Raw genomic sequence first — 57,029 nt, forward strand, 5'->3', positions numbered from 1 at the left:
GGCTTTCGTCGCCGGGTGCGTATGTTCTCTGTGGACTCCAGCACCCATCAGGCGCGTGAGATCCACTTCCGTCCGGAATTGTTTAAGTACAATGATGCGGGCGTCGATACCAAACAACTGGAAGGGCAAACCGATCTCGGCTTTGCCGGCTTTCGCGTTTTCAAAGCGCCCGAACTGGCGCGTCGTGACGTCGTCTCCTTCCTCGGCGCGAGCTATTTCCGCGCGGTGGATGATACTTACCAGTACGGGCTCTCCGCGCGCGGTCTGGCGATTGACACCTACACCGACACCAAAGAAGAGTTCCCGGATTTCACCGCCTTCTGGTTCGATACGGTAAAACCCGGCGCCACCACGTTTACCGTGTACGCGCTGCTGGACAGTCCAAGTATCACCGGTGCCTATAAGTTCGTGATTCACTGCGAGAAGAGCCAGGTGATCATGGATGTCGAAAACCGTCTCTATGCCCGTAAAGACATCAAACAGTTGGGCATCGCGCCGATGACCAGTATGTTCAGCTGCGGGAATAATGAACGCCGCATGTGCGATACCATTCACCCGCAAATCCACGACTCCGATCGGCTGGCGATGTGGCGCGGTAACGGTGAGTGGATTTGCCGTCCGTTGAACAACCCGCAGAAGCTGCAATTCAACGCCTATACCGATAACAACCCGAAAGGGTTCGGCCTGCTGCAACTGGATCGCGATTTCACCCACTATCAGGACATCATGGGCTGGTATAACAAGCGTCCAGGCCTGTGGGTTGAACCGCGTAACCAATGGGGTAAGGGCACCATCGGCCTGATGGAGATCCCGACGACCGGCGAAACGTTGGATAACATCGTCTGCTTCTGGCAACCTGAAAAAGCCATCGAAGCAGGGGATGAGCTGGAATACAAATACCGTCTGTACTGGAGCGCGCAGCCGCCGGTTCGTTCGCCGCTGGCGCGCGTGATGGCAACCCGGACCGGCATGGGCGGGTTCCCGGAAGGCTGGGCACCCGGTGAGCACTATCCGGAGAAATGGGCGCGACGTTTTGCTGTTGATTTCGTGGGCGGCGATCTGAAAGCGGCTGCGCCGAAAGGCATTGAGCCGGTGATTACGTTGTCCAGCGGTGAAGCGAAACAGATTGAGATCCTCTACGTTGAGCCGTTTGACGGCTATCGCATTCAGTTCGACTGGTATCCCACGTCCGACTCGACCGACCCGGTGGATATGCGCATGTTCCTGCGCTGCCAGGGAGAGGCGATCAGTGAAACCTGGCTATATCAGTACTTCCCGCCCGCACCGGATAAACGCCGCTATGTCGACGATCGCGTGATGCGCTAATCGGCAGCAACGCCCTTCGTCATGCGAAGGGCGTCAACAGAGTTGTGCGTGAAATATCTGTACAGGAATTAAACACGATCTCGTTCGCATTTTTCCCTAAGTCAAATAGGTAAGCTGAGGATGTGTATTTCTTATACACATGGTTTATCACTAACAGGGAGAGCGTATGTTTCCAGAATACAGAGATCTGATTTCCCGACTGAAATCCGAGAATCCTCGCTTTTTGTCTCTTTTCGAAAAGCACAACAACCTTGATCATGAAATTGCCAGGCTGGAAGGTTCCGATGGTCGGGGATACAATCTCGAAGTCGTTCGTCTGAAAAAACAGAAACTTCAGCTGAAGGACGATATGCTCAAAATACTCCAGAAAGAAAGTGTTGATGCGGGATAATCCGCGTTTATGAGCCGCCAGACCTGGCGGCTTTTTTTGTGCCTGCGATTCAGTGATTCAGCGATGTGGCAAAACCAAATGGCATCCCGCGTGGGTGTAACGCTGCACAATGTCATCCGCGAGCGCACTGTCGCTGATAATTGTTTTAATACAAGAGAGCGTTGCAACCGCGTGAGGTTCGACGGCATCAAACTTTGAATGATCGGCCATCAGTACCACGTCGCGGGCGCGTTGAATAATTCGTGTTTTAACGCCGACTTCGAACATTGTGGCGTTGGTGATCCCTGTTGCCAGCGACAGCGCATCACAGGAGATGAAGGCCCGTTCCACCGAAAACGCATTGATCATCTCCAGCGCCAGGCTTTCCCCCACCGAAAAGTAACCCGGACGAATGAGCCCTCCGATGATGTAGCTCTCGACGTGCGGAAAACAGCCCAGCTCGTTAGCGATTTTAATGTCGTTGCAGATAACTTTCACCCGTGCGTTGGCCAGACATTTCGCCAGTTCCAGACAGGTGGAGCCAGAATCAAGAAAGAAACAGTCACCGTCTTTGATCATCGTGCGGGCAAGGGCGGCTATCTCTTTTTTTGCCTCCGCTTGCAGTGTCCGCTTGACGTCGAAGACATACTCTTTGTCATCCATGCTGTCGTCAAAATCCAGGCTGCCGTGGCCGCGAATCATGCCGGGATACTGGCTGGCGATATACTGAAAATCACGACGAACGGTGGCCTCCGCATAGCCAAACAGTTCCATGGCCTGCTGGGTCGAGAGATGGCGATGTTGCCACAGATAGTGCAGCATCTGTTTGATACGGTCAGGGCGCTGTTGGCTCATCGAAGCAATCTCCTCTTACAGTCCGGCAAACCGGGATAACGTGGCGTGATAATTCTCTGATGAGAACAAGGCGCGTCCCACGACAAGATGCTGCGCGCCCGCTGTCGCCAGATGTTGTGCGGCGCAAAGCGTTATGCCGCCATCGGCCCAGCACGCCGCTTCAGGAAAACACTCGCGCACGCGACGAACCTTCTCACACAGGGTGGGAATGAACTGCTGGCCGACTCCGTCGGGTTCGCTGGTCATCACCATCACCGCATCCAGGTGCGGGGCCAGATAGCAATACGCGTCAATGGCAGTAGCCGGATTAAACGCCAGCCCGGCTTTCGCGCCGATAAGCCTTATTTCTGCCAGCGTTTCAGACGGGTAGGCCAGCGCTTCAGCATGAACAAAAATCCACGCCGGTTTGAACTCCGCCAGAGCAGAAAACCAGTCCTGTGGACGGGAAATCATAAAATGAAATGAGAGGGGATGCGTGGTCTGCCGGGCGACGGCCTGCACGGTTTTAAGGCCAAAGGTAATGTTGTTAATAAAGCTGCTGTCTTCGATATCCAGATGCAGCGAGCCAATATCGGCATCGGCCAGTGCGGTCAGCGCCGTCCCGTAGTGCAGCGGATCTGCCGATGCAAGAGAAGGGTGGAGAATCATCATCGCCTCCGTTATCCGCATACCTGCGCGAACAGCGCGGCGTCGGTTTGCGCTTGTCGCACCGCCGCGAGTCGTTCGGCTGAATCAATAAACTGACTGATACGCTGAATAGTGAGGATATGCGCGTTAGCATCCGTCGCGCTGACGCACAGCAGCAGCCAGACCGGGTCGCACTCCTCATGACCAAACGCGACGGGCGTTTTGAGCGTCGTGATGCTGACCTGATTATGGTTAGCGCCTTGCTCGGGGCGCGCATGGGGCAAGGCGATGCCAGGGGCAATTAAATAATACGGCCCCCAGTTCAGCGTGTTGTCGATGATGCCAGCCACGTAGCCCGGTTGCGCAGCGCCAAAAGTAATCAGCGGGCGCGCGGCGATTTCGACGGCCTGACGCCAGTCTTTGGCCTCACGCTGCGCCTGTACCCACTTAACATCGTTTATCATCAGTCGTTGACTCCTTGCCGGTTAAGGTTACTCTGATAGCGATCCCCGTCGTGACTTTTGACGAAGGCGGCAGGGATCGCTGTTCTACCGGGGGTAAGCGCTCTGCTTATCCCCTTTTTTATTGCCGCAGGTGATGCACTTTTTCCATAAACCGACTGACCCGCGCCTGATCGACAAAGTTGGCAAACACGCCGTCCTTTTTAAAGGTGGTGGCCGTTACGCAACCGTCGGCAATGCTCAACTGTTCCTCCACGTTCTCCAGACACACGCCGGTATTTGCCAGCACCACGGTATCAGGCACGGTTTCTTTGACCCGCTTCAGCAGGGCGCTGTCGGTGCGCGCACCCGCCGTCAGGCCAGAGACGCAGAGGGCATCCGGATGGTTGTTAAAGACGGTGGATTTGGCAATGGAACAAATATCGCGATTGCCCAGATACACCGCCGCTTCAGGCACAATATTAAACAGGGTTTTGACCTCACCCGCGCCGATACGGTGCTGATGGCGAATGGTCTCGCCGACGTTGGTATCCCAGACGCCGAAGTCGCTGGCATAGGCACCGGTAAAAATCTCGCGAATGAATTTTGCGCCCGTTGCCATGGCCAGATCGAACGACGCGACGGGATCCCACAGCACATTGACGCCAAACGGGATGCGGATTTCGCTCATCAACTGCCCAATAACCCGCGCCATTGCCGCGGTCGTTTCCGGGCGAACCTTCGTGAGATAGGGAAGACTAAACTCGTTGGAAAACATCACGGCATCCACGCCGCCATTTTGTAGCGCCAGCAGATCGTCCCGGGCGCGATCGATCACCCAGTTCATTCCTTTCTGCGCATCAAAGCTCGGGTCGCCGGGCAATGCGCGCAAATGGCACATGGCAATGACGGCTTTTTCCGTACCAATAACCTCTTTCAGCCAACTCATTGAAGGTACTCCTTATTCCGATAGTTCACGTTTACGTAAGAACAGCACGACGCTGGCGACGATACCCACCGCCACGACGACGCCAATAATGCCAAGCGACATCAGCTCCGAGATTGACCAGCCAAACATGTTGCCCACGGACAGCGCCGAGATTTGCGCGTTTTCACCGGCAAAACTGAAGCCGCCCTTAAGCGCCATTTCGGTGAAGTACGGGGCAAACTGCGTGGCAATCAACAGGACGGTTACCATAACAATCACGCCGCTGATTAAGGTGCGAATCAGGTCGCCGCGATGGATTACCGTTGCCATGCAGATAAAGAACGGTGCGACGGGCAGATCGGCAAGCGGCAGCACTTTATTGCCGGGTAAGATGCTGGCCAGAATCAACATGATGGGGATCAGCAGCAGACCCACGGCAATGGTGGTGGGATGACCCAGCGTGACGGCCGTATCCAGACCGATGTACACCTCGCGCCCCTTGAAATGCTTCTGGAAAAATTTTCGTGCGCCGTCGGAGATGGGGAGTAACCCCTCAACAATCAGACGGATCATGCGCGGGAACAGCACCATAATTGCCGCAACGGTGATCATCAGGCTGGCGCAGCCTTTAAAGCCTTCACCCGCTGCGAGACCAAAGATCAGACCGAGCACCACGCCGATAATGACCGGGTCGCCGACCATGCCGTAGCGTTTCTGGATCTCCTGGGCATCAATGTTGCGTCCCTTCATAAACGGAATTTTTTCATAGATGGCATCGAGCAGAACGAACAGCGGTACTGAACTGGAACCATAACCCTGCGGAATGGAGATCCCCTCCAGACCGACGATGCTCTGCACGCGTTTAGCCGTCCAGTCAGCCATTTTCAACGACAAGGCCGCGTGGCAGATGGCACCCAGCACGCCATAAATCAGACTGCCGGTCATTAACTGGACCACCGTGCCGGTAATGGCATAGTGCCAGTAGTTATAGATATCGACGTTCATGGTTTTGGTCAGACGGGTGACCAGCATTGCGACGTTGAGCAGAAAAATGATCGGGATAATCATTGCGCCAATGGCGGTGGCGTACCCGACGCCAGAGGCCGGCCCTGCGCCGACGTCAAACACATGCAGGGTCAGGCCAAAGCGTTCAATCATCACTTTGATAGGTGGGCTGAGGCTGTCAATCGCCATGACGATCACCAGTCCCATCCCGACAAAGCCAATCCCTACCGTCACCCCGGCCTTGATCGCCTGCAGCCAGGGAATACGGAAGATCAACCCAATCACAATCATGATAATGGGTACAAAGACGGTACCACCGAGAGACAGGATGTAGTCAAACATAGTGCCTCCTTGTTATTGCGTTAACAGTGCCTTGATTTCTTGCTTCAGGGCGTCGTCGTTAATTCCCGTTAGCAGGGCTGCGCCGTTTAACGTGGGAATACCGTAATCGCTGTTGGTGCGCATGGAGGTCACAATCAGGTCCATGCCGTTACAATTCAGCGGGATCTCATTGAGACAACACTGGGCGGTGCTTGCCGCAATGCCTTGTTCGGCAAGGAACTCCTGCAACTTGTGCGCAATCATGGTTGACGTCGACATGCCGGTACCGCATGCCACAAGGATCTTTTTCATAATGGGTGTGCCTCTTGTGTAGTGCCTGAATCAGGCTCAACGGGAAAGTGCTCTGCTGGCATGCCAGCGAGGGCGGTCAATAAGCGAATGCAGTCAGTCAAATCGCGCAGACTGGCGACCTCCGCCGGAGAATGGGTATAGCGACAAGGGATAGAGAGGCTGGCGCAGGGAATACCATCCTGCTCAACCTGGATATAACCCGTTTCGGTGATAACGCCAGGCGCGACCTCACGCTGCACGGGAATGTGGTGCGCAAGGGCCGTCTGCTCGAGCATCTGGATCAGGCGCGGTGGCGTGATTAATCCAGCCAGCGTGCCACGGCCGTGATAGTTCAGACAGGTGATGCCGACGCCCTGATTAACCCGGACGTCGGAGTAGTCCTGCAGATCCGGCGTATCGCATGACGGTGTGATATCAATGCCGATGGCGAGATCCGGCTTAACGCGGCGTAAAACCGGGACAATGCCACGGATGTTGAATTCTTCCTGCACGGACGCGACCAGATAAACGGCGATATCCAGCGACGCCGCGCCGATGGCATCCGCCACGCCCAGTAGCGCGGTGCATCCCAGACGGTCGTCCAGCGCTTTACTGCACACGAGATCGTTCGCCAGCAGTTGCGGTGGGTTGTACAGCGTAACCGGTGTGCCGACCTGGATGCCCATCCGCAGGGCGTCGGCTTTATCTTTCGCACCGATATCAATCCACAGCTTATCGACGCAAGGCGATTGCGTGCGCTCATCCCCCTTTGCAAAGTGGTACGCTTTAATACCAATGCATCCCATCACCGGGCCGTTATCCCCGGCGAGCGTGACGACCGAACCGGACATGGTGACCTGTGCCGGGCCGCCCACCCGTTCGAAGCGCAAAAAACCCGATGGCTCAATTTTGCGTACCATAAAGCCGACTTCATCCATGTGAGCAAACATCATCAGCCGCAAAGCATTCGGGTTATCGCTGCCATAGCGGGCGACGACATTTCCCAACCGATCGCGCCAGACCTCTTTTGCCTGACGTTTAAATTCGCGTAGCATGACCTCAGCGACGCTGTTTTCATGTCCTGAAATGGCATTGAGATGCAAAAGCGAGAACAGCGTTTCCTGCACAGAAAATGACATAACGATCTCCGTAGAAGATAAAACAATCACTCGTTGAGCGTTTTATAGGCGCTGGCTGGGCGAATAATTGTGAGCAGCTTCACGTGGAAATAGCGAAAGCAGAGAAAATAAAAAATAATGTGAGGTAAGTGGAATAAAAACGCTCAATGCGGATGAATGTCTGAACACGGGAGGAAAAATACGGGTGAGTGAAATTATTGAGATCAATGACACGCTGCAATTACGGGCGGTAGAGGAATGTCACGTTGCCGGGCTGCATCAACTGGTACGTAAAAACAGCGCCTGGCTACAGCAGTTTCTGGACTGGCCGCAATACGTCAACACGCAAGAGGACACGTACAAAACGGTGCAGGGCAATATGATGCTGCATCAGCGGGGCTACGCCAAAATGTTCCTCATTTTTGACGGCGAGGAGATGCTGGGCGTGCTGTCGTTTAATCAGATCGAGCCGTTGAACAAAGCGGCGTATATCGGTTACTGGATCGACGAAACGCAGCAGGGGAAAGGGATCCTGTCGCGCGCGTTGCAGGCGTTTATTCACCACTATGCCGGGCGCGGTGAAATCCGCCGCTTTGTGATCAAATGTCGGGTAAAAAATCAGGCAAGCAATCAGGTTGCGCAGCGCAATGGCTTTACGCTGGAAGGCTGCCTGAAGCAGGCGGAGTTCCTGAACGGTCACTATGACGATGTTAACCTGTACGCCCGGATCGTCGATTCGTCGCTACAGTGAACCAATCAGCGGGGTGCGGGTGATGTGCTGCTCGCCGTTAAACACTTTTGGGCCGCGCAGGTGAATGGCATCGTCTGTGGCCGCCTCAACGGTGGTGTGCCCACGGATATCGATGTGATTTTCAATCAACACCTCACCGAGAATGCGCGCATCACCTTCAATCAGAATGTGATCGTCGAGTAAAATGGGACCGCCGCGCAGTACGGCGTTTCCCCCCACCAGTACGTGATGTTTAAGCACACAGTTGCCTTCCACTCGCGCCTGCTCTGCTACCTGTGAACTGTAGCGCAGGGTGGGGATCGCATCGTCCCCCGTGCCGGCAATCACCTGAGCACGACCGTAGACTTTCGCACAATCGCAAATCCAGACGTTGTTTTCGTCATTACCTTCAATCAGCGCGTCATCGAAAACTTCCGCACGATGCTCAATAAAGGCGTAACTGATGATGGCGTCGCCATAGATTTGCGCCTGGTGGACAATGCGTGAGTGACTAATTGTAGCGCGGTCATACACTTGCAGGATCCGATCGCGCTCAACGGTGAGTCCGCGTGCTGCGACGATTTCTGATTGTTGCAGGATCCGTGCGTCGCCAAAGAGGTGACAGTCGCCCCGGACCGTGGATGACTGAATTGTGACGTTGTCACTGATTCTGGCGCCGTGGCTGAGCTCTGCGCGGTCAATCCAGACGTTATCGCCAAGGCTGACGTTGTCGCGTAGAAGACAGGGCTGCGTGATGCGCGCATTGCCCGAAATCGTACAGCCGGAAAAGACCAGCGTGTTTTCGTCGTAAATCCAACAATTCCCGGTGTGGGCCAGCACGCTTTCGTCATCTATCCAGCCGCCAGCGTCACCGGCTTTCACATCACTGAAGTCAACGAGTGCGATAATCTGGCGTAGTAATACGCTCTTTTTATTGCCATTATCCAGATAACTGAACGCGCGCGGTTCGTCGCTGAGTCGGTATTTACGCATGAAAGCATTCCGTTTAGTCGCTTACTATAACCGTAGCAAATTCTGCGGCGCTGGCTAACACGGATAAAATTCCATAAAATGCATTTAAAATATACTTTATAAAATAAACAAAATGAGTAACAGCAAGAGTAACGATCGCGTCCTGAATCTTCCCGCCGGTTACTTTGGCATGGTTCTTGGGACGATTGGAATGGGGTTTGCCTGGCGCTATGCCAGCCAAATCTGGCCCGTCAGCCACTGGTTCGGCGACGGTCTGGTGATTCTGGCGATGATAATCTGGGGGCTGCTGACGCTGGCGTTTATCACGCGCCTGATCCGCTTTCCGCACAGCGTGATCGCTGAGATTCGCCATCCGGTGATGAGCAGTTTTGTCAGCCTGTTTCCCGCCACCACGATGCTGGTGGCGATTGGCTTTGTACCGTGGTGTCGTCCGCTGGCGATTGGCCTGTTTGGCATCGGGGTGGTCATTCAACTGGTTTATGCCGCGTGGCAGACCGCCGGACTGTGGCGCGGTTCGCATCCACAGGAGGCGACAACACCCGGACTCTACTTACCAACGGTCGCTAACAACTTCATCAGCGCGATGGCCTGCGGCGCATTAGGCTATACCGATGCCGGACTGGTCTTTTTAGGGGCTGGCGTTTTTTCCTGGCTGAGCCTGGAGCCGGTGATTTTGCAGCGTTTGCGCAGTGCCGGTGAATTACCTGCTGCTTTGCGGACTTCGCTTGGGATCCAACTGGCTCCCGCACTGGTGGCCTGTAGCGCCTGGTTGAGCGTCAACGGGGGCGTGGGCGACACGCTGGCGAAAATGTTATTTGGTTACGGCCTGCTGCAACTTCTGTTTATGCTCCGCCTGATGCCCTGGTATCTGTCGCAACCGTTTAACGCCTCGTTCTGGAGTTTCTCGTTCGGCGTGTCGGCGCTGGCGACCACGGGGTTGCATCTCGGCCACGCCAGCACCGCTGGCTTTTTTCACACGCTGGCGGTGCCGCTGTTCATCTTTACCAATGTTATCATCGCATTATTGCTGGTACGTACGTTCGCACTGCTGATGCAGGGAAAACTGCTCATTCGCACAGCGCGCACGGCATTACTGAAATCTGAGGATAAGAAATGACCCTTCGTGACGAAAATTACTTCACTGAAAAATACGACTTAACCCGCACGCATTCTGAAGTTCTGGAGGCGGTGAGGGTCGTCAAACCGGGAAAAACGCTGGATCTGGGCTGTGGCAATGGCCGCAACAGTCTGTATCTGGCGGCGAAGGGTTATGACGTGACCGCGTGGGATAAAAACCCGATGAGCATTGCCAACGTCGAGCGGATCAAAGCGGCTGAAGGGCTGGGCAATCTCCAGGCGAAAGTCGTGGATCTCAACGCCCTGACGTTTGAGGGTGAATATGATTTTATTCTCTCCACCGTGGTACTGATGTTCCTGGAAGCCAAAACAATTCCGGGTTTAATTGACAATATGCAGCGTTGCACAAAGCCCGGTGGTTATAACCTGATCGTTGCCGCCATGGATACCGCGGATTTTCCATGCACCGTGGGTTTCCCGTTTGCTTTTAAAGAAGGGGAACTTCGTCGTTATTACGAAGGCTGGGAATTACTGAAATATAATGAAGATGTCGGTGAGCTGCATCGTACTGATGCTAATGGCAATCGAATCAGGCTACGTTTTGCCACGCTGCTGGCACGTAAAACAGCCTAAGTAGATAGTCCGCTAACCCCCTCAGCGCCCGGCCTTTTTCGCAAAATGGGCGCTCTGAAAAAAAGTGGATGGCATCCCATTTTTTATCCAACGCAGATGATTTCCCTTTGCTACTATTTCAATTGCATAATTGCATATTCTAAGGGATCGTTTCATGCGTACTCATACTTTATTTAAAGTTGCAGTGCTTACGGGTTTACTGGCCTTATCCGGCTGTGCATCAAAAGTCACACAGCCAGATAAATATTCTGGTTTTTTAAAAGACTACTCAGGTCTTAAGGAAACAAAATCCGCTACCGGGCATCCGGTATTACGTTGGGTCGATCCCAGCTACAGCGAAACCAAATATGACAACATTGTCTGGAATCCCATAACCTATTATCCGACACCGAAACCGACCACTCAGGTCGGTCAGAAAGTGCTCGATCAACTGCTGAATTATACCAATACAAAACTGAAAACTGCCGTCGGTCAACGTAAGCCGCTGGTGACCACGCCAGGGCCGCGTAGCCTGATTTTCCGCGGGGCGATCACCGGGGTGGATACCAGTAAAGAAGGGCTGCAATTCTATGAAGTGGTGCCTGTGGCGCTGGTGGTTGCTGGTACGCAAATGGCAACCGGTCACCGTACTATGGACACCCATCTCTACTTTGAAGGCGAGCTAATCGATGCGGCGACCAATAAGCCGGTGATTAAAGTCGTTCGTCAGGGCGAAGGTAAAGACCTGAACAACCAGAGCACGCCGATGGCGTTTGAGAACCTGAAACAGGTTGTGGATGACATGGCGACGGATGCCACCATGTTTGACATAAACCGGAAATGATTTTGATGCGCCATCGTTCTGATGGCGCGTTTTTCTATGCCATCCGGCGGCGTAAAAGCGCCGGTGGGCGGGCAAACATCACCAGATTTCCTACCAGAATCAGAACCAGCCCAGCCACCGCATTCATCTGCCAGCTATAGCCTTCGTAAACCGTAGAAAATGACAGCGCCACCAGCGGAAATAGCAGCGTACTGTACGCGGCATTGCTCGGGCCAATTCTCCCCACCAGCGTAAAGTAAGCGCCGAAGGCGACAACCGATCCGAAAACGGCCAGATACAGCAGGGCGCCGAGATAGCTGAAAGTCCACTGCGGGGTGAAATCATCCCCACGCACAAGTGCAATTGTCGCAATCAACAGTGTGCCATACAGCATGGCCCAACTGTTGGTGGTCATCACTTCCAGACCTTTCTTCTGATGGCGGAGGCTGATCATATTTCCCAGTGAAAAACCAAACGTTCCCAGCGCGCTCAGACCAATCCCCAGCAGCAACGATCCGCTAAAGCCGCTGCTCATCAGATCGTGCCAGAAGAGGGTGACAATACCGGTAAGCCCCAGCGCGGCGGCGCAATAAAAGCGCAGGGGGGGTTTTTGCCCAAAGAAGAAGAAACTGTTCACCGCGTTGAACAGAACCGCCATGGAGAAAATCACCGACTCCAGTCCCGTATTGATCCAGGCCGCCGCAGTGTAAAAACACCAGAAGTTGAAACAGAAGACGCAACTCCCTTGCAGCAGGCAGAACAGATGGTCGCGTAACGATAGCGAACGCAACTTACCGCGCGCCAGCATAATGACCATCATCAATGCCGTCGCCACCGCAAAGCGCCAGAAAATCGAGACCGGCGCGGCAACGGGGCCCTGCTGCAAATAAATGGCGATCCATGTGGTACCCCAGATCACCACGACCAGACAATACAATAGTGCGTTCATCATTGTTCTCTCTTCTTTCCCGATAATTGACTGTCGCCGATCTCAGGGGCGGAGCGCTTTCATCGATTTGCGGGATACTTGCAAAATCTTGCGCTTTTTTCTGTCGGGCGGGTGGTAACTGCAGTGACCTGCGATAGACTGAACGCCTGAATAACAGCGTTTATGTGGTGGTATGACCCGGTCTTACGATGCCTTTGAAAAATTAAGTCAGCACAATGCCGTGTTACAGGAGTCGGTTGAGTTGCGCTCGGGCGTCCAGCTGGCGGCATGGTCGAATAAACGCGATACCATCACGCAGTATTGCGATCATCACACGCTCAGTCTGTATGTGGCGGACGGCTACGAAAGTTATCAGAAAACAGCCACTGGCTGGAAAAATGGCGGCGGACCGGACCGGTTTTGCCTGTTGCCAAAAGAGAGTGAATCTACCTGGGATATCCGTGACGACCTCTCGTTTGTGCATCTCTACTGTACCGACGCACATCTGCGTGAAGTGGGGGAAAAGGTCTGGGATAAAAGCCCTTACCGCTTCACGCTGGATGAACGGACGTTTGGTAACGATCCGGGTATTACGGCGGTCTACCGCCAGTTTTTGTTGGGCAACGACTGGCATCAACCCGCGAATCACCTGACGCTCAGCGCCGCGTCGTCACTCCTGATGACCCATATTATTCAGCACTACAGCAATGTGCAGTGGCGATTGCCGACGGTAACGGGCGGACTTGCGCCGGTGACGCTGCGCAATGTGCTGGCCTATATTGACGCCCACCTCGCGGAACCGTTGACGCTAGCCGATCTGGCGCATGAAGCCGCCCTGAGTGAATTTCATTTCGCCAGAATGTTCCGCCAGTCAATGAAAATGGCACCGCATCAGTATGTGATGCAGCGCCGGATGGCGGTGGCAAAGCAACTGGTCTGTCATTCACAGCGCCCGTTGACGGAGATTGCGTTGGCCTGCGGATTCAGCTCGCCGAGCCACTTCAGCAATCGCTTTAAGCAGGTGACAGGTAAGACACCGACGCAGTTACGCACCTCGGGTTAATCTTAAGACGGTGTAGCAGATCCCGCCTGCGATCAGCCCCCAGAAGGCCGAACCCACTCCCCACAGCGTCAGTCCGCTGGCGGTGACCAGAAACGTCACCACGGCGGCATCACGCTCGTTCTCATGATTCAGCGCCTGATATAAACTGCCCGAAATCGTACTCAGCAGCGCCAGTCCCGCCAGCATCTGAATACCGCTCGTCGGCAGGGCCGCCATCATACCGGTGATCGAACTGCCGAAAACGCCGGCTAACAGATAGAATATCCCGGCGGCAGCGGCGGCTAGCCAGCGTTTAGCGGCATCCGGATGGGCATCCGGACTCTGACAAATCGCCGCCGTGATCGCGGCAATACAGATGGAATAGACGCCGAAAGGGGAAAACAGCAGCGCCAGTAATCCAGTGACCACGATCAATGGCGAAACGGGGACATCGTATCCTGCGGCCTTCATGGTCGCCACACCGGGTGCATTCTGCGACGCCATCGTCACCAGAAAAAGCGGCACGGCAATGCCCAGACTGTGGGCCAGCGAAAACTGAGGGGCAATAAAGGTGGGTAACACCGGGGCCATTGCTAGCGAAGAGGTGACAATGTCACCTTCGAGTAGCGCAATGATTGCGCCGACGATCAGGGCCGCAATCACCGCGTAGCGCGGCGCAGTCCTTTTCAGAATCAACCACGCCAGCAGCATGCCGCCACAAAGCAGAAAGTGGTCACCGAGACGGGCAAATGCCTCCAGGCCAAAACGGAGCAAAATCCCGGCCAGCATGGCCGCCGCCAGCGAGTGGGGGATCACCTGCATCAGGCGGGCGAATAATCCCGTGACACCACACAATACGATTAACGCGTTAGCGATGATAAACACGCCAATCGCTTCTGGCAGCGTCAGTCCCTGGAGTCCGGTTACCAGCAGCGCCGCGCCGGGCGTTGACCACGCCGTCAGTACGGGGGCGCGATACCAGAGCGTTAAGAGCAGCGTACTGACACCCATCGCGATGCCCAGGGCGGTCATCCAGCCGGCAATTTGCGTCGTGCTGGCGCCCGCCGCCACCGCGGCCTGCCAGATGATGGCCGCAGAACTGGCATAGCCTACCAGTACGGCGACAAATCCAGAAAGCAGTGTGGGTAATGGTATGGAGAATGAACGCATACGCGCCTCTCGTGCGTTATAACGGTCGTTTAATCTAACATCTGGGCGTTATAACGTACAAGTGGTAAGCTGGCATTTTGGGAGGATATTCATGGACAACCTGACGCACTATCTGGCGAGCACCTTAAAAACATTACGCAGACAGCGTGAGTGGAGTTTATCGCGGCTGGCTGAAGCGACCGGTGTTTCAAAAGCGATGCTCGGACAAATTGAGCGCAACGAATCCAGTCCCACGGTGGCGACGTTATGGAAGATTGCCACCGGGCTGAACGTCCCGTTCTCCACCTTTATTTCACCACCGGAATCTGAGCCGCTGCCGACGTTTGATCCGCAAGAGCAGGCGATGGTCGTGACGCCGTTGTTCCCGTGGGATCCGGTGCTGTGCTTCGACCACTTTTCGATTCTGCTGGCACCCGGTGCGCTCAGTGAATCCACACCGCATGAAGCTGGCGTGATCGAACATGTGGTCGTGATTGCAGGCGAGCTGGAGATGTGTATTGACCAGCAATGGCGCGTCATCAGGGCCGGAGAAGGGATTCGTTTTGCCGGTGACAACGCCCATGCCTATCGCAACAGCAGCGAACAGACCGTGCACTTTCATTCGCTTATCCATTACCCACGCAGTTAAGCGGGAAAACTATTTCGCAACGCGGCGCTTCTGACTACAATAGCCGCCATTTTGCTGCTACTGGATAAAACAACGCCATGCGCCAGTCCCCACATCGCCTTGAATTGTTAAGCCCGGCACGTGATACCGCCATCGCCCGCGAAGCCATTTTACATGGTGCAGACGCCGTCTATATCGGCGGTCCAGGCTTTGGGGCGCGTCATAACGCCAGCAATAGCCTGAGAGATATCGCCGAACTGGTGCCGTTCGCCCATCGTTATGGCGCGAAAATCTTTGTCACGCTGAATACGATTCTTCACGACGATGAACTGGAGCCTGCGCAGCGGCTCATTACCGATCTCTACCAGACCGGCGTTGACGCGCTGATTGTGCAGGATATGGGCATTCTGGAACTCGACATTCCGCCCATCGAATTGCATGCCAGCACCCAGTGCGATATTCGCAGCGTGGAGAAGGCCAAATTCCTCTCTGACGTGGGGTTCTCGCAGATCGTGCTGGCGCGCGAACTGAGTCTTGAACAGATTCAGGCCATCCATCAGGCGACCGATGCCACCATCGAATTTTTCGTCCACGGGGCGCTGTGTGTGGCGTATTCGGGACAGTGCTATATCTCGCATGCGCAAACGGGGCGCAGCGCCAACCGTGGCGACTGCTCGCAGGCGTGTCGTTTGCCGTACACGCTGAAAGACGATCGAGGGCGGGTGGTGTCGTATGAAAAACACCTGCTGTCGATGAAAGATAACGATCAAACCGCCAACCTGGGCGCGCTGATCGACGCTGGCGTGCGCTCCTTCAAGATTGAAGGGCGTTATAAAGACATGGGCTACGTGAAGAACATCACCGCGCACTATCGCCAGATGCTGGATGCCATTATTGAGGCGCGGGGCGATCTGGCGCGCGCTTCCGCCGGGCGCACGGAACATTTCTTCACGCCGTCAACGGATAAAACATTCCATCGCGGTAGCACTGACTATTTTGTGAATGCGCGTAAAGGGGATATTGGCGCCTTTGATTCACCGAAGTTTATCGGCCTGCCGGTCGGTGACGTGCTGAAAGTGGCGAAAGATCATCTCGATGTGGAAGTCAGCGAACCGCTGGCAAACGGTGATGGTCTTAACGTCCTGATCAAACGTGATGTTGTCGGTTTCCGCGCCAATACCGTCGAAAAAACCGGAGATCATCGCTACCGCGTCTGGCCGAATGAGATGCCTGCCGAGCTGCATAAACTGCGTCCGCCTCATCCACTCAATCGCAATCTTGATCATAACTGGCAGCAGGCGTTAACCAAAACCTCAAGCGAGCGTCGGGTGGCAGTGGATATTGAACTGGGCGGCTGGCAGGAACAGCTGATCCTGACGCTGACCAGCGAAGAGGGCGTCAGTATCACCCATACGCTGGACGGACAGTTTGATGAGGCCAACAACGCTGAAAAAGCGCTGAGTGGTCTGAAGGACGGACTGGCGAAACTGGGACAGACGCTCTATTACGCCCGCGATATCGCGGTGCGCCTGCCGGGGGCGCTGTTTGTTCCGAACAGTCTGCTTAATGCATTTCGCCGGGAAGCGGTGGAGATGCTGGATGCCGCGCGCCTGGCGAGCTATCAACGCGGCGTTCGCAAACCCGTGTCTGAACCTGCGCCGGTTTACCCGCAAACGCATCTGAGTTTTCTGGCCAATGTCTACAACCATAAGGCGCGGAAATTTTACCATCGCTATGGCGTGCAGTTGATTGATGCGGCGTATGAAGCACATGAAGAAAAGGGCGAAGTGCCGGTCATGATCACTAAGCACTGCCTGCGCTTTGCTTTTAATCTGTGTCCAAAGCAGGCGAAAGGCAATATCAAAAGCTGGAAGGCGACGCCGATGCAACTGGTGAATGGCGATGAGGTGTTAACGCTGAAATTTGACTGTCGCCCGTGCGAAATGCATGTGATCGGTAAAATCAAAAATCACATTCTGAAGATGCCGCTACCCGGCAGCGTAGTGGCTTCCGTCAGCCCGGAAGAACTGATGAAAACGCTGCCGAAGCGCAAAGGTTAACGGTGGTGCCGGATAAACGCAGCGTCATCCGGCCCCCCGCTTAATGCGATTTAAAGCCCGCCGCCGTCATGATCAGGCGAAAGAACATTCCCACGGCAGCCAGTGCCAGCACGCTGCCGCCCCACAAAATCACCAGCCACATCAGGCGTTTCCAGACAGATTGTTGCATCAGTGATACCCCTCGCCATGTTGAACTTTTCCGCGGAACACGTAGTAACTCCAGAAGGTGTAAACCAGGATAATGGGGATGATCAGTAACGCGCCGACCAGCATGAATCCCTGACTCTGGGCGGGCGCAGCAGCCTGCCAGATCGTAATGGAAGGCGGAATGATATGCGGCCAGATACTGATCCCCAACCCGCTGAAACCGAGGAAAATCAGCCCGAGCGTCAATACGAAAGGCAGCGTATGGCTGTTTTGCTGGCCAAGCGCTCGCCATAGCCAGAAGCCAATCATCGCAACCAGCAGCGGAACCGGCAACAGGAACCACAGATTCGGCAGCGTAAACCAACGTTCAGCTATCGCCGGGTGTGCCAGCGGCGTCCACAGGCTGATGAGCGCGATCACCACCAGCATCGCCAGCAATAGCTTTTTCGCTACGGTACGCATCTTATCCTGCAACGGATCCTCACTTTTCATCACCAGCCAGGTCGCCCCCAGCAGCGCATAAGCGACCACCAGCCCAACGCCGCAGAAAAGGGTGAAAGGGGTGAACCAGTCAAACGGGCCGCCGCTAAAACGCCGACCGGTGACGGTAAAACCGTTAATCACCGCACCCACCACCACGCCCTGGGTGAATGTCGCCAGAATCGAACCGCAGAGAAAGGCTTTATCCCAGAACGGCCGATGGGCGGGCGTAGCTTTGAAGCGAAATTCAAAGGCGACGCCGCGAAAAATCAGTCCAATGAGCATCAGCGTCAGTGGGATCGTGAGCGCGTCAATGATCACCGCATAGGCCAGCGGAAACGCGCCAAACAGCCCGGCACCGCCGAGAACCAGCCAGGTTTCATTGCCGTCCCAGATCGGAGCGACGCTGTTAACCATCACGTCACGATCGTCAGCATCGCGGATGGCGGGAAACAAAATGCCAATACCCAAATCGAACCCATCCATCACGATGTACATCAGCGTGGCGAAGACGATGATGACGAACCAGATTACCGATAAATCAATACCCATTAGCGGTGTGCCTCACGTTGAGAGTCGAGGACGGCAGCAGACAGCGGCCGGGCTGGTGTGCCGGTGGGCGGCGTCGGAGCAATCGTCTCCTGCGGCCCTTTGCGGATGAGACGGATCATGTAGCTGTAACCCACGCCAAAGACTGAGCTGTAGACGATAAAAAACGCCAGTAGAGAAAGGCTCATGTGCAGGTCGCCATGTGCGGAGACCGCATCCGCCGTGCGTTGTAGTCCGTAAACCACCCACGGCTGGCGACCGACTTCCGTAGTGACCCAACCCGCCAGAATGGCGATCAACCCCGAGGGGCCCATCCATAAGGCAAAACGCAGGAACGGGCGCGAAGTATAGAGACGCTGTCGATAGCGTAGCCACAGGGCGCAAACGCCGAGCAGGATCATCAACATCCCCAGCCCCGCCATGATGCGAAACGACCAGAAGACCATCGTGGCGTTGGGGCGATCTTCCTTCGCAAACTCTTTTAACGCCGGGACCTGTTTATCCAGGCTGTGCGTCAGGATCAGGCTACCCAGCGCCGGGATCGCCAGCCCATAGCGGGTGCGCTCCTGTTCCATGTCCGGCCAGCCGAACAGCAACAGCGGAGTCGGTTCTCCCGGCGGATTTTCCCAATGGCCTTCAATGGCGGCGATTTTCGCGGGCTGATGCTTGAGGGTATTCAGACCGTGCATGTCACCAATCAACGCCTGCAGCGGCGCGACAATCAGCGTCATCCACAGTGCCATCGAAAACATTGCGCGAATGGCGGGTGAATGGTTACCGCGCAGCAAATGCCAGGCCGCTGAAGCCCCGACGAATAATGCGCTGCTGAGAAACGCCGCCACCGACATGTGCAGCAAGCGATAGGGAAATGACGGGTTGAAAATAACGGCAAACCAGTCTACCGGCACGACCTGACCGTTGACGATCTCATAGCCCTGCGGCGTTTGCATCCAACTGTTGGAGGCCAGGATCCAGAAGGTGGAAATAATCGTGCCCAGCGCCACCATGCAGGTGGAGAAAAAGTGTAATCCCGGGCCAACCTTGTTCCAGCCAAACAGCATCACGCCGAGGAATCCGGCCTCAAGGAAGAACGCCGTGAGCACCTCATAGGTCAGCAATGGCCCGGTGATACTGCCTGCGAACTCGGAAAAACCGCTCCAGTTGGTGCCAAACTGGTAGGCCATCACCAGACCGGACACCACACCCATACCAAAGTTAACGGCGAAAATTTTCGACCAGAACTGGTAGAGCGATCGCCAGACAGGATTTTTGCTTTTCAGCCAAAGCCCTTCCAGCACCGCAAGGTAGCTGGCAAGGCCAATAGTGATCGCCGGAAAAATTATATGGAAGGAAACCGTGAAGGCGAACTGGATCCTTGCCAGATGAAATGCATCAAGACCGAACATGCAGAGCTCCGCACTAAAAATTGATTCAGCGCAATTTTAAGTCTTTGATGATTTCAGTATCAGAAACAGTAAGGGCTTTTAAAACCATAACAGTTGCGTGAATGTTACAAATTGCGTCTGTTGATATAAATTCTGGAAGCCGCCTTCCTGAATTGCTACGAGCAACTCTACACGACGAGCATTTTTCTGTATTTTTCTTATGTCAGGCGAGAAAAGTAAGCATAAATGTTTACTTTGTGTATAGAATAGGGAACAGGGAGGCGCAGTGAAGCAGAGCGAATTCAGACGCTGGCTGGAATCTCAGGGTGTCGGGGTAACGAATGGATCGCACCATTTGAAGCTCAGATATCGCGGAAAACGCAGCGTCATGCCCAGACATCCAGGTGATGAGATCAAAGAGGCCTTGCGTAAAGCGATTTTAAAGCAATTGGGTCTGTCTCCATCATCACTGATATGAGGTTGTTCAGATGAGAGAGTTTGAAATTATGCGCTATCCCGTTCATCTCGTTCCTGCGCCAGAAGGTGGCTATGTGGTTTCGTTTCCGGATATTCCGGAAGCGCTCACCCAGGGGGAGACCCGCCAGCAAGCCATTGATACCGCACTGGAAGCGTTGATCACCGCCTTTGAATTCTATTTCGAAGATAACCAGTCCGTCCCGTTACCTACGCCGGTGAAGGAGGGCGATGATTTTGTTGAGATCCCGCTCAGCGTTGCGTCAAAAGTTCTTTTACTCAACGCATTCCTGGCATCAAAAATCAGCCAGCAGGAGTTAGCGAAACGCATAGGCAGACCGAAACAGGAAATTACCCGTCTGTTCGACTTGCGGCATGCGACAAAAATTGATGCTGTGCAGACGGCGGCGCGCGCGCTCGGCAAAGAACTGTCGCTTACGTTGTCGTAAACCATAACAGTTCTTAGGATGTTGAGTATTTTATTCGCTGATATACACTGCGTGGGTCATCTGCCACTGACCCACGAGATAATCACGATGAAAAAATACCAGCGTCTGGCTGAACAACTCTGCGAGCAGATCGCCTCTGGCGTCTGGCAACCGGGAGACCGCCTGCCGTCCCTGCGTGAACAGGTGGTCAGCAGCGGGATGAGTTTTATGACCGTTGGCCATGCCTATCAGCTGCTGGAAAGTCAGGGGCGAATTATTGCGCGCCCCCAGTCGGGTTACTATGTCGCGCCACGCCCGGTGAGCCAACCCGCAGTGCAGCCGGTTCAGGTGATGTGCGACGAAGCGGTGGATATTAACACCTATATATTTGAGATGTTACAGGCCAGTCGGGATGTGTCGGTGATGCCGTTTGCCTCTGCATTTCCCGATCCGCGTTTATTCCCTCTACAGCAACTGAACCGCTCTCTGGCGCAGGTGAGCAGAACCGCCACGGCGATGAGTGTGATTGAAAACCTGCCGCCGGGCAACGCGGAGCTGCGCCACGCCATCGCCCGTCGTTACGCCCTACAGGGTATGACGATTTCGCCCGATGAGATAGTCATAACCGCCGGTGCGCTGGAGGCGCTCAATCTTAGCCTGCAGGCGGTGACTGAACCGGGCGACTGGGTGATTGTTGAAAATCCCTGTTTCTATGGCGCGTTACAGGCGCTGGAGCGGCTGCGGCTGAAAGCGCTGTCGGTTGCCACTGACGTGAAGGAGGGGATCGACCTCGCGGCGCTTGAGCAGGCGTTGCAGGAGTATCCGGTCAAAGCCTGCTGGCTCATGACCAACAGTCAGAACCCGCTTGGTGTTACCCTCAGCCCGGAGAAAAAGGCGCGGCTGGTTGAGATACTCGATCGCCATAATGTGATGTTGATTGAAGATGACGTCTACAGCGAACTCTACTTTGGTCGGGAGAAACCGCTGCCAGCCAAAGCGTGGGATCGGGGCGACAAGGTGCTGCACTGCTCGTCATTCTCAAAATGTCTGGTGCCGGGTTTTCGCATCGGTTGGGTAGCCGCAGGCACTCATGCCCGGCAGATCCAGCGATTACAACTGATGAGCACGCTCTCCACCAGTTCGCCGATGCAACTGGCACTGGTCGATTATCTCTCTACGCGCCGGTATGACGCCCATCTGCGCCGCCTGCGCCGCCAACTGGCGGAACGCAAACAGCAGGCCTGGCAAACGCTGCTGCGACATCTCCCGGCCGAAGTGAAAATACATCATAACAACAGCGGCTATTTTCTCTGGCTTGAACTACCGGAATCACTGGACGCGGGTGAGCTGACCACACAGGCGCTGGCCCACCACATTAGCATCGCGCCGGGGAAAATGTTCTCGACCTCGGATACCTGGAAACGCTTTTTCCGCTTCAATACCGCATGGAATTGGGGAGAGCGTGAAGAAGCGGCGGTAAAACAACTGGGACAACTTATTCGCGCTCAAATGAAATAGAACAAACGCGCCATTCAATATAAAAGAATGGCGCGTTCTTATTTATAAAATATCATCAGAACCGGTACGACTTTATTTTTCGCAGAGCATCATAGGAAATATCAATAGCTTTTGTTTTTTCTCCTCGTCAGCTAACCCCTTGTCTATACTCCAGAAGATAGCCGCGTAATGGTGAAAACCAGGGCGTAATGCGCGTCATGTCACAACCTGATTAAATTTCCTCGTGCCGGGAGGTGCGCTGACGGCGCGCCGACTATTTTTAGGAAAGGACATATATTTACGGCAAGGCTGCCGCTCAATATTTTGCGACAGGAGTAAGATCTTATGAGCAAGACATTTGCCCGCAGCAGCCTGTGCGCGCTCAGTATGACGCTGATGACCGCGCACGCCGCCGAACCACCCACCTCTTTAGGCCAGGCCGAAGGCCGCCTGGATATTATTGCCTGGCCGGGTTATATCGAACGCGGTCAGACCGATAAACAATACGACTGGGTGACGCAATTCGAAAAAGAGACCGGCTGTACCGTTAACGTTAAAACCGCGGCGACATCAGATGAGATGGTCAGCCTGATGGCGAAAGGGGGCTACGATCTGGTGACGGCCTCTGGCGATGCCTCTCTGCGCCTGATCATGGGTAAACGTGTGCAGCCAATCAACACGGCGCTTATTCCTAACTGGAAAACCGTCGATCCCCGGGTGGTGAAAGGCGACTGGTTCAACGTAGCGGGCAACGTCTATGGCACCCCGTATCAGTGGGGACCGAACCTGCTGATGTACAACACCCAAACTTTCCCGACGCCGCCGGATAGCTGGAATGTGGTGTTCGTCGAACAAAACCTTCCGGACGGAAAAAGTAACAAAGGCCGCGTTCAGGCCTATGACGGACCGATTTACATCGCCGATGCGGCGCTGTTCGTGAAAGCCACCCAACCGCAACTGGGGATCTCGGATCCGTATCAACTTACCGAAGCGCAGTATCAGGCGGTGCTGAAAGTGCTGCGTGCGCAGCAGCCGTTGATCCACCGTTACTGGCACGACACTACCGTACAAATGAGCGATTTCAAAAATGAGGGCGTCGTGGCGTCCAGCGCCTGGCCGTATCAGGCGAACGCGCTGAAAGCTGAAGGGCAGCACATTGGTACGGTGTTCCCGAAAGAGGGCGTCACCGGCTGGGCGGATACCACCATGCTGCACAGCGAAGCGAAACATCCGGTTTGCGCCTACAAGTGGATGAACTGGTCGCTGACGCCCAAAGTACAGGGTGATGTGGCGGCCTGGTTTGGATCGCTGCCGGTCGTCACCGAAGGCTGTAAGGTCAGTACGCTGCTGGGCGACAAAGGCTGTGAAACCAACGGCTACAGCTATTTTGACAAAATCGCCTTCTGGAAAACGCCTGTCGCTGAAGGCGGTAAATTCGTGCCGTACAGTCGCTGGACGCAGGATTACATCGCCATCATGGGCGGTCGGTAACGTCACTGGGGTGATTTATGACGTACGCAGTGGAGTTTGACAACGTCTCGCGCCTGTACGGTGACGTGCGGGCGGTCGATGGCGTCAGTATTGCGATTAAAGACGGTGAGTTTTTCTCCATGCTGGGGCCCTCCGGCTCCGGCAAAACCACCTGCCTGCGCCTGATTGCCGGATTTGAACAGCTTTCCGGCGGGTCGATTGCCATCTTTGGCAAGCCAGCCAGCGATTTGCCGCCCTGGGAGCGGGACGTGAATACCGTGTTCCAGGACTACGCGCTGTTTCCGCACATGTCGATTCTCGATAATGTCGCCTATGGCCTGATGGTCAAAGGCGTCGATAAGAAACAACGTCAGGCCCAGGCCCGCGAGGCGCTGGAAAAGGTGGCGCTGGGGTTTACCTTCGAACGCAAACCATCACAGCTTTCCGGCGGTCAGCGCCAGCGAGTGGCCATTGCCCGGGCGTTGGTCAACGAACCGCGCGTGCTGTTGCTGGATGAACCACTCGGCGCGCTGGATCTGAAACTTCGCGAGCAGATGCAACTGGAGCTGAAAAAGCTCCAGCAGTCGCTGGGGATCACGTTTATCTTTGTGACGCACGATCAGGGCGAAGCGCTGTCGATGTCCGATCGTGTGGCGGTGTTTAACAACGGTCGCATTGAGCAGGTTGACTCGCCACGCGAGCTTTACATGCGTCCACGCACGCCGTTTGTTGCGGGCTTTGTCGGAACATCAAACGTCTTTGACCCCACGATGGCCTCAAACGTCTGCGGGATGACGGGCAGCTTCTCACTGCGCCCGGAGCATATCCGACTCAATGTACCCGGCGAAATCCAGGTGCCTGGAGTGATTCAGGCCGTGCAGTATCAGGGCGCAGCCACCCGCTTCGAGCTCAGGCTTGCTGGCGGCGAAAAGCTGCTGGTCAGTCAGGCCAATCAGACGGGAGAACCGTTTGTGACCACGCTCGCACCCGGTCAGCAGGTAATGGCGTCATGGCCGCGCGAGGTCATGGTACCGCTGGTCGAGGAGAGGTGAATGGCAATGAACGTGCTCTCTACGCCTTCACGCCCCGGCGGTCTGAGTAGACTCACCGGCTTTTTCTGGCGTCATCCCGGGCTGGGGCTGTTTTTGCTGCTGCTTGGTCCGCTGATGTGGTTTGGCATTGTCTACTTCGGCTCGCTGTTGACGCTGCTGTGGCAGGGGTTTTACACCTTCGACGACTTCACCATGTCGGTGACGCCGGATCTCACGCTTGCCAATCTTCGCGCGCTGTTTAACCCCGCCAATTACGACATCATCTTACGCACGCTGACGATGGCAATTGCGGTGACGATTGCCAGTGCGATTCTGGCGTTTCCGATGGCGTGGTACATGGCGCGCTATACCTCCGGCAAGATGAAAGCGTTTTTCTATATTGCGGTCATGCTGCCGATGTGGGCGAGTTATATCGTCAAAGCCTATGCCTGGACGTTGCTGTTGGCGAAAGATGGTGTAGCGCAGTGGTTCCTTGTCCATCTCGGCTTAGAACCGCTGTTGACAAGCCTGCTGACGTTACCGGCGATAGGGGGGAACACGCTCTCAACGTCGGGATTGGGGCGCTTTATGGTGTTTGTCTATATCTGGCTGCCGTTTATGATCCTGCCGGTGCAGGCCGCGCTGGAGCGGTTGCCGCCCTCGCTGTTACAGGCGTCCGCTGACCTGGGCGCTCGACCGCGCCAGACCTTCCGCTATGTGGTTCTGCCGCTGGCGATCCCCGCCATCGCCGCCGGTTCGATCTTCACCTTCTCACTGACGCTGGGGGATTTTATCGTGCCTCAGCTTGTGGGGCCGCCGGGCTATTTCATCGGCAACATGGTCTATTCCCAACAAGGCGCAATAGGCAACATGCCGATGGCGGCGGCGTTTACGCTGGTGCCGATTATGTTGATAGCCCTTTATCTGGCGTTTGTGAAACGCCTGGGAGCGTTCGATGCACTCTGAGCGCGCACCGTTTCTCCTCAAACTGGCGGCCTGGGGCGGGGTGGTTTTCCTGCACTTTCCGATTCTGATCATCGCAGCCTATGCGTTTAATACCGAAGACGCGGCCTTTAGCTTTCCCCCGCAGGGACTGACACTACGCTGGTTCAGCGTTGCGGCGCAGCGTAGTGATATCCTGGACGCCGTGACGTTGTCACTAAAAATCGCGGCGTTATCGACGGCGATTGCGTTGGTGCTTGGCACGCTGGCTGCGGCGGCGCTCTGGCGGCGTGATTTTTTCGGCAAAAACGCCATCTCGCTGTTGCTGCTGTTACCGATCGCCCTGCCGGGGATCGTCACCGGTCTGGCGCTACTGACCGCGTTTAAGACGGTCAATCTCGAACCGGGGTTTTTCACCATTGTCATTGGGCACGCGACGTTCTGTGTGGTGGTGGTCTTCAACAACGTGATAGCCCGTTTTCGTCGTACGTCATGGAGCCTGGTGGAGGCCTCTATGGATCTCGGGGCCAACGGCTGGCAGACCTTCCGCTATGTCGTGCTGCCGAATCTGGGCTCAGCGCTGCTGGCCGGGGGGATGCTGGCGTTTGCGCTGTCGTTCGATGAAATCATCGTCACGACGTTTACTGCTGGTCACGAACGGACGCTGCCGCTGTGGTTGCTCAATCAGTTAGGGCGACCGCGCGACGTGCCGGTGACGAACGTTGTGGCCTTGCTGGTCATGCTGGTTACAACCATTCCGATTCTGGGGGCCTGGTGGCTCACGCGTGAAGGCGACAGCGTCGCCGGAAACGGTAAATAAACAACGATATGGGAAAATGCTATGCAACATCAATTACTGATTAACGGCGAGCTGGTCAATGGTGAAGGTGAAAAGCAGCCCGTCTATAACCCCGCCACCGGCGAGGTGCTGCTGGAAATTGCAGAAGCGTCTCCCGCTCAGGTGGATGCGGCCGTTCTCGCCGCCGATCGTGCGTTTAGCGAATGGGGACAGACGACCCCGAAAGCGCGCAGTGAACTGCTGCTGAAGCTGGCAGACGTCATTGAGCAGAATGCGCAGGTTTTTGCCGAACTGGAATCGCGAAACTGCGGCAAACCGCTGCACTGCGCCCTCAATGATGAGATCCCGGCGATTGTGGATGTGTTTCGCTTTTTTGCCGGTGCCGCGCGTTGCCTGAACGGTCTGGCGGCAGGTGAATATCTGGAAGGTCATACCTCGATGATTCGTCGCGATCCGGTCGGCGTTGTCGCGTCCATCGCACCGTGGAACTATCCTCTGATGATGGCGGCGTGGAAACTGGCCCCCGCGCTGGCGGCCGGTAACTGTGTGGTGCTCAAACCGTCGGAAATCACGCCGCTTACCGCGCTGAAACTGGCGGAATATGCGAAAGATATCTTCCCGCCAGGTGTGCTCAACGTGCTGTTTGGCAGGGGCAAAACGGTCGGGGATCCGCTGACCGGGCACAAAAAAGTGCGTATGGTCTCCTTGACCGGTTCGATTGCCACCGGGGAGCACATCATCAGCCACACTGCGCCGTCGATTAAACGCACGCACATGGAGCTGGGGGGGAAAGCGCCGGTGATTGTGTTTGACGATGCTGATGTGGATGCGGTGGTGGAAGGCGTGCGTACCTTCGGTTTCTACAATGCCGGTCAGGACTGTACCGCCGCCTGTCGCATTTACGCGCAGAAGGGCGTTTACGACACGCTGGTTGAGAAGCTGGGGGCCGCAGTGGCCAGCCTGAAGACTGGCGCGCCGGAAGAGGAATCGACCGAACTGGGTCCATTGAGCTCACTGGCGCATCTGGATCGCGTCACCAAAGCTGTTGAAGATGCCAAAGCGCTGGGACATATCAACGTGGTCACCGGTGGAAACAAAGTAGAAGGACCGGGTTATTATTTTGCCCCGACGCTGCTGGCAGGCGCTAAGCAGGAGGATGCGATCGTCCAGCGAGAAGTCTTCGGCCCGGTGGTCAGCGTGACGGTCTTCGAGGATGAAGAGCAGGTGCTGGAATGGGCCAATGATTCGCAATATGGTCTCGCATCGTCGGTCTGGACGCGTGATGTCGGGCGCGCACACCGGGTCAGCGCACGTCTACAATACGGCTGTACCTGGGTTAACACCCATTTCATGCTGGTGAGTGAAATGCCGCACGGCGGGCAGAAACTGTCCGGCTATGGTAAAGACATGTCGCTGTATGGACTGGAGGATTACACCGTGATCCGTCACGTCATGGTGAAACACTGACTGGTCATATCCGGTGACAACCGCTGAGCCCCGCCACTGTGCGGGGCTTTTTCGTTCTCAATGTCCAGGGAGAAAAGATATGTTATGGTGAATGGTCATTCATAAAAAATGCATTTAAATGGAGTAACTATGATTGTCAGAACCTGGCATGGCTGTGTGCCCGTGCAGCATGGCGATGGATTTGCAGCACATCTGGAATTGACCGGCGTTAAGCATTCCCAAAGCATTCAGGGGAATGCGGGGGCATTTGTTCGCCGGGAACGGCAGGGGGAATGGGAGCACTTCTTCCTCGCCACCTACTGGCACTCTCTGGCGGCGATTAAAGCCTTTGCTGGCGAAGATTATCACGTTGCGGTGACCTATCCCGATGACGAACAGTTTGCGTTGCTTTCCGATCCGTATGTGTTTCAGTTTGAGGTCAACGAGAAGGTGCCGCTCTGAGGTCATCCTGAATGAGTAAACATTAAGGATCATTTACGCTATCGCGGGGAAGTGAGAGGATCGTCGGCTGAAGGCAGAGAGAACTTTCCTCTCTGCCTGTCTGCGCCGCAAGCACTCAAAATTTAGATAAACCAGCCAAATCTCAATGAGATAAGAGCAAAAAGACCAACAGCAGCAAAGAGATTTATCAACACCACGGTTCTACTGGAAACATTCATTTTTGCCACCCTGTGTTAGTGCCCCTTTGTGTATAGTTCGTCATCTCGCGATCCGCAATAGTACAAAATGTGGACTTAACGTAAGCGGTCATAAAAAGCGGTAAGATGTTCGACCAAAAATGATAAAACTTGATGTGTGTCAAAAAATGGAGCATATTGCGCGCGTTTTATTCTTCTGGCCGGATGCACTTAAATGTCGTTGTACCAAAAAATGTTGATGTTCTATGCGGTGATGGCCGCGATAGCCTTTTTGATCACCTGGTTTCTCTCGCATGATAAAAAACGCATCCGCTTTCTGAGTGCCTTTCTGGTCGGGGCCACCTGGCCAATGAGCTTTCCGGTCGCATTGCTGTTTTCGCTGTTTTGAGCCCACTCAGCCGGTCTCCTTCCCGGCTGGCTCCTCAGGCTGTTGTCAGTAGCGCGCTCAGCGCCTTTCGATCTGCTTGCGTCACATCCTGCGGATGCTGATATTCCTTGTTTTCCGTTGCCCGCGTGTACAGCGCAACCAGCCAGTCATAGACATAGCGACTGGCGGCATGCACCGGTTGCGCTTCCAGTTGCGTTAGTCGGGTCATTGGCTGACGCTTGACCGCGCTGAAAATTGCCGTTCCTTTAACGATCCGACTGGCGGGGCGATCTGCTTCAGCCACGTCGGCATAGCCCAACCAGGCTATAAAATTGGCGATACAGGCGTGCAACTGGGCGCCGCAGACCTCTTCACGCTGCAGTATCTGTTGCAGCTGCTGCGGTAGTTGCAGGCGGTAGCTGGCGATGACCAGAATATCAACGACCTGACGCAGCGCGGCGGGCGTCAACCCTAAACGTTGCGCCTGACTGTCATCGCGACTCCACTGGCGAATATGGTTGAGCCACATACGGTGCGCCTGGTAGCCGGTCTCTTTGTTCTCAGCCTGTTGCGGCGCGTCACGGACATCCGCGAAAAGGTCGATTGTGTCATTGAACAAACCGCTGACCTGCTCTTCGCGCGGTTGTTGGACGCGAAGCAGGGTTTCAAACTGTTGTACCGCCGGTAACAGACCATCGAGCAGGTCGCCGTGATGCGCCGCCTGCTGCTGTAACTGGCGAACCACCGCTTCCGCACTGAGCGCTTCGGCAGGTTGCGCCAGCATCAGTTCTCGAACACGCTGCTGATGCTGCTCGCTTAGCGCCTGCAGTCGCGCCTGACGCTGCGGTGCTGAAGTGGCTTGCGACAGCCATTCAATCAACCGCAGCAGACTGTGTTTGTCCAGCGCCTGTAGGGTGCCCCAGTGCTGGCCCGGTTTTCCCATCAGATGCTGGACCGCTTCGTCCAGATTCTGCTGCGTGATAAAACGCGCATCCTGGGGCGTTATGGCCCACACCACGCCAGGCATTGCGGTTTCGCGCGTCGGCTGCGTGTCGTGAACCCAGTTGAGCAACGTTCTGGCAGTTGATGGTGTTTGCGTGCGAGTGGCGGTGGCGTTGCAGACAACCAGCACATCGGGCTGAAGCTGCTGCCGGTAATGCTCCAGCAACCAGCCCAGTTTTGCCTGCCAGAGTGGCTGCGGGTGGCTGAGCGGCGCGAGCGGAATATCCAGCAGATCGACGTTATCCAGGACGGCATCTTCCACACTCAGCACCAGTTCGCGTGTCAACAGCGCCAGCGACGCCTGGGCCAGGCTGACAGCATTAAGCAATTTCTCATCCACGACGGGATGGACGACCACATCGCTTTGCGCCTCCTGCGAGGTCAGAAACTCCTGGGTGATAAAGCTTTCGGAGGGTAGGCCAAACTGATCGACCAGCAGACTCAGCGGCGCGGCGATTTCGCTGGCGTGACCGGTCTGCTGCAGGACCTGTGCCAGTTTCAGCCACTGCTGCGTAAGCTCCGGCTGTTCGCCCCACAGCAGCGACCAGGCGCTGGCGCGGGTTGAGAGATCGACCGTCGGCAGCAACTGGGCAAACTGGTGCCACAATGCGTCATCAATCTGCTGCTGTGATGCGGGAATAGAACACTGCCAGAAGCGGGCAATAGTCGCCACTTCCTGCGCCGTTACGCCCTGAACGGGATGCAACTGACGCAACGATTGCCACTTCTCGATGCGCGATTCGATGATCGCCTTTTCCACCTGCCGGTACTCTGGCTGGGCACAGGCCTGGGCGATGAATATCTGCACCAGTTCAGCTTCCGTTACCAGTCGCAGGCGCAGCGGCCACTCGTCGTCGGGCCGGTTTTCCTGTCGCGTAAAGCGAAGCACCATGTTGGTGGGGGCGTGTCCGGGGTTGAGATGGCTGAAATAGTCAAAGCTGCGGTCCGGGGTGATGACATTGACCTTACCGTTGCCACTGCTGCACAGCGCGGCAAGGAGATGCGCTTTTGCCGCCTGGGCGTAACCGTAAAGTCCAATACTGGCGCGTTCATTCCGGGCGGTATTGAGGGCGGATTCCGTGGCGGCTGCGCCATTAAGTTGCGCCAGCAGCGCATCCGCTTCATTATCCAGGGTCATCGCGTGCTGACGGGTACGGTTAACCCACGCGATCGCGGCCTGAGCCGTATTCAACATCTTGCTCATTTCAGGTACACGCTCCCGCTGTCAATCCAGTAATGGCTGCCGCTGTGTCGGCGGTCGGCCAGGGTATTCAATTTTAAGGTCAGGGCATTCGCCGCCACGGGCGTGCCGTCCTGTAGCCAGGCATCGCTCAATACAAACGACTCAGGTCCGCTCTCTTTGCTGCCGCCACGAAGTTGCAGGCGTACGTTTAATACGCCATCACCGGCAATATTCTTCGCCAGATCGGCGGAGTTAATGCTCAGCGTATACAATGGCGTCGCGGGCCAGCGACTGTTCGCCAGTTGCCGGAAACCGAGGGTAACGTTGCCGCGCAGCGGGAAGTGCACGCGGGTGTCGAGTTTCGCGCCGGGTTTATCGAGATCAATATCCTGATACCAGACGTTTTCTTCACGCAGCGTGTTCACCGTATTGTCGAGTACCCCGAGGTAGCGTACGGTTGAGTAGGCGCCAATATCGGCGGCCTTAAAGTTGAAGCGCGGCAGGCGCAGATCCAGCGCCAGGCTGCACAGCATTGCACCCACGGCGGCGGTGGATTTTGGATTGCCAATGCGCCCCTGCTGGCTGAACGGATACCACTCATGGACGCGGTAGTTGTCCATCCACACCATGCGGTTAACCGGAACCGGCTGCAGATGGCGGATTAGCGCCTGAACCGCCGGGATACAGGTTGGTCTGCCGGTCACTAACAGAACATCGCAACAATAATGCGAAATGGCTTCACAGACCGCATGCAGCGGGGAGGTCAGGGTAAACTGACCTGCCAGCATCGCCTCCTGTAACTGGCTGAACTGCACCTGCAACGGAACGCTAAAGAGATCAAAGGTCGGCGAACCCGCCGGCAGCGCGTGATCGATCGCCTGCTGAATGTAATTGAGTACGTTGCGGGTCGGACGATGGTTGAGCAGATCGCCAAAGGTGGCGTGCAGTCCGGCCAGCGGATCGTTAATGTCGCTCTTTTCCCAGGCGGAAAGCACCGCGTGACCGAGCGGCATAAAGAGCTGAAGCGCCGTCTGTTGCCGCAAAACGGCCTGGGTATCGATGCGTCCGGAATCGCCAAATAGCGTGGCGAGCAGGGCGGCGGCATCCGTCACTCCCGCCTGCTGGAGCCGGGTTTGCAGGGCCGGTAAAATGCATTTCTGGATCACGTCCAGCAGCATGTCGTCGCCCGCGACCTTAAAACCTTCGCGGAACAGCAGATGCGGCGTGATTTTCACATTGGCGCCGACGCCATCGTCCAGTTGGTAATGGACAATCGCCATATCGGTGGTGCCGCCGCCGATATCGATCGAGGCCACGCGTAGCGCCCGGCCTTTGGTCTCGCCGGGTTCCGGCAGGCGATCCGGGCGGGCAAGGGCGTTGAAGAATGCTTCGCTGCGTCCGGCATAGTGGGAAATGGCTTCGTTGTACAGCCAGACTAACTGACCGCAACTGGCTTCGTCCCACTCCATCTGAATTTCAGGGACCGGAACCTCACTTTTTTCCTGCTGCTTGCGCGTGCTGAAATCCTCGTCCTGCGGGTGCCAGCCCATCGCTTTCCAGACAATGGCTATCGCTTCGAACATGCGCAGACGGAAGATCTCACGCTCCTGTTTCGGCATCGCCGAAGGGAGTGTGAGGATCAATGAGCGTAACTGACGTGGGGACGCCGGGAAACCCAGACGCAGTCGGGTCGCGACACTGTTAATTTGTCCCAGCGCCTGGGCGAGGATCTCGCACAGCATATGAGTCATCAGCGTACTGCGGCTGTACTGAGGTGAAAACACAGGCAGACGATCGTCCTGCGGCAGCGAGTAGAGCGGCTGACCATCGTCGTTCATCAGGTTCATCAGCGGGAAGGCGGTGGCCAGCGGTTCGCGCTGCGTTTTGTTGTTCATCTGGCTGAAGCGCCAGTCATGCAACACCGGCGTTTCATCCCACAGATAGCGGCGTGGGCTGGAAATACCGCTGTTCCCGTCTGTTCCCGTCCGCTGCATTGCCAGCTTACGCGCTTCGTCACCGACCCGCACAATCGATGGCCAGATGAAGGCATCTTCGCGACCGCTTTCGACGGAGAAATGCTGTTTACCAAACCGGGCTTCTGAAAACTCAAGACGACTGGTGAACAGCGGATCGTTGAGAAACTGCGGTTCGCTCAGCGATCGAACCTGCAGTTCCGCCGTTTGACGCAGCCCGTCATTGGCGTCGCCATGATCTTCAATCAATACACCGCAGGTATGCGTGTTACCGACATCCAGAATCAAATCGACCGGGATCGCCGGGGTACTGAGAGTGTGGGTCACCAGTTTGACTTCCGGTACGGCGATCTGTTCCCCCAATAACGCCAGCAGGTTCAGCCAGTGCGCCTGATACTCAAAGTTACGCAGCGCCTGGCTGATGGCCTGTTCAGTGCGGTTTTCCTGTTGGTTGACGTGGTTGAGAAACGCTTCGCGCAGCCAGCCGTCAATCCAGGTCTGATCGAGAAAATCCGCAATCTCATCGTCGCGCCAGGCCAGAGCAAAACGGGTGCCGTTCAGCAGATCGTTTTCGCCGGGGGCAAGGGCGGCGGGCGCATTCTTGCTCAACTGGCTATCGAGCGCGAGGGTAACGCGATGGGTATTACCCGCGCCGTCGGGTTCGGCAAGTTTTCGCACCTGAACGCGCGCCCAGTTGTCAGGTCCTTCAACAAAGGTGCGCGGTGGATTAAAACGCAGGAACGGCAGCGGCAGCCAGATGCCGTCGAGGACATCCAGGGAGTAGTGCAGCGTTTGCGTACTTTCTGGTTTCACGACTTCCGGCTGCGAGCCAGGGCGCGCAGGCAGGGTATAGCGATCGTTTGCCAGATCGTAATCCAGACGTAACAGAGGGCCGTTGGCCGTTTTACGCACGAAACGACCATGGTGCGCGGATTCCTGCGGCGTCAGCCCGAAGTCGAGAAACTGAACGCCGCTGTTTGCAATGAGCGTGACGCTCTGTTTGTAATCACACAGATTCACCAGCATAAAATCAGGCACCTATCTTTTTGAACGTCAACGGGATCGCGGCTTTCGCATCAAAGCGGGCGGTACAGGCGGCGACATCATTGGCCCCGGCTTTACAGGTGATTTCTGGCATCGGATAGCGTGAACCGTCGGTGCAGCGCGCATTGCCGCGACTCTTAATCATTAATTCCCCACTCTGATGCAACCCGGAGAAGAGATCCGCGCGGCAGACGATGTTATCGCCGTGAACCACGCGCGCTGTGCCTTTATTGTTCTGGATCTGATAGCGCAGGGACGGCGTCTTGCCGGTGACGGGATCTTTCACCTCCACCATGACGCGCCAGTTTCCGTTGAGGAAGCGGGTGGTGCCAGCCTTCATCTGATTTGCATCCATCACCAGCGCGTCTTTCGGAATAGCGGCAATGACCACTGGCTCATCGGCGGGTTTGTCTTTTTTCATTGGCGCAATGACTTCCGCCTGATGCAATGGCAATGAAACGGCGAGCATTGGCAGGGGGGCCATTGCCGGCTGCGGGACATTGACCACTTCTGTCACAATGGCTGGCGTTTGTGATTTCCATAACAGCGGCGCGGCAATGGCGGCGACGATTACCGCAGCAACAGGCAGGCTCCACAGCGGCAGGCGACGCGGTGGTTTGACCGGGGCAGGCGTCACTTTTTCTTCTTCAATTACAGGAACCGGCTGCGGCACAACCACCGGTTCTGGTTCGCTGACCGGCACTATCGGCGCGGAGAGCAGCGGTTCGTCCGCCTGGGCAAATGTCACCTCAGGAACCGCCTCTTCGACAGGTTCTGGCGCAATGTGAATCTCCGGTTCAGGCGCTTCCTCGATACGCAGGCATTCCAGCACATCCTCGCGGATGTTCGCATTGAGGTTGATAAATCCCCAGAAGGTAATGACCGGTTTGCCATCGACCAGGAAGACGTGATTCTCCCCAGGAAACTGGACGGCCTTTTCCAGCAGCGAACCAAACAGTTGCAGTGAGGTTTTACCGGACTGCAGGCTTTTGCGGCTCAGCGATGCGGCGCTTTCCAGCGTAGCAGAGAGATAGCGCAGGGCGCGAAAGCGCGCCTCTTCATCGGCGGCTTTCCATGCGATGGATGTCCCTTCAACGGGGGAATACCAGTCAACCCGATCGCCGCTGTCGTTGACTTGCGGAATGGCGAGACAATCCGCCATCGCCTGCTGTTTACGCAGACGGAGCGTTTCACGAATTTGTAGTGCTGAATCAAAGACGGCCTGACCGCCGCCGCCGACGGCCTGATAATCATCCAGATTGCCGCTGCGCAAGAGTGTTTTTGCCACAATAAGGTCCCTAAGACTTTTTCACGCATCTACTTTACGGATTCATGGCCCAGGCAAACGGTGGAAGAGAGGCAAAAAGGAGTGAATTTTCAGGGCATAGAAGCGTTGACGTTTTCGAAAAGACTTAACGGAAATTCTGTGGCGAAAGATCCAACAAAAATGCGCGGATTCGCATAACCTGAGACGGATTTGTTATTTTTCAGTTGTCTTATTCTATGCTCCTATAATCCCCCTCAATAATAACGATGAAGGTTCATATCATGTCCACAGGGAAAACGCTGCTCGCACTGGCACTCAGTGCCGTGTTACCAACGGGTGCCGCATTCGCAGCCAACAACGACACCCTTGTCTATTGCTCGGAAGCCTCGCCAGAATCCTTTAACCCGCAAATTGCCAGTTCTGGCCCGTCGTTTGTCGCCAGTTCGCAGGTGCTGTACAACCGACTGATCAATTTCGACCCGGTAAAAAATACGCCGGTGCCGTCGCTGGCGACGGACTGGACGATTTCAGAGGATGGCAAAACCTACACCTTTACGCTGCGTCAGGGCGTGAAGTTCAACAGTAATAAGTTCTTCAAGCCGACCCGCGATTTCAACGCGGATGACGTCATTTTCTCCGTATTACGCCAGAAAGAGGCGACGCATCCGTACCACAATGTGTCGCAGGGCAGCTACGAATATTTTAATGACGTGGGCTTCGATAAGCTGATTAAAGAGGTGAAAAAGGTCGACGATTACCACGTGCAGTTTGTGCTCAGTGAGCCTAACGCCGCGTTCCTTGCCGACTGGGGAATGGATTTTGCCTCCATTCTTTCTGCGGAATACGCCGATGCCATGCTGAAAAAAGGGACACCGGAAAACGTCGATAACTGGCCGATCGGCACCGGTCCGTACGTCCTGCAACAGTACAAACAGGACTCACAGATTCGCTATCTGGCGAACCCGAATTACTGGGACGGTGAGGTGCCGACAAAGCATCTGATCTTCGCCATTACGCCGAACGTCCAGACGCGGATGGCGAAACTACAAACCAACGAATGTCAGATTATCCCTGCGCCATCACCGGTACAGTTTGACGAAATCAAGAAGAATAAAGACCTGACGCTGCATGCCGTTGAGGCGCTGAACGTTGGTTATCTGGCCTTCAATACTGAGAAAAAACCATTTGATAACGTGCTGGTGCGCCAGGCGCTGAACTACGCTACCGATAAGCAGGCAATTGTGAAGGCCGTCTTCCTCGGTTCGGCGAAAGTGGCAAAATCACCGATCCCGCCAAATATGATGGGGTTTAACCCGGATCTGAAGGATTACGCGTACGATCCGGAGAAAGCGAAAGCACTGTTGAAACAGGCCGGGCAGGAGAACGGGTTTGAAGTAACGCTCTGGTCGATGCCGGTGCAGCGGCCGTATAACCCCAACTCGCGACGCATTGCTGAGATGATTCAAAGCGACTGGGCAAAAGTGGGCGTGAAGGCGAAGATCGTCTCTTACGAGTGGGGCGAATACCTTTCCGGTATGCGTAAAGGCGAGCATGACAGCGCGCTGTTTGGCTGGATGTCGGATAACGGCGATCCGGACAACTTTGCTGATGTACTGCTGGGCTGCAACAGCATCAAAACCGGATCGAATGCCGCGCGCTGGTGCGATAAAGAGTATGATTCACTGGTCCAGAAAGCGAAGCTGACCAGTAAACCGGAAGCGCGCGTGAAGCTCTACCAGCAGGCGCAGGAGATCTATTATCAGCAGGCACCGTGGATTGCGCTGGCAAACGGCAAGACATTCTATGCCACGCGCAGTAACGTGACCGGTTACAGCGTCAGCCTGATGGGCAGTGATTTTTCAAAAGCAAAACTGAATTAAGGAGTTTTTATGTCGCACCTGGATGAGGTCAGCGCCCGTGTCGATGCCGCCATTGATGAGGGCGTCATTATCCATATGAATGAACTGCTGATTACCCTGAGCGAGGACGCGCAGTTAAGTCGTGAAGATCGCTACACGCAGCAGCAGCGGTTAAGAACGGCTATTGCGCATCATGGTCGTCAGCATAAGGAAGATATGGAAGCGCGCCGCGAACAACTCACGAAAGGCGGCACGATTCTTTAATTTTGGTGCAGTGTGCCGGATGACGCTGCGCTTATTTGGCATATGGCGATGAGGATGTGTAGGCCTGATAAGCGTAGCGTCATCAGGCGTTCAGAATTGGCGCCTGGCGACCAACCAGGCACCCACAACCAGCATCACGGCGCCGCAGACCGGGCCGATTAAGGCTCTGAGCGGCACGCCGTGACTACGGAAAATATCCAGCACCAGACCGCCAATGAGCTGGCTGGCGACCAGCACCGCAATGGTGGTCGCGGCGCCAACATGCTGGTAACCGCTGATGCTGGCGAAGACGAAAAACGAGCCCAACAGACCGGGGATCAGCGTCCACCAGCGCACGCTGGCAACCAGTTCACCAAATCCCGCCGCTCCCTGTTTAAACCACAACATGCTGACAAACAGCACAATCCCGACCAGCGAGTTCAGCAACATCGCGATCAGGATGGTCGATGAGGTTTGCGTAATCCGCACCATCAGGGTGTTTTGTACCACCAGACCGATGCCAGCGGCGATCAGAAAGGCGAGGGTGAGTGACTGGTTCATCCGCGAGCGTCCGGTTCACGGCGATCGTCAAGCTGTAACTGCATAAAGGTCAGATCCAACCAGCGACCAAATTTAGTGCCCACCTGCGGCATCTGCGCGGTAGTGTTAAACCCGAGCGTTTCGTGCAGGTGCAATGAGGCGTGGTTCTGCGACTCGATACCGGCAACCATCACATGTTTACCACAGCGGCGGGCTTCTTCGATTAACCGGCTCAATAACTGGCGTCCCAGACCTTTCCCCTGGTGATCCGGATGGACATAAACCGAATGTTCGACGGTATGGCGGAAGCCATCAAAGTTGCGCCAGTCACCAAACGAAGCGTAACCCGTGACAACGTCACCTTCCGTGCTTACCAGCACCGGATAGCCTAGCGCCTGCCGTGCTTCATACCATGCGATGCGGTTACTGGCATCAACCGTCTGGTCGTTCCAGATGGCTGCCGTGTGCAATACCGCATGGTTATAGATCTCTGCGATGGCGGCACAGTCCTCTTTGCTGGCGAATCGAATAGACATGTTGAACCTCAGGGATTGTTCACTATAGTATTACAATATGAATACTATTGAAGACAGCATAAATCAACGAATCAGTGCAAGAATTCGCATTGAACGAGAGTCCCGCAGTTGGTCGCTTACCGAACTGGCCGAACGGGCGGGTGTGTCGCGCGCAATGATCCATAAAATTGAACGTGGTGAAAGCAGTCCAACGGCGACGCTGCTCGGCAGACTCTCCGGCGCGTTTGGCATCAGTATGTCCACGCTGATTGCCCGTGCCGAAATGCAGGAGGGCAAACTGTCCCGTTTCGCCGACCAGCCTGTCTGGCATGACCCGCAGAGTCACTATCTGCGCCGCCATGTGTCACCGCGTAGCGATCTGCCGATCGATCTGGTGCAAATTGAATTGCCAGCGGGTAGCGATATCCCGATGCCGGCATCATCGTATGTTCATGCCCGGCAACTGATCTGGCTGCAGCAGGGTGAACTGGTGTTTGTTGAAGGGGATACGCGTCACGAGATGAAGGCGGGAGACTGCCTGGAACTGGGGCCGCCGAATGACTGTCGCTTTCTCAATGAGACGACGCAATCCTGCGTTTACCTCGTTGTGCGCTTAAACCAGGCCGGGAGTTAATGGTCGCCGCGGCCTGCTACTATTGATGGATTCATGCTAAAAGCAGAGGAGAACATCATGACTCAACAAACAGACCGTAATCGTCGCTGGGTGCTGGCATCCAGGCCGCATGGTGCACCGGTGGCGGAGAATTTCCGTCTTGAAGAGGACGACATCGCGATACCTGGTGAAGGTCAGGTTTTACTGCGTACGATTTATCTGTCGCTCGACCCGTATATGCGCGGACGCATGAGCGATGAACCGTCATACTCGCCGCCGGTCGAGATAGGTGGTGTGATGGTTGGCGGCACCGTTAGTCGTGTAGTGACGTCAAATCACCCAGATTATAAGCCGGGTGAATGGGTTCTGAGCTACAGTGGCTGGCAGGATTATGATATCTCTGACGGCACGGGGCTGGTGAAGCTCGGCGATCGTCCTGAGAACCCGTCATGGGCGCTTGGCGTGCTGGGGATGCCCGGATTCACCGCCTATATGGGGTTGCTGGACATCGGTCAGCCAAAAGAGGGTGAGACGCTGGTCGTGGCGGCCGCAACCGGTCCGGTTGGTGCAACGGTTGGGCAAATTGGCAAATTGAAAGGGTGTCGCGTCGTGGGCGTGGCTGGCGGTGCAGAAAAATGCCGTCATGCCACTGATGTGCTGGGCTTTGATGTTTGTCTGGATCACCATGCCAGCGACTTTGCGGAACAACTGGCGAAAGCCTGCCCACAAGGTATCGATGTTTACTACGAAAACGTGGGCGGGAAAGTGTTTGATGCGGTGCTGCCGTTGCTGAATACTTCGGCGCGGATCCCTCTTTGTGGTCTGGTCAGCGGTTATAACGCGACCCATTTGCCGGCGGGTCCCGACAGACTGCCGTTGCTGATGGCGACCCTGCTGAAGAAACGGATCCGTATGCAGGGGTTTATTATCGGCCAGGACTATGGTCACCGCATTCACGAATTCCAGCAGGAAATGGGACGCTGGGTGAAAGAGGGGAAAATCCACTATCGCGAGCAGATAACTGACGGACTGGAGAACGCGCCGCAAACCTTTATCGGCCTGCTGACCGGTAAAAACTTTGGCAAAGTGGTGATACGTCTGGCCGACGACGCGTAAGTCGAACCTGGCGGCGAAAGCCGCCATAAAAAAACGGGCAAAATTTTAAATTCCAGCTTTAATTATTTAGGGTATATATCACCGCGTAACCGACGAATAACCTGTCGGGGCAGTTAAAATAACGTGGGTAAATTACTTTTTTTACGTTTTACATTTTTTAAACCAGGCGATATTTATATCAATTAGGCGATTTAGCTTAATTGCGATTGGCTATATTATGAGGTGAAGAAATAGAATGCCTGGTATGGAAAAAACGCAACATTTAAGTCTGACTACACAAGTTGAAAGAGGACTAAAAGATAAATTAAGCATTGGTGCTTTACGTCCTGGCGCCAGGCTTATCACCAAAAATATCGCGCAGGAGTTGGGGATCAGTATCACCCCGGTTCGGGAAGCGTTGCTACGTCTGGTTTCTTCAAGCGCATTGGCTATCGCGCCCGCGCAGGCGTTTATGGTACCGGATATCACGATAGCGAGGTTTAGCGAGATTATCCACATCCGTTGTGAGCTGGAAGGCATGGCGGTAATGACGGCGGCGGGTGAGATCACGCCAGAACGGATGGATATTCTGCATGCGCTTCTGGCGGACTATCAGCAGGCCCACGAGAGCGGTACGATAGAAGACCGGTTGTTGGCAAACCGGGCTTTACGCTTCAAAATTTATCAGTTTGCCAATATGCCCACGCTTGTCGAAATGATTGAACAGCTTTGGGTACGCATGGGGCCGAGCCTGCATTTTCTCTATGACAGGGCGATGCCTGACGCGTATCAGCATAACGTCGGGCATTATCAGGAATTGTTGCGCGTCATGGCGGCAGGAAATAAAGACGCCAGCCGTCATTGCTTAATTGACCTTATTAATAAAAATGTAGCGATAATTAAGCAGCAATATCATCATTAAGTATGGCTTAAATATAGCGGGGATAATCCCCGCTAGTGTGACACTAATAATCCATCTTACTAAAAATGCCAGGCCAGGTTGACGCCAACCCCGTAGTTTCGTCCTGGGGCAGGTTCGTAGTAGCGGCCATTCGATTCATTCACGATGACTGAGCCGACATACTCTTTGTCGAACAGATTATCGACACGACCAAACACGTCCACCGTCAGACTGCTGAGGCTGAATTTATACCCGGTATTCAGACCGACGACGGTATAAGACGGTGCTTTGGCGGTATTCTCATCATCAGCCATGATATCACCCATATAGCGCGCATCGGCACCCGCGTACCAGCCTTCATCAGGCACGTAGCCCAGCGAAGCAAACCCCATGTTCCGCGCGATGCCGGGCATCCGGTTACCGTTGCAGTTCCGATCGCGACAGACGTTACTGCGATAAGTGGCATCCAGCCAGGTCCATGAGGCGTTTAACCGCCAGTTTCCGGCAATACGTTGATCCCAGGCGAGTTCCGCGCCCTGGCGACGCGTCTTACCGGCATTTTTATAGGTTGTGCGTCCACCGCTGCTGGAATCAACCACCAGTTCGTCATCGGTGTCGGTCTGGAAGAGGGCCGCCGTCAACAACCCGTCACCGAGCCGGGTTTTACTCCCGATTTCTACCGTATCGTTGGTCGAGGGCTTGAGGCCAAAATTCATCCCGCTTTGCCCATCAGCGCGGTAGGAAAGCTCATTGATGGTTGGCGTTTCAAAACCACGGCCTGCGGCGAGATAGACGTTCCACGCCTCGGTTAAGGCGTACTTTAACGAACCGGCAGGTAGCCACTGATGGTAGCGGGCATCACCGCTGTCATCGCCATTACCTGGCGTGACGTAATGATCGTTGGAATCGAACCACACGGAACTGTAGCGCACACCGGCATCCAGTGAGAGTTTGTCAGTCAACTGCCACTGGGTTTGCAGATAGGGATCAACGTTCCACATCAGGTTGCGTTCGTCGCGGCGCAGACTGCCTTTTTGTCCGTACGCCGGCACGCCGTTGTTCAGGCGATAGTTGTTATAGCCTTTGCGGTTTTCGCTCATGTTCTCGTAGTTAAGACCCGTCGTGAAGGTCACGGGCACGCCCAGTTCACCTCGATGCGTCCAGCGACTGTCGATGCCCTGATAATGGCGCTGCAGGGCGATCACGCCGCCGGCATGTGACGGTCGAAGCTGGGGCGTGATGGGAATGGACTGGTACTGTGTGGTTTCGCGCTCTCCGGCGTACATCATGACACTCAGATCATCGTGTGTGCTGACCTGACGCTCATAGCGCAATCCGGCCTGAGTCTGTTTGATGGTTTTGCGCGTATGGTATTGCTCAGCGCGAGGGGACTGCTGCGGATCCTCTCGCCATTCCGACTCGCTGAGACCGCCCGGATCGTCGGCTTTAATGTCGACACTGTTAAAAATCAGGCTCAGTTTACTGTCGTCATCAAGGCGTACGCCCAACTTTGCGTTCGCCAGATTTTTCTGCGCGCCGCTGCGGTCGCGATAGCCGTGGGTGGTAAAGCGGGTGGTGGACACGGTGTAATCCACATCACCTGGCTGGGTGCCATCTCCCAGTACGCCTGTGGCCTTCAGCCCATAACGCCAGCTACCGAAGCTGCCGTAATAGCTGCTCGCCTCTATGGTCGGTGGTTGCTGACCGGTTTGGGTGGTGACATTCATCACCCCACCTGAGGCATTGCCATACAGTGCGGAGAAGGGCCCGCGCAGCACTTCGACGTTCTGCACGCTGCTGAGATCAATGTTCGATGTTTGCCCCTGACCGTCCGGCATGGTGGCGGGAATGCCGTCCACATACAGGCGGATACCGCGGACCCCATAGGTGGAGCGGGAGCCGAATCCGCGCATCGAAATCTGCAAATCCTGCGCATAGTTTTGCCGGTTTTGCACCTGAAGTCCCGGCACGCGGGTCAGCGATTCTGACAGGTTGATGCGCGGCGCTGCCAGACGCATTTCATCGCCGTCAACGACGCTGACGGCTGCGGGGGTGTCCAGTTCTGATATCGCCTGCGATGAAGCGCTGACGATCATTGTCTGGGCATCGGTAGTGTCATCAGCCATCACCGGCGATGAGAACACGAGCGGGAGAAAAAGTGCGGGAACTGCGGTATGTCGTGCGGAAATAATCTTCATGAAAAAGGCCAGTTAAATTGAACGTACCCAGGGGTATGTAAGTTCTATGTTAATGGATTTGTAAAAATTTGAAAATTTTAACGGCACGATGCGTTAAGAATTAATGGAGAAATTAAGAAGATTGTAGCCAGAATGCGAATAAACGCTCCACATTCACATGAATAATGATTACCATTCCCATCTATAAAAAGGAGCAATACCAGGATGTTGCCCGTTGAAGCGATGTGAAGCAGCAAAATAGTTATTTATCAAAGGGAGTCGTCATGCATTTTCGTCATCTGTTTTCACCGCGCCTGCGGAGTTCATTGCTGTTAGGTTCACTGCTGGTTGCCTCTTCATTCAGCGCCCAGGCCGCAGAAGAAATGCTGCGTAAAGGCGTGGGCAAAGGCGCCTACGAAATGGCCTTGAGTCAGCAGGAAAACGCGCTGTGGCTGGCTACCTCGCAGAGCCGCAAATTAGACAAAGGCGGCATCGTCTATCGCCTTGACCCAGTGACGCTGGAAGTCACGCAGGTCATTCATAACGATCTCAAGCCGTTTGGCGCCACCATCAACAATACGACCCAGACGCTGTGGTTCGGCAACACGGTGAACAGTGCGGTGACGGCCATTGATGCGAAAACGAGTGAAGTAAAAGGGCGACTGGTTCTTGATGCCCGTAAGCGCTCAGAAGATGTGCGTCCGTTGCAGCCGCGTGAACTGGTTGTCGATGAAGCGACCAACACGGTTTATATCACCGGTCTTGGCAAAGAGAGCGTAATTTGGGTGGTTGATGGCGAAAAAATTGCGCTGAAAGAGACGATTCAGAATACCGGTAAGATGAGCACCGGTCTGGCAATCGACAGCCAGGCGAAACGTCTGTATACCACCAATGCCGACGGCGAATTCATTACCATTGATACCGCATCCAACAAAATCCTCAGCCGTAAAAAACTGCTGGATGACGGTAAAGAGCACTTCTTCATTAACCTGAGCCTCGATACCGCGGGTCATCGCGCATTTGTTACCGACTCAAAAGCGGCCGAAGTGCTGGTCGTTGATACCCGTAACGGCAACGTGCTGGCGAAAGTTGCCGCGCCGGAATCGCTGGCCGTTCTGTTTAACCCAACGCGCAACGAAGCATACGTCACGCACCGTCAGGCAGGTAAAGTAAGCGTGATTGACGCGAAGAGCTACAAAGTCGTGAAAACGTTTGATACGCCGACCTTCCCGAACAGCCTGGCGCTGTCAGCCGATGGCAAAACGCTGTACGTGAGCGTGAAGCAGAAATCCACTCGTGAGCAAGAAGCCACCCAGCCGGATGATGTGATTCGTATCGCCCTGTAAGGCACCATCAGGCCTGCGTCCGAGTGGTGTCGTAGGCCGGGTAAGGCGAAGCCGTCACCCGGCAGATACATGAAGGTGCAATCTGATAAGGCCTGCCCGAAAGTGCAGGCCTTTTTACTTATGGTGCGGTGCGGTGTATTTCCGCCACGCGCTTACGTACGCCATACCAGCCGGCAACCAGCAGGATGGCAATCAGTGGCAGAGAAGCAATGGTCCAGGTCCCGTTCGGATAATCGAACGCCATCAGCACCAGTACGCTCAACAGAAACAGCAACGTTAACCACGAGGTAAACGGCGCGCCTGGTAACTTAAAGCTGACGTCAGCGGCTTTCCCTTCTTTGATTGCCTGACGCAAGCGCAGCTGGCAAACCACGATGAAACCCCACGAGGCGATGATCCCCAACGACGCAAAGTTCAACACGATTTCGAACACTTGCGACGGTACCAGATAGTTGAGAAAGACCCCGACAACGTACACTGCGAGCGTCGCCAGAATCCCTGCGTAAGGTACATGTTGACGGCTCATCTTACTCATGAATTTGGGGGCTGAACCGCCCATCGCCATTGAGCGCAAAATGCGCCCGGTGCAATAGAGACCGGAGTTCAGACTGGAGAGGGCGGCAGTCAGTACGACGATGTTCATTATGCTACCAATGTAAGGAACGCCGAGCTTCGAAAAGAAGGTCACAAATGGACTTTGTCCCGCCTGATAGGCGTTCCATGGCAGCAGCAGAACCAGCAGCACCACGGATCCGACATAGAACAGGCCAATACGCCAGATCACGCTGTTGATGGCTTTTGGCACCATCGTCTGCGGATCTTTACACTCGCCAGCGGCGGTACCTACCAGTTCGATAGAAGCAAAAGCAAAGACTACCCCTTGCACCAGCACCAGCGCTGGTAACAGGCCGTGGGGGAAGAACCCGCCGTTATCGGTAATCAAATGAAAGCCGGTGGCATTACCGTCCAGCGGTTTACCCGAGCCGAGGAAAATCGTCCCGACCACCAGAAAGAGGACAATGGCCAATACTTTGACCAGCGCAAACCAGAACTCCATTTCGGCAAACCACTTCACGCCGATCATGTTCATGGTGCCAACAATGGCCAACGCGCCGAGCGCAAAAACCCATTGCGGAACGTCACCAAACGCGCCCCAGTAGTGCATATACAGCGCAACGGCGGTGATATCGACAATGCCGGTCATTGCCCAGTTGATGAAGTACATCCATCCTGCGACGTAGGCGGCTTTCTCGCCGAGAAATTCACGGGCGTATGAGACGAAACTGCCGCTGGAAGGGCGGTGTAAAACCAGTTCACCCAGCGCCCGCAAAATAAAGAAAGAGAAGATCCCGCAGACCAGATAGACCAGCGCCAGCGCCGGACCGGCCATTTGCAGGCGTGCGCCTGCCCCCAAAAATAACCCGGTACCAATAGCGCCGCCGATGGCGATCATCTGAACCTGCCGGTTACCCATCGCTTTGTGATAACCCTCTTCATGGGCATTCAACCAGCGTCGTTTCGCCGCATGCTGCTCCGACACCGTTGTCTCTTGTGTATTCATTACGTTACCTGTTTACCTGTCTGATAAGTCGAACTTTTCGTCACAACCCTCTGCTGCGACGCAGGCGATGTTTCCCGTCATTCTGGGTAGGGATAACATCACCGGCGGAGCATCCTACCCGCAAATAATAAACGGTGCAAAATAGTCCATTCGCAAAGGTCTGCTTGCGTAATAATTAACCAGAACTGAAGTGAGAACCCGCTCTGAACAGGCAGAGCGGGCAGGGGATCAGGCGGAGGTGCCGAAGACACGCACCGCCTGTTGCAGGCGAGAGGAACGCCCGGAAAGATTATCGGCGGCGTCCCTGACGCTTTCCACCATCGCGGCATTGTTATCGGTCATCGTGCCGATGCGGGAGATCGAATCGTTAATCAGTTCCAGCGCCTGCGTCTGTTCCCGCGTCGCAAGGCCAATTTCCTTAATCATGGTCGACATCTGGAACACGTCGTCGATCATCCCGGTCAGATGGGTTTCCGTCTGCTCAACCATGCTGACCCCGGCGTTGACATTGGCGACGTTCTTTTCAATCAGTGACGCAATCTCTTTGGCAGCCGACGCGGAGTGTTGTGCCAGATTCCGCACTTCAGCGGCAACAACCGCAAACCCGCGTCCGGACTCTCCGGCGCGGGCCGCTTCGACCGCCGCGTTAAGCGCGAGGATATTGGTCTGGAAAGCAATACTGTCGATCACGCCAATGATATCGACGATCTGCCCGTTATCGCGGGAAATCGACTGCATCATGCCGATCGTCTGCTTCATGAAGTCGCCCCCTTCGCTGGCATTCGCGCTGGTTCTGTCCGCCATCGTCATGGTTTGCGCGGCAGTATCTGCCGTTTGTTGCACTGCACTACCAATCTCTTCGATAGCTGCCGCGGTTTGCTGCAGGTTGGCCGAAGTCTCTTCGGAGCGCTTATGCAACGCCGCGCCTTCCTGGCTGACGCGCGTGCTGATTTCCTGAATCCCGGCAATTTGGGTACTGACATCATCTACCAGTGAATTCAGATTTAATCCGGCCTGATTAACCAGGCGCATCATCATCCCCAGTTCATCGACGCGATTTAAATGAATGTTGTTGGGTTTTCGCCCGGCGACCACTTTCTGCATCTGCGACAGGATCTGTTTAACCGGATGACAAATTTGATACTTAAGGTAAATAACCAGCAGTAAAAATAAGAGGGTAAATGCGCCTGCCTGAATAACCGGATTAATTCCTGAGAAAATAATACCCAGCACGAGGAACAGACTGGCACCGATAGCGTAATTGACTCGTTGACGGATGGATAACCATTTAAATGCCGATAAAAAGGCCAGTGCGCCACGGCGGATAATAATGCCCTTGAATAAACGATGGCCCTTGAAATTGTTATTATTTATCTTTTGATAAAGCTGCTCGCTTTGCTCAATTTCCTGACGCGCGGGAACGGTCCGTACCGAGATGTATCCGGTTAATTGTTCATTATGCCAGACGGGGGTGACGTTGGCGCGAACCCAGTAGTGGTCACCATTGTGGCGGCGGTTCTTGACCATTCCGGTCCAGCTGTCGCCCTGTTGCAGGGTAAACCACATATCAGCAAACGCGGCTGGCGGCATATCCGGATGACGAATGATATTATGCGGTTCGCCCATCAGTTGATTTTCGCCAAACCCACTGGCATCGATAAACGCTGAATTCGCATAGGTAATATGACTTTGCGTATTTGTTGTTGATAACAGCGTCGTTTTCTCGTTAAGTAAATACTCTTTCTGTGTAACTGGAATGTTACTTCTCATGAAAGACTCCTGGTGATACTGTGCGGAATAAACACAAAAATCCGTCAGCCTGAGCAGACGGATAATAGAGATTGATGTATTTAGAATGCTGCATTCTCTACTAAACATAAGAATGACGAAAGTATTTAAAATGAAATTTACATGCTTTAATTAAACTGTCATGTCATTAAAATGAAAAATAAATACAACTGCGCAACCTGAAAAGCGTAGGGTGTTTTCCTAAGTAAAATCTGACCCATAAAACTATGCCAAAAAGAAAATTGCTCTGCGCTATTACGGCTAACATCATAAGTTTTATTGACCTATTAATTTTTGTAGGGGGCGGTCGGGGAGAACGGTCAGAAAACCATGCCAGAAGTGCAGGCTACTCTACACTTAGAGTTTTAACCTGCAGGAGGCAGTATGATTAAGGTTTATGGGGCGCCGGGATGGGGGTCAGCGATCGGCGAATTAATGCTCACGCTGGCGGACATTCCGTATCGCTTTGTTGATGTCAGCGGCTTTGACCGTGAAGGGCCGCAGCGCGATCAACTGCAAAAAATCAATCCGCTGTGTCAGGTGCCAACGCTGACGCTTGAAAATGGTGAAGTGATGACCGAAACAGCGGCCATTGCGCTGATGATACTCGATCGTCGTCCCGATCTGGCGCCGCCCGTCGGGCGTACAGAGCGCCAACAGTTTCAGCGCTTGTTAATCTGGCTGGTGGCTAATATCTATCCGACATTTACTTATGCCGACTATCCGCAACGCTGGGTTCCTGATGCGCCTGCGCAGTTGAAAAAGAGCTGTATTGAATACCGTAAATCGCTCTACCTCTGGCTGAACACACAATTGAGCGCAGAACCGTATGCTTTCGGCGAGCAGTTAACGCTGCTTGATTGCTATCTGTGCGTGATGCGCACCTGGGGGCCTGGTCATGACTGGTTTCAGGACAATACGCCAAATATCAGTGCGATAGCGGACGCCGTGTGTCAGCGGGCAGAACTACGCCAGGTGCTGAAAAACAATGAGATCATTTGAGAGAAGGTGGCAATTGTCGCGGGCGAAAGCGTAATAAAAAACGCTGTTCCGGGGAGTGCAATTCCGGAACAGCGGGGCGAAGTATTCGCCATAGGGACTATCAGGCCGCAGACGGGGTTAGCGTAATGCGATCCAACGGTCCAACAATAAACAGGTAGGAAATCAGGCCAATGAGTCCCATTGAGCCGACGTACAGAATGGCGAAGTCAAACGACTGGGTATTGGCAAGGATCACGCCGATCACCAGTGGCGTGATGATACTGGCCATGTTGCCGCACATATTGAAGACGCCACCCGCAATGCCCAGCACCTCTTTCGGTGACGTATCGCTGAGGACGCACCAGCCGAGATTACCAAACCCTTTGGCGAAAAAGGCCAGGCTCATCGCAGCAATGACGACGAACTCCGAAGAGGTGTAGTTAGCAATAACAATCACGCAGGAGAGCAGCATGCCGCAAATCACTGGCAGTTTGCGCGCGATGGTGAGGCTGTAGCCGCGTTTGAGCAACCAGTCGGAGAAGACGCCGCCGAGCAAGCCACCGATAAATCCGGCAATCGCCGGGATGCTGGCGACAAAACCCACTTTCAGAATCGACATCCCCTTGGCCTGGTACAGATAGGTCGGGAACCAGGTCAGGAAGAACCAGGTGATAGAGGTGACGCAAAACTGCCCGATGTAGACACCGATCATCATCCGGTTGACGCAGACGGTTTTGATCTGGGCGAGCGAGACCTTCTGCGGCTCCTTTTTACTGCCAAGCATCGGTTCACCACCGCCCTCGCGAATATAATCAATTTCCTGTTGATTCACTTTGGGATGGTGCATCGGATCTTTGATTTTAATTAACCAGAAGACGCCGAGAATAACGCCAATGGCACCGATATAATAAAAGACAAAATGCCAGCTCAGGTTATGCAAAATAATGGTCATCAGCGGGGTAATAATCCCCAGCGAGATATACTGCGCTGCCTGATAAACCGAGGTGACAAATCCACGCTCATTATTCGGGAACCACTGTACGCTTAAGCGACTGTTTGCCGGGAAGGCTGGCGCCTCGATTGCGCCCATCAATAAGCGCAGAATAATCAGGACGATCAGTGGGCTGGCGTACAGATAGATGGTGCCCTGAAACATCGTCACCAGCGACCAGCCGATCAGCGCGCAGCCATACACCAGACGCGAGCCGTAGCGGTCTAATAACCAACCGCCGGGTAATTGCATGATCACATACGCAATACCAAAGGAAGAAAAAGCCAGTCCCATTGCTTCCGGGTCAAAGCCTAATTCCTTACTCATAATCGGCGCGACGACGGATAAGGTTGCCCGGTCGGCATAATTAAATACGGTGGCAAGAAATAAAAATATAAGAATGCTGTAACGCACTTTGGTGCGCTTTATCATTGTGCTCATTCTCTACTCCTCGGTAAGGGCAGAAAGCGTTCTGTAAGGTAAGAGGGCGGGAATGATTCCCGCCAGCGGTGATCAGGGGCGTTTGCCAAATTCGCAGCTTAGTTGAGTCCAGCGGCGTGCCTGCTCGCTCAGAGTAAAGCCCAGACCGTGACGATCGGAGATCCACATGCGACCGTCGCGCAGTTCAAGCTGTTCGTTGAACAGCGGGTTCAGCCACTCGAAATGCTCCAGCCACGGCTCCAGCGGATAGGCGGCGGACAGATGGAGGTGAACTTCCATGGCAAAGTGTGGCGCAAGTTTACGCCCGTGTTTTGCGGCCAGATCCATAATCTTCAGGAACGGTGAAATGCCGCCAACGCGCGGAGCATCAGGCTGGACGAAGTCGCTGGCGTTCCCCAGAATCAGCTGTTCATGCTCGCGGAAGCTGGTGAGCATTTCACCGGTCGCGATAGGCGTATCCAGCGCCGCGGCTAGCTGGGCGTGACCTTCAACATCGTAGGCATCCAGCGGCTCTTCAATCCAGATGAGATTGAACTGCTCCATTTTGCGCCCCATGCGGATTGCCGTTTCGCGATCCCACTGTTGGTTGGCATCCACCATTAACGGGAAGTCATCACCCAGCGCTTCGCGGACGGCGGTTAAGCGGCGGATGTCCTCGGCGCAGTTGGGTTGACCGACTTTCAGCTTGATCCCGCCGATGCCATTTTCGCGTGAAATCACGACATTTTTCAGCACCTGATCGAGCGGAGTATGCAGGAAACCACCGGAGGTGTTGTAGCACTGCACAGAATCCCGGTGCGCGCCCAGCAGTTTTGCCAGCGGCAGGCCAGCACGTTTGGCTTTCATGTCCCAGAGGGCGATATCGATAGGGGAGATGGCCTGTACCGCCATTCCGCTGCGGCCAACGGAGGCGCCAGCCCACAGCAGCTTGGTGTAGATCTTGTCGATATCATTCGGATCTTCACCCAGCAGGTTGTCGGCGATCTCTTTGGCATGAGCGTAAATCCCCTGGCCGCCGGCTCGTTTTGAATAGCTGAAACCGACACCTTCGAATCCATCGCGACTGCGGATCTCCGCGATAATGATTGCCACCTCGGTCAGCGGTTTCTGGCGACCGGTCAACACTTTGGCGTCACTTACCGGAGTTGCCAGCGGCAGAAATGCCAGTGACAGCTTCACCCACTCGATACGATCGCCGGTTTCCGCCGCCGTTCTGGCATTGGCTGCTTTGGCATAGGTTACGGCGTCAGAATTCGCGCTTAAAGACATGTCATTCTCCTGATTGATGTAAAATGATTGCGCTAACATTTCTATTCTTATGGCAGAAATTAATCCAGAGAGTTGATGCTGAATTGAACAATCGATCACATATGGCGAATAAAAAAGGGAAATTCCTGTAGCGCTGGTCACGATCCAAAACATTCTGGTAAAATGCACAACATTGAATGATGGCGCTAACATTTCATTATGCGAGGGGGAAAGTAAGCTGCTGTATTTGCGACGTTTCCTGGTCAGAAGCTGGCAATAGCCACACGCATGATGAATAATGCACAGATAAATCAGTGAATTTTGCAGGGGCATCCACAGTGAAGAGCACAAAACCACCTCGCGCGCCGACGCTGGAAGATGTTGCCCGCAGTGCTGGACTGTCGCCCATGACGGTGAGTCGGGCGCTAAATACGCCGCAGCTGGTGCGGCCTAAAACGGTCGAGAAAGTGATGCAGGCGGTGCGGACGACCGGCTATATTCCTAACGCGCTGGCGGGTGGACTTGCGTCACGGCGCAGTAAATTAATTGCCATTGTGGTGCCGCAGATCAATAACAATATGTTCGTCGATACGATCCAGTCGCTGAGCGATGAACTGGCAAGGCGTGGCTATCATATTCTCCTGTGCGTGGCGGGATATACCGAGCAGACGGAAGCGGAACTGGTGGCAACACTGCTTTCCCGGCGTCCCGACGGTGTCGTATTAACCGGCATCCACCACACCAGCGAACTGAAAAAAGTTATTCTGAATGCGGCCATTCCGGTGGTCGAAATCTGGGATCTCACACCAACCCCGCTCGATATGCTGGTCGGTTTCTCCCATGAAAAAGTCGGGCAGGCCACCGGAGAGTATTTAGTGAGTAAAGGGTATCGTCGTCCCGGTTTGCTGTGGACGGCCGATCGCCGCGCCGGTCAGCGTAAGCAGGGGCTATGCAGCGTTCTGGCTCGTCATGATATTTATGATGTGCCGCAGGTCGATGTGCCGCTCCCGGCATCGCTGTCGCTGGGACGCAGCGGACTCACGCAACTCTTCAGCGAAGGGGCATTCGACGTGATTGTCTGCAGTTCCGACACGCTGGCGCAGGGCGCGATGATGGAAGCGGAAAGCCGTGGATTACGTATTCCGCAGGATTTAGCCGTCATCGGTTTTGGCGATCTCGATTTTGCCGCCAGTAATCGCCCGTCAATCACCACCGTCAGCGTTGACCGCCGTGCCATTGGCCAGCGTGCCGCCACGCTGTTGGCGAATCGCATCGAACAGACGACAGTGGAAGAGGCCATTATCGATATCGGTTTCCACCTTATTGAGCGTGAGTCCGCATAAACTGACCCTGGCGTACATACAACTGTGCTCGTTTTTAGCTTCACACTGATAATAAGGAACCTGTAATGCCACACGTTGATATCAAATGTTTTCCGCGCGACCTGAATGATGACCAAAAATCGGCGCTGGCCTCAGAAATTACTGAGGTGATCGTTCGTCATTTAAAAAGCAAGGAGCGCTCGGTGAGCGTGGCGCTGACCGAAGTTCCGGAGGAAGAGTGGCAGGGGGTGTGGGATACCGAGATTGCCCCGCAGATGGATGTGCTGATTAAAAAACCAGGCTACAGCATGTAATAAAACGCCCGGTCGGGAAGGCTGACCGGGCGACGTCGGATTATGGCGTGACGATATTGAACCAGAATTCAAATTTATCCATATAGCCAAGCATTTCATTCAGTTTTTCTGCATTGCCGGTGATTTTTACGTCACCTTTATCTGTCGCTTCCTTCAGCGTTTCTTCTTTCAACACAATGCGGTTCAACGCATCGCGCGACAGGCTGATGGTGGCATCGGCATTGGCGTCTTCCACGTTCGCGGTGTGGTTCAGTACGCCGTTTTCCAGCTCGACTTTGTACTTACCGCCGTCGTCACCAAAATCGAAATTAAGAACCGCTTTGGCATCTGCCGCTTTTTGGCCGTTAATGTGGACGGCGAGGTAGTCGAAGAACATTTCCGGCGTCATGGCGCGCACGGTATCCCCGCTGGCGGTATTTGGCGTAGGCCCTTTCACCACACCGTTACGCAGTTCCTGCGCCCCGGTCAGGTAGAAGTTACGCCATGGGCCAGATTCCGCCTGATACCCCAGCTGTTCCAGCGCGTCCGCTTCCAGATTTCTCGCTGCCTGATTATTTGGATCGGCAAACACGACCTTGCTTACCACCTGTGCAACCCAGCGATAGTTGCCCTGATCGTAGTCCTGTTTCGCTTTCTGCAGAATGGCGTCGGCGCCGCCCATGTATTCCACAAATTTCTTCGCGCCTTCTTCCGGCGGCAGTTCGTCCAGGGTCGCCGGGTTGCCGTCAAACCAGCCGAGATACAGCACATAGGTTGCCTTCACGTCGTGGCTGACTGAACCATAGTAACCGCGGTTTGCCCAGGTGTTGGCGAGCGAGGGTGGCAAGGTAAAGTTTGCGGCGATTTCATCGCGGGTTAAGCCCTGGTTCGCCATTCGCAACGTCTGGTCGTTGATATAGCGATACAAATCTCGCTGGCTTTTCAGCAATTTGACCACATTGTCATTCCCCCAGGTCGGCCAGTGGTGCTGCGCAAGGATAATTTCGGCCTTATCGCCCCACAGGGTAAGCGCTTCATTAATGTATTTGGACCACGGGAGAGGCTGACGAATTTTGGCACCACGCAACGAATAGGTGTTGTGCAGGGTATGGGTGACGTCCTCTGCGGTTTCGATAATTTTCTTCTCTTCGATATACCACAGCATTTCGGATGGGGCTTCAGAACCCGGCGCCATCAGGAAATCATAGGTCAGTCCGTCAATGACCTCTTTTTGCCCGGTTTTGGTAATGTAATTGGTTGGCGCGATCAGCGTCACCGTACCGGCGGAGGTGGTGGTTCCCAGACCTGCGCCAACCTGACCTTTAACATCCGGTTTCAGCAGGTTGCCGTACATGTAGCTGGCGCGGCGACTCATCACGTTCCCGGCCATGATATTTTCTGATACCGCTTCTTCCATGAATCCGGCAGGGGCGTAGATTTTCACCTTACCTGCTTTTACATCGGCTTCATCGACCACGCCGCGCACGCCGCCGTAGTGGTCAACGTGGCTATGGGTATAAATCACCGCGACGACCGGTTTTTTGCTCCGATTTTTAAAGTACAACTCCATACCCACTTTTGCCGTTTCCGCAGAAACCAGCGGATCGACAACAGTAATCCCGTCTTTACCTTCGATAATTGTCATATTCGACAGGTCAAGATTACGGATCTGATAAACGCCTTCCGTCACCTCAAACAGGCCGCTGATATTAATTAACTGTGCCTGACGCCAGAGGCTGGGGTTTACTGAATCGGGAGACTTATCACCTTCTTTAATGAACGCATATTGCTGAGGATTCCAGATAACATTGCCTTGTTCGCCCTTAATGACTTCCTGGGGAATAGGGGCAATAAAGCCTTTGTGGGCATCGGTAAAGTCGGTGTTATCGGAGAAGGGCAATTGATTATAAAGTGCATTGTTCGCCTGTTGAGTGGCGGCAGTAGCCTCTTTGGGTGCTTCAGCAGCAATAAGCGGGAGAGAACAAGACGTTAACAACCCGGCAAGGAGTAAACGCCTGGCGATGGGATTGAGTTGCATCGTAAAACCTCACTTATCGAAATGGAGGACATTTTTATGTGGAAATGCAGGTATCTGTACTTTCGGCGTGGAAATTTGAGGTAATGCAACATTAACTATAGCCAGCTTCTGATAGACAGCAATGGATGTGCAGATATTCTCAGGAGCTTGATATCTGCACGATTTATCATCAGTTTTGTGGAATGTCGTCGACAGAGGTATAGATTGTCAGACCATACTGACGGGCGACCTCAATATCCATATCGGCACCTTTAGATGCCCCGGCTATCCGGTAAATCGCGTCACAACGGGTAATGAGTCGGTGGGCGACCGGGTAGAGCATCGCTTCGCTGATCTCGTCATCTAAAGATGTGGAACCCGCCGCTTTTGCCAGCGGCAAAGCGAGCCATTCGCCAATCAGAGGAATATGTCCGCGCTGGTATACAGCAAGCGCTGCCGCTTCGAGACGCTGAAGATTAGCGTCGAGCAGTGCCTGTTTCCCGTCTGTGCCGCTGCGATAAGGGCCGGCGATTAAAATCAATTGTGCTGTCATTATGTCCTCGCTACGTGTTTACACAGGGCAGAAATGCGTATTTCTGCACGTTTTTATTGCCTGTCAGGCCATGTGTTTGTAGAGTAAGTATCATAAACAGCAATTTCGTGCATGATCAAGATATATCGTGCAAAAGCAGGAAGAGACCTATGCTTACCGATCAGCGTAAAAAAATGATCCTTGAACTGCTGGCCGCCGAGGGCCAGGTGTTGTCGAAGGCGCTCAGCAACCGGTTTGCGGTTTCTGAAGACACCATCCGCCGCGATTTACGTGAGCTTGCTGCCGAAGGATTTCTACAGCGCGTACATGGCGGGGCGCTGCCATCGTCTTCGGCGGTAGCGCCGTTTATCGAACGAAAGTCATTGAAAACGGACGCAAAAAAGCGCGTGGCGCAAAAAGGGGCAACGTTGATTTCTTCCGGTCAGGTGGTAATTATTGACGGCGGAACGACAACATCAGAGCTGATCGCCTGTCTGCCGGATGATTTAAACATCACTGTGGTGACTCACAGTCCGGGCATCGCATTGGGTCTGGTCAATCATCCGCTTATTGAGATCATTCTCATCGGTGGGCGTGTCTATAAACACTCGATTGTCACGGTTGGCGCAGCGACGATAGAGGGAATGCGTAACATCCAGGCCGATCTCTTTTTCATGGGCGTGACGGGAATACACCCGGAAGCGGGATTAACCACGGGAGATTACGAAGAAGCGTGCATCAAACGTGCATTTTCCGGCAGAGCGGCGGAAACCATTGTTCTGGCTTCGCCGGAGAAAATCAGCACCGCGTCTCCCTTCGCCATTGGCGACGTGTCGCTGATTAATACGGTCGTCGTGGAGGAGAACACCGACGAGAGTTGGGTTCGCGCTATGAACGCGAAAGGGATCACGGTGGTGAAGGCGTAGCTAACCCGCCGACACCCGTTTGCCGCTGGTGACGAACGTTCCTGCGCCAAGATGATGCAGGGTATTGAGCTTATCGTCATCGAACTGCCAGCGGCCTTCGACAAACACACGTTCATCCGCGGCGGCAGAAACCACTTCGCCGAATAAGGTGTCGTATTTTTCCTGCGCGGCGGT

The 57,029-nt window shown here is 54.7% G+C and carries 56 protein-coding genes (2 of these 56 running past the window's edge); 29 read left to right on the plus strand and 27 right to left on the minus strand.

Annotation, left to right across the window (positions count from 1 at the left end; all coding sequences use genetic code 11):
• Positions 1-1,326, plus strand: partial view of a glucan biosynthesis protein D gene (locus tag I6L53_RS10545; RefSeq protein WP_042318906.1) — the 3' portion only. 330 nt of this gene lie to the left of the window's left edge; only the last 1,326 of its 1,656 coding nucleotides appear in the window; its start codon lies beyond the left edge, outside the window; its stop codon occupies positions 1,324-1,326.
• A 166-nt stretch (positions 1,327-1,492) separates the two neighbouring features.
• The gene (locus I6L53_RS10550) at positions 1,493-1,717 is read left to right on the plus strand and encodes an HP1242/YdcH family protein (RefSeq protein ID WP_042318909.1); all 225 of its coding nucleotides are present in this window, start codon (positions 1,493-1,495) and stop codon (positions 1,715-1,717) included.
• Between the two features lie 57 nt (positions 1,718-1,774).
• On the opposite strand, the gene I6L53_RS10555 is transcribed toward I6L53_RS10550, so the two are convergent.
• From I6L53_RS10555 to I6L53_RS10585, 7 genes are all read right to left on the minus strand, one after another.
• Positions 1,775-2,551, minus strand: coding sequence for a DeoR/GlpR family DNA-binding transcription regulator (locus I6L53_RS10555; protein WP_042318911.1), 777 nt, complete (start codon positions 2,549-2,551; stop codon positions 1,775-1,777).
• Between the two features lie 15 nt (positions 2,552-2,566).
• A complete protein-coding gene (locus I6L53_RS10560; protein WP_042318912.1) occupies positions 2,567-3,199 on the minus strand; it encodes a ribulose-phosphate 3 epimerase family protein in 633 nt (210 codons plus the stop codon).
• 11 nt (positions 3,200-3,210) lie between these two features.
• The gene (sgcA, locus tag I6L53_RS10565; protein ID WP_042318914.1) at positions 3,211-3,642 is read right to left on the minus strand and encodes an SgcA family PTS sugar transporter subunit IIA; all 432 of its coding nucleotides are present in this window, start codon (positions 3,640-3,642) and stop codon (positions 3,211-3,213) included.
• A gap of 118 nt (positions 3,643-3,760) precedes the next feature.
• The gene (gene sgcQ / locus I6L53_RS10570; protein ID WP_042318916.1) at positions 3,761-4,567 is read right to left on the minus strand and encodes a BtpA family protein SgcQ; all 807 of its coding nucleotides are present in this window, start codon (positions 4,565-4,567) and stop codon (positions 3,761-3,763) included.
• A 12-nt stretch (positions 4,568-4,579) separates the two neighbouring features.
• Positions 4,580-5,893 (minus strand): PTS sugar transporter subunit IIC SgcC, encoded by a 1,314-nt coding sequence (gene sgcC / locus I6L53_RS10575; RefSeq protein ID WP_042318918.1) that lies wholly within the window; start codon positions 5,891-5,893, stop codon positions 4,580-4,582.
• Between the two features lie 12 nt (positions 5,894-5,905).
• Positions 5,906-6,184, minus strand: a complete 279-nt coding sequence (gene sgcB / locus I6L53_RS10580) for a PTS sugar transporter subunit IIB SgcB (RefSeq protein WP_042318920.1) — start codon at positions 6,182-6,184, stop codon at positions 5,906-5,908.
• Positions 6,181-7,302, minus strand: coding sequence for a M42 family metallopeptidase (locus I6L53_RS10585; RefSeq protein ID WP_042318922.1), 1,122 nt, complete (start codon positions 7,300-7,302; stop codon positions 6,181-6,183). The genes sgcB and I6L53_RS10585 overlap by 4 nt, the downstream gene beginning before the upstream one ends.
• 184 nt (positions 7,303-7,486) lie before the next feature.
• Here I6L53_RS10585 and rimL point away from each other — a divergent pair, with 184 nt between their 5' ends.
• Positions 7,487-8,032 carry a 50S ribosomal protein L7/L12-serine acetyltransferase gene (gene rimL, locus I6L53_RS10590; protein ID WP_042318924.1) on the plus strand — a complete coding sequence of 182 codons (546 nt, stop codon included), beginning with the start codon at positions 7,487-7,489 and terminating at the stop codon, positions 8,030-8,032.
• Here the strand turns inward: rimL and ydcK are convergent.
• The gene (gene ydcK, locus I6L53_RS10595; protein WP_042318926.1) at positions 8,024-9,004 is read right to left on the minus strand and encodes a YdcK family protein; all 981 of its coding nucleotides are present in this window, start codon (positions 9,002-9,004) and stop codon (positions 8,024-8,026) included. The genes rimL and ydcK overlap by 9 nt on opposite strands.
• 112 nt (positions 9,005-9,116) lie before the next feature.
• On the opposite strand from ydcK, the gene tehA reads away from it, so the two are divergent.
• The 3 genes from tehA to I6L53_RS10610 all read left to right on the plus strand — a co-directional run bounded on the left by tehA (position 9,117) and on the right by I6L53_RS10610 (position 11,537).
• Positions 9,117-10,121, plus strand: coding sequence for a dicarboxylate transporter/tellurite-resistance protein TehA (tehA, locus tag I6L53_RS10600; protein WP_042318928.1), 1,005 nt, complete (start codon positions 9,117-9,119; stop codon positions 10,119-10,121).
• A complete protein-coding gene (gene tehB / locus I6L53_RS10605) occupies positions 10,118-10,714 on the plus strand; it encodes a tellurite resistance methyltransferase TehB (RefSeq protein WP_042318929.1) in 597 nt (198 codons plus the stop codon). Before tehA ends, tehB begins: the two co-directional genes overlap by 4 nt.
• 154 nt (positions 10,715-10,868) lie before the next feature.
• Positions 10,869-11,537 carry a DUF3313 domain-containing protein gene (locus I6L53_RS10610; RefSeq protein WP_042318931.1) on the plus strand — a complete coding sequence of 223 codons (669 nt, stop codon included), beginning with the start codon at positions 10,869-10,871 and terminating at the stop codon, positions 11,535-11,537.
• A 34-nt stretch (positions 11,538-11,571) separates the two neighbouring features.
• On the opposite strand, the gene I6L53_RS10615 is transcribed toward I6L53_RS10610, so the two are convergent.
• Positions 11,572-12,465, minus strand: coding sequence for a DMT family transporter (locus tag I6L53_RS10615; protein WP_042319042.1), 894 nt, complete (start codon positions 12,463-12,465; stop codon positions 11,572-11,574).
• Positions 12,466-12,637: 172 nt separating this feature from the next.
• On the opposite strand from I6L53_RS10615, the gene I6L53_RS10620 reads away from it, so the two are divergent.
• Positions 12,638-13,507: a helix-turn-helix domain-containing protein gene (locus I6L53_RS10620; protein ID WP_042318933.1), complete on the plus strand. Its 870-nt coding sequence runs from the start codon at positions 12,638-12,640 to the stop codon at positions 13,505-13,507.
• Here the strand turns inward: I6L53_RS10620 and I6L53_RS10625 are convergent.
• A complete protein-coding gene (locus tag I6L53_RS10625) occupies positions 13,490-14,656 on the minus strand; it encodes a benzoate/H(+) symporter BenE family transporter (protein ID WP_042318934.1) in 1,167 nt (388 codons plus the stop codon). The genes I6L53_RS10620 and I6L53_RS10625 overlap by 18 nt on opposite strands.
• 91 nt (positions 14,657-14,747) lie before the next feature.
• Between I6L53_RS10625 and I6L53_RS10630 the strand changes: the two genes are divergently transcribed.
• Both I6L53_RS10630 and I6L53_RS10635 read left to right on the plus strand, forming a co-directional pair.
• Positions 14,748-15,284, plus strand: a complete 537-nt coding sequence (locus I6L53_RS10630) for a helix-turn-helix domain-containing protein (protein ID WP_042318935.1) — start codon at positions 14,748-14,750, stop codon at positions 15,282-15,284.
• A gap of 77 nt (positions 15,285-15,361) precedes the next feature.
• Positions 15,362-17,323 (plus strand): peptidase U32 family protein, encoded by a 1,962-nt coding sequence (locus tag I6L53_RS10635; RefSeq protein WP_042318936.1) that lies wholly within the window; start codon positions 15,362-15,364, stop codon positions 17,321-17,323.
• A gap of 40 nt (positions 17,324-17,363) precedes the next feature.
• Here I6L53_RS10635 and I6L53_RS10640 read toward each other — a convergent pair whose 3' ends face one another.
• From I6L53_RS10640 to I6L53_RS10650, 3 genes are read right to left on the minus strand one after another with little or no spacing between them, the layout of a single operon-like run.
• Positions 17,364-17,492: a DUF2474 domain-containing protein gene (locus tag I6L53_RS10640; protein WP_071887674.1), complete on the minus strand. Its 129-nt coding sequence runs from the start codon at positions 17,490-17,492 to the stop codon at positions 17,364-17,366.
• Complete coding sequence (cydB, locus tag I6L53_RS10645) at positions 17,492-18,502, minus strand: cytochrome d ubiquinol oxidase subunit II (protein WP_042318937.1); 1,011 nt, start codon at positions 18,500-18,502, stop codon at positions 17,492-17,494. Before cydB ends, I6L53_RS10640 begins: the two co-directional genes overlap by 1 nt.
• Complete coding sequence (locus tag I6L53_RS10650; protein WP_042318938.1) at positions 18,502-19,905, minus strand: cytochrome ubiquinol oxidase subunit I; 1,404 nt, start codon at positions 19,903-19,905, stop codon at positions 18,502-18,504. Before I6L53_RS10650 ends, cydB begins: the two co-directional genes overlap by 1 nt.
• A 265-nt stretch (positions 19,906-20,170) precedes the next feature.
• Between I6L53_RS10650 and I6L53_RS10655 the strand changes: the two genes are divergently transcribed.
• From I6L53_RS10655 to I6L53_RS10695, 9 genes are all read left to right on the plus strand, one after another.
• Positions 20,171-20,362 (plus strand): type II toxin-antitoxin system HicA family toxin, encoded by a 192-nt coding sequence (locus I6L53_RS10655; RefSeq protein WP_072015688.1) that lies wholly within the window; start codon positions 20,171-20,173, stop codon positions 20,360-20,362.
• A 28-nt stretch (positions 20,363-20,390) separates the two neighbouring features.
• Positions 20,391-20,807: a type II toxin-antitoxin system HicB family antitoxin gene (locus tag I6L53_RS10660; protein ID WP_125368572.1), complete on the plus strand. Its 417-nt coding sequence runs from the start codon at positions 20,391-20,393 to the stop codon at positions 20,805-20,807.
• Positions 20,808-20,894: 87 nt separating this feature from the next.
• A complete protein-coding gene (locus I6L53_RS10665; RefSeq protein WP_042318940.1) occupies positions 20,895-22,304 on the plus strand; it encodes an aminotransferase-like domain-containing protein in 1,410 nt (469 codons plus the stop codon).
• Positions 22,305-22,628: 324 nt separating this feature from the next.
• On the plus strand, positions 22,629-23,774 hold the full coding sequence (ydcS, locus tag I6L53_RS10670) for a putative ABC transporter substrate-binding protein YdcS (RefSeq protein WP_042318941.1): 1,146 nt from the start codon (positions 22,629-22,631) through the stop codon (positions 23,772-23,774).
• Positions 23,775-23,791: 17 nt separating this feature from the next.
• Positions 23,792-24,805: an ABC transporter ATP-binding protein gene (locus I6L53_RS10675; protein ID WP_042318942.1), complete on the plus strand. Its 1,014-nt coding sequence runs from the start codon at positions 23,792-23,794 to the stop codon at positions 24,803-24,805.
• Entirely contained in the window at positions 24,806-25,750 is a 945-nt protein-coding gene (locus I6L53_RS10680; protein ID WP_042318943.1) for an ABC transporter permease, read from the plus strand. It begins immediately after the preceding gene.
• Positions 25,740-26,546, plus strand: coding sequence for an ABC transporter permease (locus I6L53_RS10685; protein WP_042318944.1), 807 nt, complete (start codon positions 25,740-25,742; stop codon positions 26,544-26,546). The genes I6L53_RS10680 and I6L53_RS10685 overlap by 11 nt, the downstream gene beginning before the upstream one ends.
• A 21-nt stretch (positions 26,547-26,567) precedes the next feature.
• Positions 26,568-27,992 (plus strand): aminobutyraldehyde dehydrogenase, encoded by a 1,425-nt coding sequence (patD, locus tag I6L53_RS10690; protein ID WP_042318945.1) that lies wholly within the window; start codon positions 26,568-26,570, stop codon positions 27,990-27,992.
• A gap of 129 nt (positions 27,993-28,121) precedes the next feature.
• Positions 28,122-28,433: a hypothetical protein gene (locus tag I6L53_RS10695; protein ID WP_042318946.1), complete on the plus strand. Its 312-nt coding sequence runs from the start codon at positions 28,122-28,124 to the stop codon at positions 28,431-28,433.
• A 122-nt stretch (positions 28,434-28,555) separates the two neighbouring features.
• Here the strand turns inward: I6L53_RS10695 and yncL are convergent, their stop codons facing one another.
• Positions 28,556-28,651 (minus strand): stress response membrane protein YncL, encoded by a 96-nt coding sequence (gene yncL, locus I6L53_RS10700; protein WP_071820580.1) that lies wholly within the window; start codon positions 28,649-28,651, stop codon positions 28,556-28,558.
• Positions 28,652-28,844: 193 nt separating this feature from the next.
• Between yncL and ortT the strand changes: the two genes are divergently transcribed.
• Positions 28,845-29,018 carry an orphan toxin OrtT gene (gene ortT, locus I6L53_RS10705; RefSeq protein ID WP_042318948.1) on the plus strand — a complete coding sequence of 58 codons (174 nt, stop codon included), beginning with the start codon at positions 28,845-28,847 and terminating at the stop codon, positions 29,016-29,018.
• 34 nt (positions 29,019-29,052) lie between these two features.
• On the opposite strand, the gene I6L53_RS10710 is transcribed toward ortT, so the two are convergent.
• From I6L53_RS10710 to I6L53_RS10720, 3 genes are read right to left on the minus strand one after another with little or no spacing between them, the layout of a single operon-like run.
• Positions 29,053-31,203: a virulence factor SrfC family protein gene (locus I6L53_RS10710; RefSeq protein WP_042318950.1), complete on the minus strand. Its 2,151-nt coding sequence runs from the start codon at positions 31,201-31,203 to the stop codon at positions 29,053-29,055.
• Positions 31,200-34,181 carry a virulence factor SrfB gene (locus I6L53_RS10715; protein ID WP_042318952.1) on the minus strand — a complete coding sequence of 994 codons (2,982 nt, stop codon included), beginning with the start codon at positions 34,179-34,181 and terminating at the stop codon, positions 31,200-31,202. The genes I6L53_RS10710 and I6L53_RS10715 overlap by 4 nt, the downstream gene beginning before the upstream one ends.
• Positions 34,182-34,185: 4 nt before the next feature.
• Positions 34,186-35,487: an SrfA family protein gene (locus I6L53_RS10720; RefSeq protein ID WP_042318953.1), complete on the minus strand. Its 1,302-nt coding sequence runs from the start codon at positions 35,485-35,487 to the stop codon at positions 34,186-34,188.
• Between the two features lie 260 nt (positions 35,488-35,747).
• Between I6L53_RS10720 and I6L53_RS10725 the strand changes: the two genes are divergently transcribed.
• Together I6L53_RS10725 and I6L53_RS10730 are read left to right on the plus strand one after the other, a co-directional pair.
• Entirely contained in the window at positions 35,748-37,346 is a 1,599-nt protein-coding gene (locus I6L53_RS10725) for an ABC transporter substrate-binding protein (protein WP_042318954.1), read from the plus strand.
• A 9-nt stretch (positions 37,347-37,355) separates the two neighbouring features.
• The gene (locus I6L53_RS10730) at positions 37,356-37,589 is read left to right on the plus strand and encodes a YdcY family protein (RefSeq protein ID WP_042318955.1); all 234 of its coding nucleotides are present in this window, start codon (positions 37,356-37,358) and stop codon (positions 37,587-37,589) included.
• 90 nt (positions 37,590-37,679) lie between these two features.
• Here I6L53_RS10730 and I6L53_RS10735 read toward each other — a convergent pair whose 3' ends face one another.
• Both I6L53_RS10735 and I6L53_RS10740 read right to left on the minus strand, forming a co-directional pair.
• On the minus strand, positions 37,680-38,129 hold the full coding sequence (locus I6L53_RS10735) for a DMT family transporter (protein ID WP_042318956.1): 450 nt from the start codon (positions 38,127-38,129) through the stop codon (positions 37,680-37,682).
• Complete coding sequence (locus tag I6L53_RS10740) at positions 38,126-38,644, minus strand: GNAT family N-acetyltransferase (protein ID WP_042318957.1); 519 nt, start codon at positions 38,642-38,644, stop codon at positions 38,126-38,128. The genes I6L53_RS10735 and I6L53_RS10740 overlap by 4 nt, the downstream gene beginning before the upstream one ends.
• A gap of 37 nt (positions 38,645-38,681) precedes the next feature.
• Between I6L53_RS10740 and I6L53_RS10745 the strand changes: the two genes are divergently transcribed.
• From I6L53_RS10745 to I6L53_RS10755, 3 genes are all read left to right on the plus strand, one after another.
• Positions 38,682-39,257: a helix-turn-helix domain-containing protein gene (locus I6L53_RS10745; RefSeq protein ID WP_042318958.1), complete on the plus strand. Its 576-nt coding sequence runs from the start codon at positions 38,682-38,684 to the stop codon at positions 39,255-39,257.
• 57 nt (positions 39,258-39,314) lie between these two features.
• A complete protein-coding gene (locus I6L53_RS10750; protein ID WP_042318960.1) occupies positions 39,315-40,352 on the plus strand; it encodes an NADP-dependent oxidoreductase in 1,038 nt (345 codons plus the stop codon).
• Positions 40,353-40,587: 235 nt separating this feature from the next.
• Positions 40,588-41,253 (plus strand): GntR family transcriptional regulator, encoded by a 666-nt coding sequence (locus I6L53_RS10755; protein ID WP_042318961.1) that lies wholly within the window; start codon positions 40,588-40,590, stop codon positions 41,251-41,253.
• A gap of 59 nt (positions 41,254-41,312) precedes the next feature.
• Here I6L53_RS10755 and pqqU read toward each other — a convergent pair whose 3' ends face one another.
• The gene (pqqU, locus tag I6L53_RS10760; protein ID WP_042318962.1) at positions 41,313-43,430 is read right to left on the minus strand and encodes a TonB-dependent receptor PqqU; all 2,118 of its coding nucleotides are present in this window, start codon (positions 43,428-43,430) and stop codon (positions 41,313-41,315) included.
• A gap of 263 nt (positions 43,431-43,693) precedes the next feature.
• On the opposite strand from pqqU, the gene yncE reads away from it, so the two are divergent.
• The gene (yncE, locus tag I6L53_RS10765) at positions 43,694-44,755 is read left to right on the plus strand and encodes a 7-bladed beta-propeller protein YncE (RefSeq protein ID WP_042318963.1); all 1,062 of its coding nucleotides are present in this window, start codon (positions 43,694-43,696) and stop codon (positions 44,753-44,755) included.
• 118 nt (positions 44,756-44,873) lie between these two features.
• Here the strand turns inward: yncE and ansP are convergent, their stop codons facing one another.
• Both ansP and I6L53_RS10775 read right to left on the minus strand, forming a co-directional pair.
• Complete coding sequence (gene ansP, locus I6L53_RS10770) at positions 44,874-46,316, minus strand: L-asparagine permease (RefSeq protein ID WP_042318964.1); 1,443 nt, start codon at positions 46,314-46,316, stop codon at positions 44,874-44,876.
• Positions 46,317-46,544: 228 nt separating this feature from the next.
• Positions 46,545-48,086, minus strand: a complete 1,542-nt coding sequence (locus tag I6L53_RS10775) for a methyl-accepting chemotaxis protein (RefSeq protein WP_042318965.1) — start codon at positions 48,084-48,086, stop codon at positions 46,545-46,547.
• A gap of 402 nt (positions 48,087-48,488) precedes the next feature.
• On the opposite strand from I6L53_RS10775, the gene I6L53_RS10780 reads away from it, so the two are divergent.
• Positions 48,489-49,106, plus strand: a complete 618-nt coding sequence (locus I6L53_RS10780) for a glutathione S-transferase family protein (RefSeq protein WP_042318967.1) — start codon at positions 48,489-48,491, stop codon at positions 49,104-49,106.
• 100 nt (positions 49,107-49,206) lie between these two features.
• Here I6L53_RS10780 and I6L53_RS10785 read toward each other — a convergent pair whose 3' ends face one another.
• Both I6L53_RS10785 and I6L53_RS10790 read right to left on the minus strand, forming a co-directional pair.
• Positions 49,207-50,517: an MFS transporter gene (locus tag I6L53_RS10785; RefSeq protein WP_042318969.1), complete on the minus strand. Its 1,311-nt coding sequence runs from the start codon at positions 50,515-50,517 to the stop codon at positions 49,207-49,209.
• Between the two features lie 72 nt (positions 50,518-50,589).
• Positions 50,590-51,786, minus strand: a complete 1,197-nt coding sequence (locus I6L53_RS10790; protein WP_042318970.1) for an L-talarate/galactarate dehydratase — start codon at positions 51,784-51,786, stop codon at positions 50,590-50,592.
• A 317-nt stretch (positions 51,787-52,103) separates the two neighbouring features.
• Between I6L53_RS10790 and I6L53_RS10795 the strand changes: the two genes are divergently transcribed.
• Together I6L53_RS10795 and pptA are read left to right on the plus strand one after the other, a co-directional pair.
• Positions 52,104-53,108, plus strand: coding sequence for a LacI family DNA-binding transcriptional regulator (locus I6L53_RS10795; RefSeq protein ID WP_042318971.1), 1,005 nt, complete (start codon positions 52,104-52,106; stop codon positions 53,106-53,108).
• 65 nt (positions 53,109-53,173) lie between these two features.
• Entirely contained in the window at positions 53,174-53,401 is a 228-nt protein-coding gene (gene pptA / locus I6L53_RS10800) for a tautomerase PptA (RefSeq protein ID WP_042318972.1), read from the plus strand.
• 40 nt (positions 53,402-53,441) lie between these two features.
• Here the strand turns inward: pptA and I6L53_RS10805 are convergent, their stop codons facing one another.
• A complete protein-coding gene (locus I6L53_RS10805; RefSeq protein WP_042318973.1) occupies positions 53,442-55,418 on the minus strand; it encodes an alkyl/aryl-sulfatase in 1,977 nt (658 codons plus the stop codon).
• Between the two features lie 169 nt (positions 55,419-55,587).
• Positions 55,588-55,950 (minus strand): TIR domain-containing protein, encoded by a 363-nt coding sequence (locus I6L53_RS10810; RefSeq protein WP_042318975.1) that lies wholly within the window; start codon positions 55,948-55,950, stop codon positions 55,588-55,590.
• 149 nt (positions 55,951-56,099) lie between these two features.
• Here I6L53_RS10810 and I6L53_RS10815 point away from each other — a divergent pair, with 149 nt between their 5' ends.
• Positions 56,100-56,855, plus strand: coding sequence for a DeoR/GlpR family DNA-binding transcription regulator (locus tag I6L53_RS10815; RefSeq protein WP_042318977.1), 756 nt, complete (start codon positions 56,100-56,102; stop codon positions 56,853-56,855).
• On the opposite strand, the gene I6L53_RS10820 is transcribed toward I6L53_RS10815, so the two are convergent.
• Positions 56,856-57,029, minus strand: partial view of a flavin reductase family protein gene (locus tag I6L53_RS10820; protein ID WP_042318979.1) — the 3' end only. It continues 396 nt past the right edge of the window; 174 of the gene's 570 nt are visible here — the last part of the coding sequence; the start codon falls outside the window, past its right edge; its stop codon occupies positions 56,856-56,858.

Origin of the sequence: Citrobacter farmeri (genome assembly GCF_019048065.1) — a bacterium.
GTDB lineage: Bacteria > Pseudomonadota > Gammaproteobacteria > Enterobacterales > Enterobacteriaceae > Citrobacter_A > Citrobacter_A farmeri.

Coding starts and splice junctions, on each gene's coding strand:
- I6L53_RS10550 (WP_042318909.1), top strand. CDS start 1,493: ATGTTTCCAGAATACAGAGATCTGATTTCCCGACTGAAATCCGAGAAT.
- I6L53_RS10555 (WP_042318911.1), bottom strand. CDS start 2,551: ATGAGCCAACAGCGCCCTGACCGTATCAAACAGATGCTGCACTATCTG.
- I6L53_RS10560 (WP_042318912.1), bottom strand. CDS start 3,199: ATGATTCTCCACCCTTCTCTTGCATCGGCAGATCCGCTGCACTACGGG.
- sgcA (WP_042318914.1), bottom strand. CDS start 3,642: ATGATAAACGATGTTAAGTGGGTACAGGCGCAGCGTGAGGCCAAAGAC.
- sgcQ (WP_042318916.1), bottom strand. CDS start 4,567: ATGAGTTGGCTGAAAGAGGTTATTGGTACGGAAAAAGCCGTCATTGCC.
- sgcC (WP_042318918.1), bottom strand. CDS start 5,893: ATGTTTGACTACATCCTGTCTCTCGGTGGTACCGTCTTTGTACCCATT.
- sgcB (WP_042318920.1), bottom strand. CDS start 6,184: ATGAAAAAGATCCTTGTGGCATGCGGTACCGGCATGTCGACGTCAACC.
- I6L53_RS10585 (WP_042318922.1), bottom strand. CDS start 7,302: ATGTCATTTTCTGTGCAGGAAACGCTGTTCTCGCTTTTGCATCTCAAT.
- ydcK (WP_042318926.1), bottom strand. CDS start 9,004: ATGCGTAAATACCGACTCAGCGACGAACCGCGCGCGTTCAGTTATCTG.
- tehA (WP_042318928.1), top strand. CDS start 9,117: ATGAGTAACAGCAAGAGTAACGATCGCGTCCTGAATCTTCCCGCCGGT.
- tehB (WP_042318929.1), top strand. CDS start 10,118: ATGACCCTTCGTGACGAAAATTACTTCACTGAAAAATACGACTTAACC.
- I6L53_RS10610 (WP_042318931.1), top strand. CDS start 10,869: ATGCGTACTCATACTTTATTTAAAGTTGCAGTGCTTACGGGTTTACTG.
- I6L53_RS10615 (WP_042319042.1), bottom strand. CDS start 12,465: ATGAACGCACTATTGTATTGTCTGGTCGTGGTGATCTGGGGTACCACA.
- I6L53_RS10620 (WP_042318933.1), top strand. CDS start 12,638: ATGACCCGGTCTTACGATGCCTTTGAAAAATTAAGTCAGCACAATGCC.
- I6L53_RS10625 (WP_042318934.1), bottom strand. CDS start 14,656: ATGCGTTCATTCTCCATACCATTACCCACACTGCTTTCTGGATTTGTC.
- I6L53_RS10630 (WP_042318935.1), top strand. CDS start 14,748: ATGGACAACCTGACGCACTATCTGGCGAGCACCTTAAAAACATTACGC.
- I6L53_RS10635 (WP_042318936.1), top strand. CDS start 15,362: ATGCGCCAGTCCCCACATCGCCTTGAATTGTTAAGCCCGGCACGTGAT.
- I6L53_RS10640 (WP_071887674.1), bottom strand. CDS start 17,492: ATGCAACAATCTGTCTGGAAACGCCTGATGTGGCTGGTGATTTTGTGG.
- cydB (WP_042318937.1), bottom strand. CDS start 18,502: ATGGGTATTGATTTATCGGTAATCTGGTTCGTCATCATCGTCTTCGCC.
- I6L53_RS10650 (WP_042318938.1), bottom strand. CDS start 19,905: ATGTTCGGTCTTGATGCATTTCATCTGGCAAGGATCCAGTTCGCCTTC.
- I6L53_RS10660 (WP_125368572.1), top strand. CDS start 20,391: ATGCGCTATCCCGTTCATCTCGTTCCTGCGCCAGAAGGTGGCTATGTG.
- I6L53_RS10665 (WP_042318940.1), top strand. CDS start 20,895: ATGAAAAAATACCAGCGTCTGGCTGAACAACTCTGCGAGCAGATCGCC.
- ydcS (WP_042318941.1), top strand. CDS start 22,629: ATGAGCAAGACATTTGCCCGCAGCAGCCTGTGCGCGCTCAGTATGACG.
- I6L53_RS10675 (WP_042318942.1), top strand. CDS start 23,792: ATGACGTACGCAGTGGAGTTTGACAACGTCTCGCGCCTGTACGGTGAC.
- I6L53_RS10680 (WP_042318943.1), top strand. CDS start 24,806: ATGGCAATGAACGTGCTCTCTACGCCTTCACGCCCCGGCGGTCTGAGT.
- I6L53_RS10685 (WP_042318944.1), top strand. CDS start 25,740: ATGCACTCTGAGCGCGCACCGTTTCTCCTCAAACTGGCGGCCTGGGGC.
- patD (WP_042318945.1), top strand. CDS start 26,568: ATGCAACATCAATTACTGATTAACGGCGAGCTGGTCAATGGTGAAGGT.
- I6L53_RS10695 (WP_042318946.1), top strand. CDS start 28,122: ATGATTGTCAGAACCTGGCATGGCTGTGTGCCCGTGCAGCATGGCGAT.
- yncL (WP_071820580.1), bottom strand. CDS start 28,651: ATGAATGTTTCCAGTAGAACCGTGGTGTTGATAAATCTCTTTGCTGCT.
- ortT (WP_042318948.1), top strand. CDS start 28,845: ATGTCGTTGTACCAAAAAATGTTGATGTTCTATGCGGTGATGGCCGCG.
- I6L53_RS10710 (WP_042318950.1), bottom strand. CDS start 31,203: ATGAGCAAGATGTTGAATACGGCTCAGGCCGCGATCGCGTGGGTTAAC.
- I6L53_RS10715 (WP_042318952.1), bottom strand. CDS start 34,181: ATGCTGGTGAATCTGTGTGATTACAAACAGAGCGTCACGCTCATTGCA.
- I6L53_RS10725 (WP_042318954.1), top strand. CDS start 35,748: ATGTCCACAGGGAAAACGCTGCTCGCACTGGCACTCAGTGCCGTGTTA.
- I6L53_RS10730 (WP_042318955.1), top strand. CDS start 37,356: ATGTCGCACCTGGATGAGGTCAGCGCCCGTGTCGATGCCGCCATTGAT.
- I6L53_RS10735 (WP_042318956.1), bottom strand. CDS start 38,129: ATGAACCAGTCACTCACCCTCGCCTTTCTGATCGCCGCTGGCATCGGT.
- I6L53_RS10740 (WP_042318957.1), bottom strand. CDS start 38,644: ATGTCTATTCGATTCGCCAGCAAAGAGGACTGTGCCGCCATCGCAGAG.
- I6L53_RS10745 (WP_042318958.1), top strand. CDS start 38,682: ATGAATACTATTGAAGACAGCATAAATCAACGAATCAGTGCAAGAATT.
- I6L53_RS10750 (WP_042318960.1), top strand. CDS start 39,315: ATGACTCAACAAACAGACCGTAATCGTCGCTGGGTGCTGGCATCCAGG.
- I6L53_RS10755 (WP_042318961.1), top strand. CDS start 40,588: ATGCCTGGTATGGAAAAAACGCAACATTTAAGTCTGACTACACAAGTT.
- pqqU (WP_042318962.1), bottom strand. CDS start 43,430: ATGAAGATTATTTCCGCACGACATACCGCAGTTCCCGCACTTTTTCTC.
- yncE (WP_042318963.1), top strand. CDS start 43,694: ATGCATTTTCGTCATCTGTTTTCACCGCGCCTGCGGAGTTCATTGCTG.
- ansP (WP_042318964.1), bottom strand. CDS start 46,316: ATGAATACACAAGAGACAACGGTGTCGGAGCAGCATGCGGCGAAACGA.
- I6L53_RS10775 (WP_042318965.1), bottom strand. CDS start 48,086: ATGAGAAGTAACATTCCAGTTACACAGAAAGAGTATTTACTTAACGAG.
- I6L53_RS10780 (WP_042318967.1), top strand. CDS start 48,489: ATGATTAAGGTTTATGGGGCGCCGGGATGGGGGTCAGCGATCGGCGAA.
- I6L53_RS10785 (WP_042318969.1), bottom strand. CDS start 50,517: ATGAGCACAATGATAAAGCGCACCAAAGTGCGTTACAGCATTCTTATA.
- I6L53_RS10790 (WP_042318970.1), bottom strand. CDS start 51,786: ATGTCTTTAAGCGCGAATTCTGACGCCGTAACCTATGCCAAAGCAGCC.
- pptA (WP_042318972.1), top strand. CDS start 53,174: ATGCCACACGTTGATATCAAATGTTTTCCGCGCGACCTGAATGATGAC.
- I6L53_RS10805 (WP_042318973.1), bottom strand. CDS start 55,418: ATGCAACTCAATCCCATCGCCAGGCGTTTACTCCTTGCCGGGTTGTTA.
- I6L53_RS10810 (WP_042318975.1), bottom strand. CDS start 55,950: ATGACAGCACAATTGATTTTAATCGCCGGCCCTTATCGCAGCGGCACA.
- I6L53_RS10815 (WP_042318977.1), top strand. CDS start 56,100: ATGCTTACCGATCAGCGTAAAAAAATGATCCTTGAACTGCTGGCCGCC.